This window comes from Amycolatopsis sp. NPDC043885, from assembly GCF_056435685.1.
Map to the genome: position 1 here is coordinate 1 of NZ_JBWKEA010000021.1, position 57671 is coordinate 57671.

General features: G+C 69.7%; 35 protein-coding genes (1 of these 35 running past the window's edge). 12 read left to right on the plus strand and 23 right to left on the minus strand.

Going from position 1 to position 57671, the window contains the following annotated elements; translation table 11 throughout:
* Positions 1-310: 310 nt before the first annotated feature.
* From AC069I_RS37800 to AC069I_RS37855, 12 genes are all read right to left on the minus strand, one after another.
* Entirely contained in the window at positions 311-607 is a 297-nt protein-coding gene (locus tag AC069I_RS37800; RefSeq protein ID WP_125794207.1) for a hypothetical protein, read from the minus strand.
* A gap of 93 nt (positions 608-700) precedes the next feature.
* A complete protein-coding gene (locus AC069I_RS37805; RefSeq protein WP_478230753.1) occupies positions 701-2122 on the minus strand; it encodes a class I adenylate-forming enzyme family protein in 1422 nt (473 codons plus the stop codon).
* Between the two features lie 21 nt (positions 2123-2143).
* The gene (locus AC069I_RS37810; RefSeq protein WP_478230754.1) at positions 2144-2833 is read right to left on the minus strand and encodes a DUF899 domain-containing protein; all 690 of its coding nucleotides are present in this window, start codon (positions 2831-2833) and stop codon (positions 2144-2146) included.
* Positions 2830-3279: an SRPBCC family protein gene (locus AC069I_RS37815; protein ID WP_478230755.1), complete on the minus strand. Its 450-nt coding sequence runs from the start codon at positions 3277-3279 to the stop codon at positions 2830-2832. The genes AC069I_RS37810 and AC069I_RS37815 overlap by 4 nt, the downstream gene beginning before the upstream one ends.
* A complete protein-coding gene (locus AC069I_RS37820) occupies positions 3276-3611 on the minus strand; it encodes an ArsR/SmtB family transcription factor (protein ID WP_478230756.1) in 336 nt (111 codons plus the stop codon). Before AC069I_RS37820 ends, AC069I_RS37815 begins: the two co-directional genes overlap by 4 nt.
* Entirely contained in the window at positions 3601-4032 is a 432-nt protein-coding gene (locus AC069I_RS37825; protein WP_478230757.1) for an SRPBCC domain-containing protein, read from the minus strand. The genes AC069I_RS37820 and AC069I_RS37825 overlap by 11 nt, the downstream gene beginning before the upstream one ends.
* A 76-nt stretch (positions 4033-4108) precedes the next feature.
* Entirely contained in the window at positions 4109-5509 is a 1401-nt protein-coding gene (locus AC069I_RS37830; protein ID WP_478230758.1) for a pyridoxal phosphate-dependent decarboxylase family protein, read from the minus strand.
* Positions 5506-6810 (minus strand): MFS transporter, encoded by a 1305-nt coding sequence (locus AC069I_RS37835; protein ID WP_478232585.1) that lies wholly within the window; start codon positions 6808-6810, stop codon positions 5506-5508. Before AC069I_RS37835 ends, AC069I_RS37830 begins: the two co-directional genes overlap by 4 nt.
* 34 nt (positions 6811-6844) lie before the next feature.
* Positions 6845-7804: a sphingomyelin phosphodiesterase gene (locus AC069I_RS37840; protein ID WP_478267489.1), complete on the minus strand. Its 960-nt coding sequence runs from the start codon at positions 7802-7804 to the stop codon at positions 6845-6847.
* 17 nt (positions 7805-7821) lie between these two features.
* Positions 7822-9837, minus strand: coding sequence for a neutral/alkaline ceramidase (locus tag AC069I_RS37845; protein WP_478267490.1), 2016 nt, complete (start codon positions 9835-9837; stop codon positions 7822-7824).
* A 315-nt stretch (positions 9838-10152) separates the two neighbouring features.
* Positions 10153-11178 (minus strand): LLM class F420-dependent oxidoreductase, encoded by a 1026-nt coding sequence (locus AC069I_RS37850; RefSeq protein WP_478267491.1) that lies wholly within the window; start codon positions 11176-11178, stop codon positions 10153-10155.
* A 12-nt stretch (positions 11179-11190) separates the two neighbouring features.
* The gene (locus AC069I_RS37855) at positions 11191-12111 is read right to left on the minus strand and encodes an oxygenase MpaB family protein (RefSeq protein WP_478267492.1); all 921 of its coding nucleotides are present in this window, start codon (positions 12109-12111) and stop codon (positions 11191-11193) included.
* A gap of 90 nt (positions 12112-12201) precedes the next feature.
* Here AC069I_RS37855 and AC069I_RS37860 point away from each other — a divergent pair, with 90 nt between their 5' ends.
* Positions 12202-12795, plus strand: coding sequence for a TetR/AcrR family transcriptional regulator (locus tag AC069I_RS37860; RefSeq protein WP_478232581.1), 594 nt, complete (start codon positions 12202-12204; stop codon positions 12793-12795).
* Here AC069I_RS37860 and dmpG read toward each other — a convergent pair.
* A complete protein-coding gene (dmpG, locus tag AC069I_RS37865) occupies positions 12786-13820 on the minus strand; it encodes a 4-hydroxy-2-oxovalerate aldolase (protein WP_478267493.1) in 1035 nt (344 codons plus the stop codon). The two genes, AC069I_RS37860 and dmpG, sit on opposite strands and share 10 nt — an antisense overlap.
* Positions 13817-14719 carry an acetaldehyde dehydrogenase (acetylating) gene (locus tag AC069I_RS37870; RefSeq protein WP_478267494.1) on the minus strand — a complete coding sequence of 301 codons (903 nt, stop codon included), beginning with the start codon at positions 14717-14719 and terminating at the stop codon, positions 13817-13819. The genes dmpG and AC069I_RS37870 overlap by 4 nt, the downstream gene beginning before the upstream one ends.
* 41 nt (positions 14720-14760) lie before the next feature.
* On the opposite strand from AC069I_RS37870, the gene AC069I_RS37875 reads away from it, so the two are divergent.
* The gene (locus AC069I_RS37875) at positions 14761-15528 is read left to right on the plus strand and encodes an IclR family transcriptional regulator (RefSeq protein WP_478230766.1); all 768 of its coding nucleotides are present in this window, start codon (positions 14761-14763) and stop codon (positions 15526-15528) included.
* Positions 15529-15533: 5 nt separating this feature from the next.
* Here AC069I_RS37875 and AC069I_RS37880 read toward each other — a convergent pair whose 3' ends face one another.
* The 3 genes from AC069I_RS37880 to AC069I_RS37890 form a co-directional block, all read right to left on the minus strand.
* On the minus strand, positions 15534-16637 hold the full coding sequence (locus AC069I_RS37880) for an LLM class flavin-dependent oxidoreductase (protein WP_478267495.1): 1104 nt from the start codon (positions 16635-16637) through the stop codon (positions 15534-15536).
* Positions 16638-16784: 147 nt separating this feature from the next.
* On the minus strand, positions 16785-17495 hold the full coding sequence (locus tag AC069I_RS37885) for an MBL fold metallo-hydrolase (RefSeq protein WP_465536689.1): 711 nt from the start codon (positions 17493-17495) through the stop codon (positions 16785-16787).
* A 17-nt stretch (positions 17496-17512) separates the two neighbouring features.
* Positions 17513-18037, minus strand: coding sequence for a DinB family protein (locus AC069I_RS37890; RefSeq protein WP_478267496.1), 525 nt, complete (start codon positions 18035-18037; stop codon positions 17513-17515).
* A gap of 176 nt (positions 18038-18213) precedes the next feature.
* Here AC069I_RS37890 and AC069I_RS37895 point away from each other — a divergent pair, with 176 nt between their 5' ends.
* Positions 18214-19065 carry a DMT family protein gene (locus AC069I_RS37895; protein ID WP_478267497.1) on the plus strand — a complete coding sequence of 284 codons (852 nt, stop codon included), beginning with the start codon at positions 18214-18216 and terminating at the stop codon, positions 19063-19065.
* Here AC069I_RS37895 and AC069I_RS37900 read toward each other — a convergent pair.
* Both AC069I_RS37900 and AC069I_RS37905 read right to left on the minus strand, forming a co-directional pair.
* On the minus strand, positions 19046-20083 hold the full coding sequence (locus tag AC069I_RS37900) for a FecCD family ABC transporter permease (protein WP_478267498.1): 1038 nt from the start codon (positions 20081-20083) through the stop codon (positions 19046-19048). The two genes, AC069I_RS37895 and AC069I_RS37900, sit on opposite strands and share 20 nt — an antisense overlap.
* A gap of 23 nt (positions 20084-20106) precedes the next feature.
* Positions 20107-21150 carry a FecCD family ABC transporter permease gene (locus AC069I_RS37905; protein WP_478267499.1) on the minus strand — a complete coding sequence of 348 codons (1044 nt, stop codon included), beginning with the start codon at positions 21148-21150 and terminating at the stop codon, positions 20107-20109.
* Between the two features lie 105 nt (positions 21151-21255).
* Between AC069I_RS37905 and AC069I_RS37910 the strand changes: the two genes are divergently transcribed.
* From AC069I_RS37910 to AC069I_RS37920, 3 genes are all read left to right on the plus strand, one after another.
* The gene (locus tag AC069I_RS37910) at positions 21256-22941 is read left to right on the plus strand and encodes an ABC transporter ATP-binding protein (RefSeq protein ID WP_478267500.1); all 1686 of its coding nucleotides are present in this window, start codon (positions 21256-21258) and stop codon (positions 22939-22941) included.
* The gene (locus tag AC069I_RS37915; RefSeq protein WP_478267501.1) at positions 22938-24695 is read left to right on the plus strand and encodes an ABC transporter ATP-binding protein; all 1758 of its coding nucleotides are present in this window, start codon (positions 22938-22940) and stop codon (positions 24693-24695) included. The genes AC069I_RS37910 and AC069I_RS37915 overlap by 4 nt, the downstream gene beginning before the upstream one ends.
* A gap of 113 nt (positions 24696-24808) precedes the next feature.
* Positions 24809-25894, plus strand: coding sequence for an iron-siderophore ABC transporter substrate-binding protein (locus AC069I_RS37920; RefSeq protein ID WP_340682195.1), 1086 nt, complete (start codon positions 24809-24811; stop codon positions 25892-25894).
* A 100-nt stretch (positions 25895-25994) separates the two neighbouring features.
* Here the strand turns inward: AC069I_RS37920 and AC069I_RS37925 are convergent, their stop codons facing one another.
* The 4 genes from AC069I_RS37925 to AC069I_RS37940 all read right to left on the minus strand — a co-directional run bounded on the left by AC069I_RS37925 (position 25995) and on the right by AC069I_RS37940 (position 50961).
* Positions 25995-27032: a metallophosphoesterase family protein gene (locus AC069I_RS37925; protein WP_340682196.1), complete on the minus strand. Its 1038-nt coding sequence runs from the start codon at positions 27030-27032 to the stop codon at positions 25995-25997.
* Positions 27033-27132: 100 nt separating this feature from the next.
* Positions 27133-27342 (minus strand): MbtH family protein, encoded by a 210-nt coding sequence (locus AC069I_RS37930; protein ID WP_007029404.1) that lies wholly within the window; start codon positions 27340-27342, stop codon positions 27133-27135.
* Positions 27339-49574: a non-ribosomal peptide synthase/polyketide synthase gene (locus AC069I_RS37935; RefSeq protein WP_478267502.1), complete on the minus strand. Its 22236-nt coding sequence runs from the start codon at positions 49572-49574 to the stop codon at positions 27339-27341. Before AC069I_RS37935 ends, AC069I_RS37930 begins: the two co-directional genes overlap by 4 nt.
* A gap of 43 nt (positions 49575-49617) precedes the next feature.
* A complete protein-coding gene (locus AC069I_RS37940) occupies positions 49618-50961 on the minus strand; it encodes a lysine N(6)-hydroxylase/L-ornithine N(5)-oxygenase family protein (RefSeq protein ID WP_478236054.1) in 1344 nt (447 codons plus the stop codon).
* A 137-nt stretch (positions 50962-51098) separates the two neighbouring features.
* Here AC069I_RS37940 and AC069I_RS37945 point away from each other — a divergent pair, with 137 nt between their 5' ends.
* The 6 genes from AC069I_RS37945 to AC069I_RS37970 form a co-directional block, all read left to right on the plus strand.
* Positions 51099-52046 carry a methionyl-tRNA formyltransferase gene (locus tag AC069I_RS37945; protein ID WP_478230291.1) on the plus strand — a complete coding sequence of 316 codons (948 nt, stop codon included), beginning with the start codon at positions 51099-51101 and terminating at the stop codon, positions 52044-52046.
* Between the two features lie 39 nt (positions 52047-52085).
* On the plus strand, positions 52086-52523 hold the full coding sequence (locus tag AC069I_RS37950; RefSeq protein ID WP_478267503.1) for a PPOX class F420-dependent oxidoreductase: 438 nt from the start codon (positions 52086-52088) through the stop codon (positions 52521-52523).
* A 358-nt stretch (positions 52524-52881) separates the two neighbouring features.
* Positions 52882-54987 carry an alpha-galactosidase gene (locus tag AC069I_RS37955; RefSeq protein ID WP_478267504.1) on the plus strand — a complete coding sequence of 702 codons (2106 nt, stop codon included), beginning with the start codon at positions 52882-52884 and terminating at the stop codon, positions 54985-54987.
* Between the two features lie 138 nt (positions 54988-55125).
* On the plus strand, positions 55126-56397 hold the full coding sequence (locus tag AC069I_RS37960) for an extracellular solute-binding protein (protein ID WP_478267505.1): 1272 nt from the start codon (positions 55126-55128) through the stop codon (positions 56395-56397).
* A 7-nt stretch (positions 56398-56404) separates the two neighbouring features.
* The gene (locus AC069I_RS37965; protein WP_478236059.1) at positions 56405-57292 is read left to right on the plus strand and encodes a carbohydrate ABC transporter permease; all 888 of its coding nucleotides are present in this window, start codon (positions 56405-56407) and stop codon (positions 57290-57292) included.
* Positions 57289-57671, plus strand: partial view of a carbohydrate ABC transporter permease gene (locus tag AC069I_RS37970; RefSeq protein WP_340682204.1) — the 5' end (the start) only. It continues 436 nt past the right edge of the window; 383 of the gene's 819 nt are visible here — the first part of the coding sequence; the start codon lies at positions 57289-57291; the stop codon falls past the right edge of the window. The genes AC069I_RS37965 and AC069I_RS37970 overlap by 4 nt, the downstream gene beginning before the upstream one ends.

The window sequence follows — 57671 nt, forward strand, 5'->3', positions numbered from 1 at the left end:
AGGCACGACAAGAGGGGGGAGATGGGTGGCGGGAGGAGGGCGGTCTGGAGAGGGGGAACAGAACGAAGGGGGGGCTGTGTTTGTGGGGGGGGGGGGGGGGGGGGGGGGGGGTGTGTTTCCCCCCCCCCCCCCCCCCCCCACGACCCCCTCGCCCAGTCGGGCAAAGTGATCAAATCGGGCACGCCGAGCACGGGAGATGTCCCTTGTGGACGGTCGAGGACGCGCGTCAGGTCTCGGCGATGCCGCTCGCCGCTCACGACCACCTCATCTGGCGCACTTCCGCCACTGTGGCGGGCAAGCCAGCGCGAGGTCAGTGGTCGTCGTAGTGGTCCCCGTGCGCGGCGTGGCGGTGGCCGTCGTGCAGGTAGTCGACGTGGTCGCCGTGCGGCACCGCGACATGGCCGCAGCCCTCGCCGTGGGCGTGGTCGTGACCCTGGTGCGGGATGTGGTCGCCGGTCTCGCACTCGTCGAAATGCCCGTCGTGTGCGCGGTGCAGGTGCCCGTCGTGCACGTAGTCGACGTGGTCGCCGTGGGGCACGGCGACATGGCCGCATCCTTCGCCGTGAGCGTGCGTATGGCCGGCGTGTTCGGTGTGCGCGGCGGTCATCACCGGGTCCTTCCTGATCGGAAATGCCTGATCAGGCGGACCGTAGCACCGGTTTACGGGCCCAGCAGCACTCTCACCCGACCGAGTGCCCGATCAGGCGATGCGGCGGCGGTGCCCGGCCCAGAACGGCTCCCGGAGCGCCCGCTTGTCGACCTTGCCGATCGCCGTCAGCGGCAGCGCGTCGGCGAAGTCCACATCGGACGGGACGAAATGCTCGCGCCCGAAGAACACCCTGGCCTGAATCCGGACCTCTTCGGCGGTCAAAGCACCTGAAACAGCGGGCACCACCACGGCGTGGACCCGCTCGCCCTCACCGCCGTCGCCAGGCACACCGAACACGGCCACGGAGCGGATCAGCGGATGCCGCGCGAGCGCGTTCTCGACCACGGTCGAATACACCTTGGTGCCGTGCTCGCCGGTGATGATGACGTCGTTCGCCCGGTCCAGCAAGTAGAGGTACCCCTCGTGGTCGAACCACCCGAGATCACCGGTCCGCAGCCAGCCGTCCCCGATCGGCGCCGCCCCGTGGTAACCGACCATCATGGACAGTCCACGCACCAGGACCTCCCCGTCGTCGATCCTGGCCTCCATGCCCGGCACGATCCGGCCCACGGACTCGAGCCGCTCCGGCCGCCCGGCGAGCTCCGCCGCGGAGATGCTCGCGATCATCGGCGCCTCGGTGAGCCCGTATCCCTGCCCGACCACGGGCCCGAACACTTCGAGCGCCTGAGCCAGCCGTCTCGGCGGAAGCGGGGCGGCACCCAGTGAAAGCTGCCGCACACTGCTGACATCGCTCGACGTCATGGCCGGATGGTCGAGCACCTCGGCCAGGCGCGCGGGCGTGAGGGACAACGCGGTGATCCGGTGTTCCACGATCGTGTCGAGTACCGTACCCGCGTCGAAGCCCCGCAGCAGGACGACACTCTCCCGCCGCAGGATCGCCCCCAGCACGGTGGCGTTGCCGGTCATATGCGTCATCGGCGCGATCAGCAGCGTGCGTCCCGGCCCCGCCGGATCCGGCGCGAAAATATGCGCCATCCCGTCGTAGATCCCGCTGTGCCGGATGAGTTTCGGCGTCCCGGTGGTACCCCCGGTCGGAAAGATGACGGTGACCGAACCCGGCAGTCCCGCCGGGTCGGTACCGTCGCGGTCCATCAGTTCGTCGAGCGCGATCACCCGCTCGACGTCGACGGGCCAGTCCGCCGGCTGCTCGGTCACCAGGGTCGTGACACCGGCCGCCTTTACCGCGGCGAGGCGATCCGGCGAACTCGCCGACGCCGCCACGAGCAGCACCGTCGAACCCCGTAGCTGTGCGGCGATCTGCAGGAGGACGGTTTCCGGCCGGTTTCCGGCGTCGATGGCGACCACCCCGCCCTCCGGCAGTCCCGCGTACATCCGGCGCACCAAGTCGAGCGCCTGCCCGTAGCCGGTCTCCACGCCGTCCTGGACGAACAGCACCTCGTCGCCTCCCGAGCGCAGCGCGGCCAGCACACGGGTCAAGAACAGACTCTCCACCGGCCGGACCCTAACCCAGGGTCAAGACCCCGAGCAGCAGCCACCGGCCGGAGCGGCACCCTCGTAGGCGTCGTGCCAGTTCCACCACTCGTACGGCGGCGTCTGTGGACAGCCCTCCGGCGAATCCTCCCACGCCTCCTGCCGCCCCAGCGCGGTGATGTCGAGGTAGCTCCAGGTGCTCCCCATCGCCTCGTCGCCGCGATCGTTGACGAAGTACGTCCGGAACACCTGGTCGCCTTCACGGATGAAGGCGTTGGTGCCGTGCCATTCGCCGACCCCGAAGTCGACGTCGAAGTCGCCGGCGATCGTGTACCACGGCATCGTCCAGCCCATCCGCGCCTTCATCCGCGCGATATCCGGTTGCCCGCCCCGGGAAACGAAGGCCAGGGTGGTGTCACGGGCGTTCAGATGCGCGACGTGCGCCACCTGGTCGGCCACCAGCGAGCAGCCTTTGCAGGCGTGGTCGGGGAACCCTTCCACACCGGGGTCGAAGAAGGCCCGGTAGACGATCAGCTGACGGCGTCCCTCGAACAGGTCGAGCAGATTCACCGCGCCGGACGGCCCTTCGAACTCGTACGGCTTCTCGACCGCGAGCCACGGCATCCGGCGCCGCTCGGCGGCGAGCGCGTCACGGGCTCGGGTCAGTTCCTTTTCCTTCACCAGCAACCGAAGGCGCGCCTCTTCCCATTCGGCCGCGGACACCGTGTTCATCCCGCCAGCTCCGCGGGCAGGACACTTTGCCGGTTCGGCTGTCCTTCGCCGGTCGTGATCAGCTCCCGCAGGCTGGTGCCGACGTAGAAGGTCCATGCCTTGTGGCAGACATCGAAGCATTCGTACTCCGGGACCAGCCCGTGGTGGGTGAAGCGCGCTTCGGCCTTGCCGTCCTTCTCGCCGATCTCGAACGTGATCGTGGTGCCGACCCATTCGGTCTCGTCGCGGGTGAAGTCGAAGTGGTTCTCGAGGACCAGCCAGGAGACCTTGCGGCCCGGCACGGACTCGGTGATCCGGATCCGGCAGCGGTGGACCTCTTCGTAGTGGTACTCGAACTCGTCGCCGGAGTGCACGACCTCTTCCGACCACCACCCGCGTACGTCGTTGAACGCGTCGAAGACCTGTTGCGGCGTCTGATCCACGGTGAAACTCGTCGTGAAGCTCATGATGAACCCTCCAGATGGTCTCTCAGAGCCGCGAGCGGCCCGTCCCAATCACGGGCGAGCGCGGCGAGGAACTGCTGGGCGACCTGCATCGGGGCCGAATGCAGCCGGTAGCGGACGCGGCGCCGCTCCCCCTGTTCCGGGATCACCAGCCCCGCGTCGGTGAGCAGTGCGAGGTGCTTGGCGATGGCCTGCCGCGTGATCGGCAGCCGGTCCGCCAGGTCGGTCGCCGTGGCCGGGCCGCCCGAGGCGAGGACGGCGAGAATGCTCCGCCTGCTCGGGTCGGCCAAGGCGACGAAGACCTGTTCGGCGATCGTTTCGATGTCAGGCGGCATCGAGGTATTCGATCAGTTCGCCCAGCTCGGCCGCCCACCCGTCCGTGTTCCCTTCGAACGCGACCTGGTGTGCGTCGTCCGGCAGCTGGGAGAAGCCGGACTCGACGACGGTGAGCCGCGTACCTTCTCCGTTCCGGACGAGCGTGAACTCGACATAGGTGCGACGAGGATCGTCGTCGGGCAGACCGTAGATGTTCCAGGTGAAGCCGAAGATCTCCGGTTCCTCGACGCGCTCGACGCGCATGTTCGCCTTGTGCCCCTCGTCCCATTTCATCTCGGCCTCACCGCCGGGCCGCAGGTCGATGCTCGCCTGGTTCCCGAACCAGGTGCCCAGGCCCTCGGCCGTGGTCAGCGCGGCCCAGACCTTCGCGGGCGGATGGGCGATCTCGACGGTGCGTTCGATTCGGTCGGGGAATCCCACGACAGCCTCCTCAAGTAGCAATCAATCGGTTGCTATAACTTTGTATAGCAACCGGACGATTGCGTCAAGGCTGGTTTCAGGAAGCCGCGTACAGCGAGCCGAGGAATTCGAGCAACAGCCGTTCGCGCAACGGACCGGGTGCCGTGGCCAGCAGCGCGTTGATCTCCGCCATCCGGGTGGGCAATCCGGCCGCGCCGCCGAGACCCGCGGCCGCCAGCAGTCCGGCGAACTGCTCCGGCGTCAGCGTCGCCGGGTCCAGCGCCGCGACGAACTCGGCTACTTGCGGGTCGACGACGACCGGCCCCGCTTCGCGGGCGGCCACGACCGACGCGGCGAGATCGGCCAAGAAGTCCTTCTCGCTCCCGCGGTTCGCGGCCGTCACGGTCAGATGCAGGTTCGCGGGCGACGACTCGTGGGCGAACTGCGGCTGGACGTACCAGCCGCGCTCCCGCATCTCGTCCGCGACGGTGAACAAGTCGAAACCCGCGCCGTCCTCCACGGTGAAGGCCAGCAGGGTCGACACTGGATCGCCGAGGACCCGCAACCCGTCCAGCGCCTCGATCCCGGCCCGGATCTCGACGGCCGCGTCACGGGCCGCCGAAGCCAGCTTCCGGTAACCCTCGTCGCCGACGTGACGCACGACGGCCCAGGCCGCGGCTAGCGGGCCGCCGGATCGCGTGCTCTGCAGCGTGGTGTTCAGCATCGTGTAGCCGGGCCAGTCCGCGCTGGCGAAGTACTGCGGCCGGCGAAGGTCCGCGTTGGCGTGCAACAGAACCGACACGCCTTTCGGGCAGTAGGCGTACTTGTGCAGATCGACCGAGACGCTGGTGACACCGGGGACGTCGAAACCGAACGGGCCGAGCCCCAAGTACGGCAGCACCCAGCCACCGATGCAGGCGTCGACGTGGAAGCGGACGCCGTCGAGCAGCACGGCGATCTCGGGGATCGGGTCGAGGACGCCGTGGGCGTAGGACGGCGCGCTCGCGACGACGAGCACCGTGCTGTCGTCGACCGCGGCGGCCATCGCCTCCGGGACCGCGCGGAAGGTCACAGGATCGATCGGCACCGAAACCACGCGGACGCCGAAGAAATGCGCCGCCTTGTGGAACGCCGCGTGCGCGGTCGTGGGCAGCACGATACTCGGCGTGGACACGTCGGGACGCGCGTCGCGGGCGGCCAGGACGGCGAGCATGCACGACTCCGTACCGCCCGAGGTCACCGAACCGGCCGTCTCCGCCGTACCGCCCAGCAGCCGCGCCGCGGCGCCGACGAGGTCGTTCTCCATCCGCAGCAGACTCGGGAACGCCGTCGGGTCGAGGCCGTTCGCCGACGACGCCAGCGCGTGCGCGGCCGCGCCGAGTTCGTCCACTTCGGACAGACCGCTGTCGTAGACGTACGCGAGCGTCCGGCCGCCGTGGGTCGGCAGGTCGCCCGCCCGCAGTTCCCGAAGCTCCTTCAGGATGTCCTCGGCGGTCACGACCGGCGCTCCAGTACCGACTTCCGCAGCAGCGGAATGCCGAACAGGATCAGCACCGCCGGGAGGATCGACGCGCCGAGCAGGATCGCCGTGAGCGCGCTGTCCGGCTGCGCGACCTTGGCGTCGAGGCTGGACTGATAGCCGCCGAACTGCAGCACCAGCCCCCAGAGCCCCGGTCCGAGCGCGAGCCCCAGCGTCTCCGACGCCGTCCAGACACCGGCCGCGACCCCGGCCCTGGTCTCCCCGGTCCGCTCCTCTTCGTCGCTGATCAGGTCCGGCAGGATCGCCAGCGGGAACACCGAGATCCCCGCGTAGCCGACGCCGCAGAAAGCGACGAACACCATCGTGACGGGGAACGGGAACACCTTCGCGCCGAGAAGCCCGAACAGACCGACGCCGAACGCGGCGGTGGCGAGCCGGAACCCGACCAGTTTCCCGACACTCGCCCCGAGTTTGGGCCACAGCGGCATGGTCAGCAGCGCCGGGCCGACGAAACCGACGAACAGGACCGTGGAGTAGCCGGAGCTGCCGAGGATCCGTTCGGCGAAGAACGGGATCGCGGCCAGCACCGTGCCGATTCCGAGTGCCTGGACGAAGTAGACCCCGAGCAGCCAGCGGAACGGCCGCCACTGCGCGAGCGTCCGGAGCAGTTCACGCGGGCTCACCGTGTTCGGCCGCAGTGCGCCGACCGGCGCGTCCTTCAGCCCGAAGTACACGCCGAGGGTCGCCAGCAGGATGATCACGGCGATGAACACGCCCATGACGCGGTAACCGGTGACGCCGCCGACGAGTTCGGTGATCGCCGGGGCCCCGCCGCCGCAGATCAGGATGGCGACCGCGAGGAAGCCGATCCGGATGCTGGTCAGCTTCGTGCGTTCCTCGGCGTTGTCGGTCAGTTCGGCGGGCAACGCGTTGAACGGCACCTGGAAGAACGCGTACGCGGTGGCGCACAACAGGAACACGACGACGACGTAGATCGCGTCGGGCACCGGGCCGCCGAAGCCGGGGTGGGCGAACAGGGCTGCGAAGAGGATCGACACGCCGATACCGCCGAAGAGCAGGAACCGGCGGCGGCTGCCGGTGCGGACCATGTCCGCGTCCGACAGCCTTCCCGCGATCGGGTTGAAGAGCACGTCCCACGCCTTGGGAATGAACACGATCGCGCCGGCCACGCCCGCGGCGACGCCCATCGTGTCGGTGAGGTACTTCAGGAGGAGCAGGCCGGGAACCGTGCCGAAGGGGCCGGTGACGAACGAGCCGAGCGAGTAGCGGTACCTCGTCCGTGCTGGCAGGGCTGCCATGATCCTCCTCGAGGCGGTTCTCCCGATGAAGGCCTCAGTATTGGATCTTGGCCACCACCGGGTAGTGGTCGGAGGGAATCGTGCCACCGTCGTAATACACGAGCTGTACCGGGCCGACAGCGGCGAGTGGACGGCCGCCCGCGCGCACGGCGCCGACGTAGTCCAGCGAGTCGCGGTAGGTCGCCGGAACGGACTTCGCCGCGTTCGGGTTGGTGGCCGCATCGAAGGTGTACGCGCCTTCGCCCGTCGTGCGGAGGATGCCGTCGAGGAAGGCTTCGCCCTGCTGGGCCTGGGTGCGGCCGAGGGAATCCTTGCGCGCCTGTCCCGCCCAGTACTCGATGTTCAGGTCGCCGGCGATGACGACCGGTTCGCGCGCGGGAGCGTATTTCGTGGCCAGGTCCCGGATCTCGCCCAGCTGCGTCATCCGGATCTCGTGCGCCTTCGGCAGCGTCTCCGGTCCCTCGTCCGCCTGCAGGTGCGTACCCGCGATCCACACCGGCTTCCCGTTGACGACCAGGCGGGCGAGCGCGGCTCCCTTGTTGGAAAGGTAGTCCGCCGTGCCCGAGTAGGAATTGCGGAAGACCAGCTGGTGCTGCTCGGTCACCGGCGCCTTGCTGAGCACGGTGACCCCGCCGTTGACCACTACGGGGGAATTCGAGCAGTTCCCGTTCACCGTGGTCCAGCCGGGCGACGTGGAACAGTACTGGCCGACGAGCGGGGTCTGGTGCGGCCAGGCGTCCTTCAGCCGGTTCCGCAGTTCCTCCGCCTGGGTGCTGAAAGCCTCGTCCAGGACGACGACGTCGGCGTCGTTCGCGCGGATGACGTCCTCCGCCGCGCGAGCCCTGGCCTGTTTGTCCGAAGTGTTCGGACTGGCGATCCAGGGCAGCTGCCAGATGTTGAACGCCATGACCTTCACCGAGACCGCCGCCTGGGCGGGCACGGCGGTTCCGGCGAACATCGCGGCGGCGATGGCGAGTACGGCGAGCTTCCGCACGAAAGACCCTTCCGGTGTCAGGAGACGACGAATGTCCGCGAAGTCCCGCTGAACGCGGAGATCGCCCCGTTCCAGCCGTTCTTCCAGTTTCCGAAGTGGATCACGCGATATTTGCCGATCGGGGCGTTCGCGGGGATCTTCCAGTGGACGACGGCTTTCGATTCGGCGACGAACGTCCGCGCCCAGTGGTACTTCGTGTCCCAGTCGCCGTCGTCGGCGTGCCGGACCCACTTGCCGTCGGCCAGCCGCTGGATCTCCAGGAACGTGCCGCCGCGCCGCAGGTCGTTCTTCGGATGCCCGGTGACGAACTCGACCGCGACCTGCTCGCCGCGCGCGTAGGTGCTCTTCGCGTCGACCAGGACGTCACCGAAGTTCTTGAACGCGGGCGGGCTGTCGAAGACGACCCCGGGCTGGAAGTTGATCAGCTTGCCGCGCAGATCGCGAGGCGTCGGCCCGTGCGGCACCGCCGATCCCGCCTTCATCGCGGCCGCGAGTTTGGCGAATTCCTGCTGGTACGCCGGAAGTGTGTACCGGCCGTACAGGGTCGACGCGCCTTCGTACTGCTGCGAGTCGTACTCCTCGGGCGTGGTGACGTACTGGCTGTACGCGTTGGCGTACCCCTGGACGAGCACGTTCTCCAGCGGGACACCGAGTTCGGCGGCGACGGTCCGGCGCAGGCGCAGTCCGGCGACGATGGTCAGCTCGGCGGGCACGGCCACGAGGTGCAGCTGCCCGATCCGGACGAGCTGCAGCGGCAGGACCTCCGGCACCCACGGATACGGGCTCATCGCGCCGAACGGCACCGCGATCACCTTCGGCGCGTGCGCGTCGGCGAGTGCCTGCGGAATTGGCGCGTCGATGCCGCCGAGCCAGTCGATGAACGGGTTCTTCACGCCTTCGGGGAGCGGCAGGCCGGGTCCGTCCTCGCGGCTGCCCGCCAGCATCGACACCCCGATCGCGGCCGTGCAGGTGCGCTGCGGCCGCCCGTTCGGGGTGTACTTCGCGTCGACGGCCACATCGGACATGTCCACGTAGCACATCCGGTGGTCGACGCCGCCCGTCACGGCCTCGGCCGCGGCGTCGAAGGCGCTCTTCGCCGCGCGAAACTGGAGGTCACCGATCGTGCGGGTGTTCTCGAACTCGGTTTCGGGCGTGCCGGGTTCGAGGTTCAGGTTCGGGCTCATGTCACCGGTGTTGGTCTGCGGGAAGGCGGCGACGAACCGCGGGTTCCCGTCGAGGTACCGCACGCCGGCGTGGTCGTGTTCCCATTCGTAGGCGGCGTACCCCTTGTTGTCGCCGCTGATCAGGTGGTTGCCGTTGCTCATCGACGTCCCGTGCGTGGCGAACCAGCTGATCGCGCCGACGTCGACGCCGTTCTGGCTGAAGCGCAGGACCGTGACGGCCGGGTCGATCGCCTGCGGGAAATGATCCTTGTCCGCCTGCGGGTTCAGGTCGAAGGCCTTGCGCGAGCGGTTGACGCTGGCCTTGGTCAGCTCGGCACGGCCGAGCCGGATCGATCCGGGCGCGAGGTTCGCGTGCGCCCGGCCGATCGCCTCGAAGATCCCGTCGACGTGCGCGTCGTACACCTGCTGCTGGAAGCCCAGGATCGCCAGATCGTAGGCGGCGTAATGGGAATCCCCGCCGCACGCGGAGTGGGTGTGCGTGGCGTTGAGGAGGACGTTCTGCTCGGTGTACAGGTCGCCGTACGCGGCGTGGAGCTTGCGCAGCACGCCCTGGTGGACGGACTGGAACAGCGCGCCGAGGTCGGCGGTGACGAAGGCGATCCGCTTGCCGCCGTCGTCGACCACGAAGGCGCGCGCCCGGGTGCGAAGGTGGATGCCGGCGGTCTGCTGCTGCGGCATCGAGTAGCCCATCATGCCGTTCTCGGCGGCCGGTCCGGTGACGTCGGAAATGCCGACGCCGACACGGAAACCCTTCGCCGACGCCGCTTGCGCCTGCTGGGCGCCGAGCATGCTCGCCGCGCTGGGCAACGCCGCCGCACCCGCGAGAACCCGCCTCCGGCTCACCGTCATGAGTCGCACCTCCCGGCCACGAACATGAACCGACTTCATGTTCGTGGCCGGGACGCTACGTGATGGGCCTCACTGTCGCAACCCCACGAAAGGCGGGACGAAGGGCGCTACCGACGAGGCGACCCCTGGGATCGTCCATGAAGGATTTGGGACACTCAACGTCCCAAATCCTTCATCAACGCGAGTTCGCCTCGGCTCCAGCCGACCGCACGCCGAGACCAGGGCTGATCCGTTCCCACGCGGGGGTCGCGAGTGGCGAAGAGGGTTAGAACGATCATTGCCACTCACGACCGCCCTTACCTCTCATGAGAACCGCTACGAAAGGGTCTCCGCGACCTTCGTGAGCGTCGCGGCATCGCCCCGCAAAAGCAGCGTGGTCACGACGGTCTCGTCCCACGCGGCGAGTTCGTCACGGATCTTTTCCGCCGGTCCGATCAGTGAGGTGTCCTCGACCAGCGACGTCGGGATCGCCGCGGTCGCCTCGTCCTTGCGGCCTGCCAGGTACAGCTCCTGCACCTTGTCGGCGACGTCCTCGTACCCCATCCGGGCGAAGACGTCGTGGTGGAAGTTGACCGATTTCGCACCCATGCCGCCGATGTACAGCGCGAGCGACGGCTTGATCCGGCTCGCGGCCTCCTCGACGTCGTCGTGGACGAGCACCGGGACGGACGCGGCGACCTCGAAGTCGTCGAAACCGTGCCGGGCACCGGGACGCGAGAAGCCCTCCTGCAGTGCTGCCCGATAGAAGGCGTCGCTCTTGGGCGAGAAGAACAACGGGAGCCAGCCGTCGCAGATCTCCGCCGACAGCGCCACGTTCTTCGGCCCCTCCGCGGCGAGGAAGATCGGGATCTCCTTGCGGAACGGATGCACTGTGGACTTCAGCGGTTTGCCGAGCCCCGTGCCGCCCCGCAGCGGCAACTGGAAGTGCTGCCCGTCGTGGGTCACCGGCGCCTCGCGCGCGACGACCTTCCGCACGATGTCGACGTACTCGCGGGTGCGGGCGAGCGGCTTCGGATAGGGCTGTCCGTACCAGCCTTCGACCACCTGCGGCCCGGACGCGCCGAGCCCGAGCACGAACCGGCCGCCGGACAGGTGGTCCAACGTCAGCGCGTGCATGGCCGTCGCGGTCGGGGTACGCGCCGACATCTGGACGATGTTGGTGCCGAGCTTGATCCGGCTGGTCGACGCGCCCCACCAGGCGAGCGGGGTGAACGCGTCCGAGCCGTAGCCCTCGGCGGTCCACACGGAATCGAAGCCGAGTTCTTCGGCCCGCGAGACCGCGTCCAGTGCGCCCTCCGGCGGGCCGGACGACCAGTAACCGAGGTGGTAACCCAGCTTCATCGAGGCTCCTAGTCAGACGTTCGGTGAGTAGTGCTCGGGTTTGCCCCGCTCCGAAAGCGGCGGAAGGTTCCTCGCGGGAGTCTCGACCAACGGCGCGTCCGGGGCCAGTTCGCCACGCTCCCGGCGCCAGCCCGCCCTGGCACGCGGATGATAGCGGCGGTCTCGCGGGACCAGCTTGAACGCCGCGTTGATCAGCTTCCCCACCCGGCGATGGCGTCGCTCGTCGCGTTCGGTCCAGGTGTAGCCGAGCCGCTCGCGGATCGGCGGGTCGTACAGGCCGACCGTCAGCCAGACGAAGTTCCGCGCCACCTGCCCGCGGACGAGGTGCCAGGCGAAGTCCGGCAGCCACGGGAGAAAATTCGGCTTCGGAAGGTCCTTGATGTCGAGGACGTCGCGCGTGGCCTTGTTGTCCTCCAGCACGTCCTCGCACATGCGCTTCCAGTACAGCTGGAAGTCCTCCCACGATTCCGGTACCGGGCGCATGCTCATGCCGTACATCTCGTACCACTGGACGTGCTCGTCGAACAGCTTCCGCTTCTCGGCCTCGCCGATCCCGCCGCAGAAGTTGTCGGCGATGAGGATCGCGCTCACGAAGAACGTCGAATGCGCCCAGTAGAACGTGTCCGGGTTGAGCGCGTGATAGCGCCGCCCGTGTTTGTCGACGCCCTTGATCCGACCGTGGTAGCCACGCACTTCCAGCGCGGTCTGCCGGGCGCGCGGGCCGTCGTAGATCACTCCCCCGATCGGGTACAGCGAGCGGAACAGACGCTGCCAGCGTTCCTCGAAGAACCGCGAGTGCTCCTCGACGCCCGCGCCCAGCTCGGGGTGCATGTTCTGCATGGATCCGGCCCACAGCGCGATGAGCAGCCCACGCCAGTCCCCGAAGTACTTCCAGGTCAGCGAATCCGGTCCGAGCGGCCGCGGCTGTGTCATCCCCGGTCTCCTCACTGAGCTGGTTAAATTGACCACAACTGTTGTCAGGTTAAAGTTGACAACGGCCGTAGTCAACAAGAGGAGCCGATCATGGCCGGCCGCAGCTGGGCAGGCACGACCCTGGACGACCGCAAGGCCGCACGGCGGGGACAACTCGTCGACGCGGGCCTCGACCTGCTCGGGACCCAGGGCAGCGCCGGGGTGAGCGTCCGCGCGGTGTGCCGTCACGCCAAGCTGACGGAGCGGTATTTCTACGAGAGCTTCGCCGACCGCGAGGAACTCGTCGTCGCGGTCTACGAGCACATCGGCGCGCAGGCGCGGCAGGCCCTCGTCGACGCGGTCAGCGACACGGCCGAACCCGCCGAACGAGCGAAGGCCGCGGTCCGCGCCTTCGTCGAATTGATGCTCGACGATCCGCGCAAAGGCCGCGTGCTCCTGCTCGCGCCGATCACCGACCCCGCGCTGACCACGCGCGGCATCGCGCTCCTCCCCTCGTTCGCCGAACTGGTCAGCGGGCAGCTGTCCCATGGTGACGCGGCCGAACGGCAGATGACGTCGATCGGGCTGGTCGGCGCGCTGAGCAACGTGTTCATCGCCTACCTCGACGGCTCGCTCAAGGTGAGCCGCGAGCGCCTGATCGACCACTGCGTCCGCCTCGTGCTCGGGGCCGACCGTCAACCCTGACCGCGTTCGGCGACCAGCTGCAGGGCGATGTCGATGATCATGTCCTCCTGCCCACCCACGTATTTCGCGGCGCCGACGCGATACAGGATTTCGTGCGCCGGGACGTCGTAGCGCTCGGCGGCGCGTTCGGCGTGCAGGAGGAAACTCGAGTACACCCCTGCGAAGCCCTGCACGATCGACGACCGGTCCATCACCGGCAGCCGCGTGATGTAGGGCTTCACGACGTTTTCGGCCGCATCCATCAGCACGTCCTTGTCGACGCCGGTGCGGATCCCGAGTCGCTCGAACGTCGCCGCGAGAACCTCGGTCGGCGAGTTGCCCGCGCCCGCGCCGAGCGCCACGAGCGAACCGTCGATCTGCCGGGCGCCGGCCCGGTAGGCGAGCACCGAGTTCGCGACACCGAAACTCAGGTTCTGGTGTCCGTGGTAACCGACCTGCGCCTCGTCGCCGAATTCCGCCACCAGCGCGGCGACACGTTCACCGGCGTCCTCCAGGATCAACGCCCCGGCGGAATCGACGACATAGACGCACTGACACCCGGCGTCGACCATGATCCGGCCCTGTTTCGCCAGTGCCTCGGGCGTGGACATATGGGACAGCATCAGGAAACCGACGGTCTCCAGCCCGAGTTCCCTTGCCGCGCCGAAATGCTGGACGGACACGTCGGCCTCGGTGCAATGGGTCGCGATCCGGACCGCGCCCGCGCCGAGGTCGGCCGCCACCCGCAGGTCGCCGACGGTGCCGAGGCCCGGCAGCAGCAGAACGGCGATCTTCGCGTGCCGTGCCTCGGTGACCGCCGCGGCGATCAGCTTTCGTTCGTCCACAAGGGAAAAGCCGTAGTTGAACGTCGAGCCACCGAGCCCGTCGCCGTGGCTGACCTCGACCAGCGAGACCCCGGCGTCGTCCAGCGCCCGGACGGTGTCGCGCACGTTCTTCTCGGTGAACTGGTGCGCCATCGCGTGGCTGCCGTCGCGCAGGCTGGTGTCGACCAGTCGGACCTCACGGTTCACGTCGTCCCAGCTCATGCCGCCACCTCCTGAGTGGCCAGAAGGTCACCGACACGGGCGGCCGCGGCCGTCATGATGTCGAGGTTCCCGGCGTATTTCGGCAGGAAGTCCCCGTTCCCGGCGACCTCCAGGAACACCGCGACCCGCGCCTGCCCGCTCCACCCCGGGCGGGGTGGGTCGTATTGGGGATCCGCCTTGAGCGTGTAACCGGACACGTAACCCTGGACCGTCTCGACCATCCGGTGGATGGATTCGCTCACCGCGTCGAAATCCGCGTCCGGGTCGATCGCGCAGAACACCGTGTCGCGCATGATCATCGGCGGTTCGACCGGATTGATGATGATGATCGCCTTGCCGCGGCTCGCTCCCCCGACGAGTTCGATCCCGCGCGCCGTCGTCGCGGTGAACTCGTCGATGTTCGCCCGGGTGCCCGGCCCGGCCGAGCGCGACGAGACGGACGCGACGATCTCGGCGTAGGGCACCGGCGTCACCCGGGACACCGCGTGCACGATCGGGATGGTGGCCTGGCCGCCGCAGGTGATGAGGTTGACGTTCGGCACGTCCAGCCGTTCGGGCAAGCCCACGGCGGGGCAGGTGAACGGGCCGACCGCGGCCGGGGTCAGGTCGATCGCGCGGATCCCGGCGGTGGCGTACCGCGGCGCGTTCGCCAGATGCGCCTTCGCCGAGGTCGCTTCGAAGACCAGGTCCGGCAGCTCGTCGCGCGACAGCAACCAGTCGACGCCGCCGGCGGAGGTCTCCAGTCCCAGTTCCGCGGCCTTGGCCAGCCCGTCCGACTCCGGGTCCACGCCGACCATGTACCGCACCTCGACGTGCTCGCTGCGCCTCAGCTTCGCGAGCAGGTCGGTGCCGATGTTCCCGGGACCGACGATCGCGGCCACCGCTTTCCGTTGCGCCATGCCAGGTGACGCTCCCCGAGCGGATAGGGCACACTCAACCCATGCGTGCCGCTGGGCGGAACGACGACCCGGAACGAACCGGAGCGGACGGCCTCGTCGCCGCCCGGATCTCCGCGCTGCTCTCGGCTTTCCGTCCCGGTGACGACGCGCTCGGCGTTTCCGAGCTGGCGCGGCGGACCGGCCTGGCGAAATCGACCGTCCACCGGCTCACCGGGCACCTGGTCGCGACCGCCCTCCTCGAACGCGAGGGCGCGGCGTTGCGGCTCGGGCTGAAACTGTTCGAGATCGGCCAGCTGGCGGTACGGCGCCGGGGACTCGTCGAGGCGGCGCGTCCGTATCTGGCCGATCTCCGCGAAGCGACCCGCAACACCGTGCATCTGGCGGTCCTGGAAGGCACCGAGGTCGTCTACCTCGACATCCTGCGGGGGCCCGACGCGCCGTCATTGCCGTCCCGGATCGGCGGCCGTTTTCCCGCGCACGCCACCGGCGTCGGCAAGGCGATCCTCGCGTTCTCGCCGGAATCCGTGGTGACACAAGTGATCGACGCCGGCTTGCCGCGCGTCAGCGTACGGACGATCACCGCCGCGGGCCTGCTGCGCCGTCAGCTCGCCAAGATCCACGGTGAGGGAATCGCGTTCGAACGGGAGGAATCCGGCGTCGGCGTCGTCTGCGCGGCGAGCCCGCTGCTCGACGCGCAAGGGGTGGCGGTGGCGGCGTTGTCGATCTCCGGCTGGGCGAACCGCATGCACACCAACCGGGTCGCACCCGCGGTGCGGACCGCCGCCTTGGCTCTTTCCCGCACCCTGTAAGGGTTCTACGCGACGAGCCCTCGCCGGACCAGTTCCGGACGCACACCCTCACCGAACCAGTACGCCTCCTCCAGATGCGGATAGCCGGAGAGGACGAACTCCTCGACGCCGTGCGCGTGGTACTCCTCGATGAGGTCGGCGACCTCCCCATGACTGCCGACGAGCGCGGTGCCCGCGCCACCGCGCACGAGGCCGATCCCGGCCCAGAGATTGGGGTACACCTCCAAACCGCGGACGCCGCCGCCGGTCTTCCCGCGGTGCAGCGCGGCCATCCGCTGCTGGCCCACGGATTCGCTGGCGGACAACTGTTCCTGGGTGTGGGCGATCCGCTCCGGGTCGATCGCGTCCAGCAGTTTGCCCGCCTCCGCCCAGGCTTCGGCCGACGTGTCACGGGAAAGGGTGTGCGGCCGGATACCGAAGCGGAGCTTCCGTCCCTGCTCGTCGGCGAGCTCGCGGACCTTGGCGATCTTTTCGGCGACCTGCGCGGGCGGCTCGCCCCACGTGAGGTAGACGTCGGCGTGCCTCGCCGCGACCGGCAGCGCCGCCGCGGACGAACCACCGAAATAGATCGACGGAACCGGATCCGGCGCCGCGCGCGTGGTCGCGCCCTCGACCTTGAGGTGCTCGCCGTCGAAGTCGAACGGCTTGCCGCTCCACACACCGCGAACGATCTCGAGGAACTCCCCGGTGCGGGCGTAACGCTGGTCGTGATCGTGCCAGTCACCGAAACGGCGCTGTTCGACCGTATCGCCGCCGGTGACGACGTTGAGCAGCACCCGTCCTTGCGAGATCCGCTGGAACGTCCCGGCCATCTGCGCGGCCAGTGTCGGGGAGATCGTCCCGGGCCGGAACGCGACCAGGAACTTGAGGCTTCTCGTCTCGCGGATCAGCGCGGCCGTCGTCAGCCACGCGTCCTCGCACCAGGTCCCGGTCGGTGTCAGCACGCCTTCGAAGCCGTTCGCCTCGGCGGCGCTGGCGACCTGCGCGAGGTAGCCGAGGCTCGGCTCGCGGGCCGCGGACGCCCCGGCGGCGCGGCTGGCGTGGAAGTGCTCCACGATCGTCCGGCCGTCACCGGTGGTGGGGAGGAACCAATGCAGCTTGAGCGTCACGGTTCCGAGCTTCGGCTCCCCGCACCGGACCGGTCAATCCGCGGGCTCCGCGTCCCGCGATCTGGACGCCCCCTCCGCGCATTTAGTCCTCTGAATGCGTAGACGGGGCGCGGTGGGCCCTTCCCGCATTCAGAGGACTAAACGCGGTCAGCCGCCGAACATCAGCCGCCATTCGTCCAGCGACTTCGGCCGGAACACGAAGTTCGTGTCCTTCACCCGCGACAGGTTCGCCGACGGCTCCGCCGAGTACTGGTGTCCCGGGTAGACGACCGGATCGCCGTCCAGTCCGGCCAGCCATTGCAGGCTCCGGTAGATCGCCTCCGCGTCCCCGCCGGGGAAATCGGTCCGGCCGCAGCCTTCGAGGAACAGAGTGTCGCCGGAGACGAGCTTCCCGTCGACCAGGAAGCACTGGCTGCCCGGAGTGTGCCCCGGCGTGTGCAGCAGCCGGATCGGCACCGCGCCGACCTCCAGCACGTCGTCGTGTTCGTGCGAGCGCAGGTCGGTTCCGGAGACGCCGGTGATCCGGCGGACCCACTCGGCCTCCGCGCCGTTGACGTGGATCGGCACCTGGACGCGTTCCAGCAGTTCCGCGATCCCCGGCAGCGAGAAGCCCATCATCTCGCCGCCGACGTGGTCGGGGTGGTGATGCGTGGCGAGGACACCGGTCAGCCGCATGCCGTCGGCTTCCAGCAGGTCCAGCAGATCACCGACCGCGTACGCCGGGTCGACGACGACGGCCTCGTTCGTCTCCCGATCGCCGATCAGATAGGCGAAGTTGACCATCTGCGTCGCGACGGGATCCCCCACCGCGAAGTCACGGCCAGCGAGCAATTGCCGGAAGTACAGCCTGTCAGCCATGCGGACACCTTACGGCGCTACTCCCCTGTCGTTCCGTCGGCCAGCTCCCGAAGGATGTCCAGATGCCCGACGTGCCGGGCGGTCTCCTGGACGACGTGCGCGAGCACCCAGCGGACGGTGAACTTGCCCGACTTGCGCGCGCGATCGTCCGGCGAGACCCCGGCCAGCGACGATTCCGCCAAGGCCCACTCGGCGCGGTACGCCTCGACGACGGAACGCGGATCGTCGTCCTCGGTCAGGTCCCAGCTCGGATCCGGTGAGCCTTCCCACAGCGAAGGCAGGTCCACGCCGCCCGCTTCGATCGAGAGCCACCAGCGCTCCACCGCGGTCAGATGCTTGAGCAACCCCAGCGCGCTCATCCGCGGGGACGACGGCAGCGGTGTCGCGGCCGCCTGGTCCCTGGTCAGCCCGGCGACCTTGTTCACCGCTGTCGCGCGGAGGAAACGCAGGAAGTCCCACTGGAGCCCGGCTTCGTCCTCGGCGATCCCGTTCGGCCAGGCGCGCTCCACCGGCTCGGCGGCGCTCGAACCCGTGTTCGACATGCGGTCACTGTACACATACGGCGATCTCGCGTGACTGAAGGCGTAACTCGCGTGCTTGAAGGCGTAACTCGTGAGTTACGCGCCCAATCACGTGAGATCGCCCTTTGATCACGCGAGTTACGTGCCCAATCACGTGAGATCCCCGTGTGGACACTGCGGGGCTAGGCTCACGGTTCATGTGGTGGGGTTTGGTTTGCGCGTTCTTCGCGGCCTGTGCGTACGGCGTCGCTTCGGTGATGCAGGCGATAGCCGCGAAAGCGACGTCGGGCGCGGAAGATCGCGTCGATCCCCGCCTCCTCGTGCGGGTGCTGCGGCAGTGGAAGTTCGTCGCGGGTCTCGCGCTCGACGTCATCGGGTTCGTCGCCCAGGTCGCCGCGCTGCGGGTACTGCCGCTGTTCGTGGTCCAGGCGGCGCTGGCCGGAAGCCTCGCCGTGACGGCGGTGGCCGCGCGGACGCTCGGGGTCCGGCTGGGGCGTCGCGAGTGGACGGCGGTCGCGGGCGTCTGCGCCGGGCTCGCGTTGCTCGGGATGTCCGCGGAAAGCGAGGGCTCGGCGTCGACCGGGCTGGGTTTCCGGCTCGTGCTGATCGGTGCGGTCGTGGTGCTCGGCACGGCCGGGATGTTCGCCGGTCGCGCGTCGCGCCGGATCCGGACACCGGCGCTCGGGTTGATCGCCGGCCTGTGCTTCGGCGTGGTCGCCCTTTCCGGGCGCGCGCTCACCAGCCTCGCCCCGCTGGATCTGCTGACCGACCCGGCGACGTACACGCTGGGTGTGGCGGGTGCGCTGGCGATGTTGTTCTACGCCACCGCGTTGCAGCGCGGCAGTGTCACGACGTCGACCGCGATGATGGTGATCGGCGAGACCGTCTTCCCGTCTCTGATCGGGGTGCTCGTACTGGGCGACACCACGCGACCGGGGTTCGCGGCCGTGGCGGCGGTCGGGTTCGTGCTCGCGGTTTCGGCGGCGCTCGCGCTGGCCCGCTTCGGCGAGCCCGCGCCGATCGAGCCGGTCAGCGCGCAGCTCGGCTGACCCCGCGCCGGGACACCAGCAGCCAGGCCAGGTACAGACCGCCGATCGCCCCGGTGACGAGACCGACGGGCAGGCCCGCCAAGAACTGCTGGGTGATCAGATCGCTGGTCACCAGCAGGAGCATGCCCATCAGCGCGGCCGCGGCGAGGCCCGGCCCCGAAGACCGCGTGAGCCGCTTCGCCAGCTGAGGCGCGGCGAGTGCCAGGAACGCGATCGGACCGGCGGCCGCCGTCGCGATCGAACACAGCCCGACGCTGACCCCGAGGAGCACGACCCGGCTCCGCTGCACCGGCACGCCGAGCCCCTTGGCCGAGTCGTCCCCCATCTCCAGCAGGGAAAGCCTTCTGCCGTAGACGAAAGCGGGCGGAAGCAGGACGGCGATGGCGATCGCGACAGGGCCGACATGCTCCCAGCCGCGCCCGTTGAGCCCGCCGACCAGCCACGCTTGCGCCGCGAGACCGTCCTGCCAGGAGGCCCTGGTGATCAGGTAGGAGTTGAACGCGATGAGCATCGCGTTCACCCCGATACCGACGAGGATCAGCCGGAAGGTGTGCACGCCGCCCTTCAGCGCGAGCAAGGCGATCAACGCCGCAGTCGCGACCCCGCCGACCAGCGCTCCCAAGGACACCTGGAGCATGCCGCCGTGCACCACGATGATCGTCAGCAGCGCACCGGCGGCCGCGCCTTCGGTGAAGCCGATGAAGTCGGGGCTGCCCAAGGGATTCCCGGACAGGCTCTGCAGGATCGCGCCGCTGACCGCGAGCGCGCCGCCGACCAGCAGCGCGGTCAGCAGGCGGGGCAGCCGCAGGGTGGTCACGATGAACTCGGTGCTTCGGTCGCCGAAGCCGAACAGCGTCTGGATGACCTCGCCGACGGACAACGGGTAGTCGCCGGTGGTCAGGCTGACCGCGCCGAGGAAGAACACAGCGATGGCCAGCAGCGCGACGACGATCGCGGCTCGCGGGGTGACGCGAAGGGAAAGTCCGCCGCCCGGGGTGCGCAGGACGCGGGTGCTCATCCGTGGGTGCTCCTTGATCGCGGTCACAGCCTGGCCAGCTTCCTGCGGCGGCAGAGCGCGATGAACACCGGCGCGCCGAGGAACGCGACGACGATGCCCGCTTGCAGTTCCTCCGGCGGGTTCAGCACGCGGCCGACGACGTCGGCGCCGATCAGCGCGATCGGCGCGAGCAGCATCGAATACGGCAGGACCCAGCGCTGGTCCGGGCCGACCAGCATGCGCGCGGCGTGCGGCACGGCGAGCCCGAGGAACAGTACGGGTCCGATCGCCGCGGTCCCCGCACCGCAGAGCAGCGTCACCACGACCGCGCCCAGCACCCGGGTGCGGCCCACGTGGGCGCCGAGCGCCTTGCCGGTCTGGTCGCCGAGCGCGAGGACGTTGAGCGGCCGGGCGAGCAGCAGCGCGATGATCACACCGACCGCGACGAACGGCGAGATCTGCAGGAACACGTCCCATTTGCGGCCGCTGAGCGAACCGACGTTCCAGAAGCGGAACTGGTTGAACGTCTCGGGCATCAGCAGCAGGATCCCGACGATGTAGGCCTGGAGCACGGCCATGACGGCCGAACCGGCGAGCACGAGCCGGTCCGGCGTGGCACTGCGCCCCGCCGAGCCGAGCACGTACACCACGACCGAGGCGATCGCGGCGCCGGCGAAGGCGAACCAGATGTAGCCGAGCACGCTGGTGACCCCGACGAACGCGATCCCCGACACGACCGCGGCCGAAGCACCGGTGTTGACGCCGAGCAGGCCGGGATCGGCGAGCGGGTTCCGGGTGAGCGCCTGCATCACCGCGCCCGCCAGGCCGAGCGCCGCCCCCACGACCACGCCCAGCAGGGTCCGCGGGATACGGAGGTCGTGGATGATCACCGCGTCGGTCGAGCCGTCGTTGTGCCACAGCACCGACCAGGTCGAGGTGAACGGGATGCTCTTCGACCCCACCCAGATACTGAGCAGGAACACCAGCGCCAGCAGGGCGAGCCCGACCACCAGACCGCCGGCGCGGAACGTCCGTGCCGCCGCGCTGGGCGGGGACGCCGCAGCGGGCGGGCGTTCGGTGACGACCACGGAACCTCCTTCGAGTGAGGCGAGGCTAACCGAACGCCGGAGTTCACCTCAACGAGCTACCTACTTAGACTAGCCTTACCTTCCCCACCACGAACGGAGGCGCCGGTGACCGCAACGGCCACCACCAGCCGGAGTGTCCTGCGGCAGGCGATTTCCGGGCAGCGACGGCGGGTCACTCTCGCCTCCGTGCTCGCCGCTGGGCACCAGGGCGGTGAAGCCCTCGTCCCGGTGATCATCGGTGTGGTGATCGATCAGGCGGTCGACGGCGGTTCCGTGGGCACGCTCGTGTTCTGGATCGCCGTGCTCGGCGTGATCTTCGCCGGACTGTCCTACAGCTACCGGTTCGCCGCGCGCGCGGCCGAGGGCGCGTCGCTGCGGGCGGCGCACGACCTGCGCATCGCGATCAGCCGACGGGTCCTGCATCCCGGTGGCGGCGCCGACAAGGGCAAGCTCGCAGGCGAGCTGGTCAACATCGGCACCAGCGACGCGCAACGCGTCGGGGTGGTGAACGCGGCACTGCCGTTCGGGATCGCCGCGCTCGCCGGGGTGCTGGTCAGCGCCATCGCGCTGCTGCGGATCTCGCTTCCGCTGGGGCTCCTCGTGCTCCTGGGCACACCTCCGCTGCTGTACCTCGCGCATCTCATCGGCAAGCCGCTGGAGCGCCGCAGCGAAGCCGAACAGGAACGGTCCGCGCACGCCTCGGGCGTCGCCACGGACCTGGTGTCCGGCCTGCGGGTGCTCAAGGGCATCGGCGCCGAACCCGCCGCGGTCGCCCGCTACCGCGACACGAGCCAGAGCTCGCTCAAGGCGACCTTGCGCGCCGCGCGGGCCAAGGCCTGGCACGACGGCGCGGTGCTCGCGCTGACCGGCGGCTTCATCGCGGTCGTCGCCCTCGTCGGCGGGCATCTCGCGGCGTCGGGCTCGATCAGCGTCGGCGATCTCGTCGCCGCGGTGGGGCTGGCCCAGTTCCTGCTCACGCCGTTCCTGATCTTCTCGTGGGTCAACGGCGAACTGGCGCAGGGCCGCGCGTCGGCGTCCCGGGTCGCCGACCTGCTGACCACGCAGGTGGCGGTCGAACCAGGGGACGGCGAACTCCCTTCCCCCGCCGGCGGGAACGTCCGGTTCACCGAGGTCTCGTACGGCAGCCTCCGCGGCGTCGACCTCGAAATCCCGGCCGGGCAGCTGATCGGCGTCGTCGCCGCGGATCCGGCCGCCGCGACCGATCTGCTCGACTGCCTCGGCCGCGCGGGAGATCCGGCCGAGGGCAAGGTCCACGTCGACGGCGTCGATCTGTCCACTGTGGATCCGGAGCGAGTGCGGGAGGTCGTCCTGGTCGCCGCGCACGACGCGGACCTGTTCGAAGGGACGCTCGCGGAGAACGTCCACGCGGACGGCCTTTCCTCCGACGAGGCGTTGGCCGCGTCGGCCGCGGACGAGGTCGCGGCGGCCTTGCCGGACGGCACCGCGACCGCGGTCACCGAACGCGGACGTTCCCTCTCCGGCGGCCAGCGGCAGCGTGTCGCGCTCGCCCGCGCGCTCGCCGCGGACGCGCCGGTGCTCGTCGTCCACGACCCGACGACGGCGGTCGACACGGTGACCGAAGCGAAGATCGCCACCGGGCTCGCCCGGCTACGACGAGGACGGACCACGATCCTGGTGACCACGAGTCCCGCCCTGCTCGCCGTGGCCGACCGCGTCGTCGTCCTGGACGGCGGCCGGATCACCGGCGAGGGCGGCCACGCCGAACTCGCCCGCGATCGCGCCGACTACCGCGCGGCGGTGCTGTCATGACCCGTGAACTCCTCCCCACCGCCGACGGCAAGCGGATCCGCGCCGTCCTCGGCGAACTGCTCCGCACCTCGAAGGCCCGTGCCATCGGCGCGCTGGCGATGCTCGTCGGCGCGACCGCGATCGGGCTGCTCACCGCCCGGCTGCTCGGCCACATCGTCGACCTGGTCATCGAGAAGCGGCCCGCGACCGAGCTGACCACCCCCGTGGTGGCACTGGTCCTGGTCGCCGTCGCACAGGCCATCGCGACCGCGTTGGGTGTCTCGCTCACCGCCAAGCTCGGCGAAACACTGCTCGCGGAACTCCGCGAACGGTTCGTCGACCGGGCGCTGGGGCTCCCGCTGGAACAGGTCGAACGCGCGGGCTCCGGCGACCTCACCGCCCGCGTCACCAACGACGTCACGGTGGTCGCGAGGGCGGTCCGCGAAGCCCTGCCCGAACTGGGTCGCTCGGTGCTGACAATCGTGCTGACCCTCGGTGCGCTCGCCGTGCTCGACTGGCGGTTCCTCCTGGCCGCGCTGCTCGCGACACCGATCCAGCTGCACACCGTCCGCTGGTACGTCCGCAACGCCGTCCCGTTGTACGCGAAGCAGCGGATCGCGACGGGTTCGCAGCAGCAGCAACTACTCGACACGATCGGGGGTGCGAAGACCGTCCGCGCGTTCCGGCTCGCCGACGCCCACGTGGAGCGGGTCCGGCAGCGGTCCGAGGGCGCGATGGACCTGATGCTGCGCGGTGTCCGGCTGATGACGAAGTTCTTCGCCCGGCTCAACCTTGCCGAGTTCGTCGGTCTCTCGGCCGTACTCACGGCCGGCTTCCTGCTGGTGGGCGCCGACGCCGTGACCGTCGGCGCGGCGACCGCGGCGGCGTTGTACTTCCACAGCCTCTTCGGTCCGATCAACACCGCGCTGGCGCTCGTCGACGACGCGCAAGCGGCCGCCGCGAGCCTCGCCCGGCTGATCGGTGTCGCCGATCTGCCCGCGCCGAGCGAACCCGAACGGCCGGCGAAACCCGTCGACGCCTCGGTGAAGGCGGCGGGCATCTCCCATTCCTATGTGGACGGTCATCCGGTGTTGCGGGACGTCGATCTCAGCCTCTCCCCCGGTGAGCGGGTCGCGCTGGTCGGCGCGAGCGGGGCGGGCAAGACGACACTGGCCAAGCTGATCGCCGGGATCCACACCCCGGCCTCGGGGACCATCGCCGTCGGCGGGGTCCCGCTCGACGAACTCGGGCCGTCCGCCACGCGACAGGCGGTCGCGCTGATCAGCCAGGAGGTGCATGTCTTCGCCGGTTCGCTGGCGGACGACCTCCGGCTCGCCCGTCCCGGCGCTTCCGACGCGGAGTTGCTGGCGGCGCTGGAAAAAGTCGGCGCGCGCGGCTGGGCGGAGGCGCTGAGCGAAGGCCTCGCGACCGTGGTCGGCGAGGGCGGGCATCAGCTGACCGTCACCCAGTCGCAGCAGCTGGCGCTGGCGAGGCTGGTGCTCGCCGATCCGCCGATCGCGATCCTCGACGAGGCGACCGCCGAAGCCGGCAGCGCGGGGGCGAAGACCCTCGAAGCCGCCGCAGCCGCGGCGCTGGAGGGCCGGACCGGTCTGGTCGTCGCGCACCGGCTGACGCAGGCCGCGGCGTCGGACCGCGTCGTCGTGCTCGACGCGGGCGTGATCGTCGAAAGCGGGACGCACGACGAACTCGTGGCCTCCGGCGGTCACTACGCAACGCTCTGGGCGGCCTGGTCGGACAACCGTTCACGGACGTGATCCGGGACGCACCGTCACCGGTTGCAATCGGGCGGTCGGCGTCTTAGGTTAGCCAAACCTGATCCTCGATTAATCCGGCATTCCGCCGGACAGCCGATCACGAAGGACGGACGATGGCCCGAATCCCCACCCTCTCCGCCGTGCGCGGGCGCCTGAAGACCGCCGGCCTGCTGGCGTCCACCCTGGTGCTGGCCGCCTCGCTCACCGCGTGCGGAGGAGGCGGCGAGTCGGCCACCCCGGCCGCGCAGAACTCCGCCGGCTCCGCGGTCGACGCGAACGCGTTCCCGACCACGATCGAGCACAAGTACGGCAGCACCACCATCACACAGGAGCCCAAACGCGTCGTCACGGTCGGCCTGACCGAGCAGGACGCGCTGCTCGCGCTCGGCGTGGTCCCGGTCGGTGTCACCGAATGGCTCGGCAAGTTCCCCGGCACCATCGGCCCGTGGGCGACCGACAAGCTCGGCGGCGCCGCGCTGCCCGAGGTCCTCAAGGACGTGGACGGGCCGCAGTACGAGAAGATCGCCGCGCTCAAGCCGGATCTGATCATCGCGCTGTACTCCGGGCTCACCAAGGAGCAGTACGACAAGCTGAGCCAGATCGGCGTCCCGGTCGTCGCGCAGCCGAAGGAGTACAACGACTACGGCATCCCGTGGAACGAGGCGACCAAGAAGGTCGGCCAGGCCGTCGGCCGCGCCACCAAGGCGAACGAACTGGTCAAGGGTGTCGAGGACAAGTTCGCCCAGGCCCGCAAGGAGCACCCGGAGTTCGCGGGCAAGTCGGCGCTGATGGCCTCGACCTACGAGGGCTACTTCGTCTACGGCAGCCAGGACGGGCGTTCGCACATCCTCGAATCGCTCGGCTTCAAGCTGCCCGCCGACCTCGACGCCGTCATCGGTGACAAGTTCGGCAAAAGCCTCAGCGCCGAGCGGACCGACCTGCTCGACCGCGACGCGCTCGTGTGGCTCATCGACACCCCGGCCAAGGCGCAGGAGATCCTCGGCAAGGACGCGCTCTACACCGGCCTGAAGGTGGCGAAGGAGAAGCGCGAGGTCTTCATCGAGAACGAGGGCACCTATGGCAGCGCGGTCTCCTTCGTGACCGTGCTGAGCCTGCCGTACGTGATCGACCGGATCGTCCCGCAACTCGCCGCCGCGGTCGACGGTGACCCGAAGACCGAGGTCAAGCCGGCGAACTGAGCCGTTCGACCGGTCCGTGAAGGCCTCCTTCCCTACCCTCACAGTAGGGAAGGAGGCCTTCGCTACCTTCGGGGATGCCCACGGCCGTACCGACGCTCGCTCAGTGCGGGAACCCCCAGGAGTCGTGCAGCGGAACGGTGATCTGCTTCAGCCACGTCTTGGTGGTGAAGTCGCGAGCCTTGATGACCACCGAGAACGGCGAGACCTCCACCTGCAGCCCCTGGTTGAACGCGCCGCCGAGGGACACTTCCCCGCCCTTGCCGTCGTCCGTCCAGCCGGTCTGCACGGCGGCGGTGTTGACGACGGTGAACCCTTCGAGATTGCCGGTACCAGGCACCACGCGGCGGACCACCCAGTCCGACAGGTTCAGATCCCAGTGCGTGTGCCCGGAGAAGAGGAACACGTCCCGGTGGCGGCCGAGGATCGAAAGCAGCCTGTCGGGCTGGAGGTAATCGGACCGGTAGAGCTTGTTGTGCGTGCCCGAAACGGTGTTGGGCAACGGATGATGCGTCAGCACCATCACCGGGCTGCGCCGGTTCGACCAGTACCGCAGGCGTTGTTCGAGCCAGGTGAACTGGCGGTCGCTCATCCAGACCTCGTCCCACAGCTTGGGGTCGTGGTACTTCGCGTACCGCTCGGTGCCGAGGCAGAGCACCGGAACGCCGCCGAACGACGTCTCGTTGTAGACGGTGTTGCGGCCCGCGAACCGGTAGAAGCCGCGGAAGAGGGAATCCTCGGTCGTCCCGTTGGGCCAGGTCTCCTGGGCGAGGGTGTCGGGATCCCGCCATTTCGGAACGTAGAACTCGTGGTTGCCGATGGCCCACGCGACCTCGCGCGGATGCGGGTGCTTGTCGAACGTCGCGCGAAGCTGGGCGTACTCGAAGTCGTAGCCGCGCGGGGTGAGGTCGCCCGCGATGCCCAGCCCGGCGCTGCCCGGGTTGATCGCGTGCAGGTCGTCGAGCGCCTTGCCGAAGTCGGTGAGGTCGCCCTGGATGTCGCTGAGGACGTTGAAGCGGACGACCGGCCCATGCGGGCCCCACTTCCCCTGTGTCCGCGGTTGCGCCTCCGCCTGACCCGGCAGCATCGCTGCCCCTGCCGCCGCACCACCGGCGGTCACCATGAACGCTCTTCGATCCATAACCCGAACGCTACTCACGTTTTATGGCCGGATTCTGAACAACGCAAGTCCGTGAAGACCTCCTTGAGCGACCAAGGAGGTCTTCACGGAACGAAGCGGGTCAGGACTCCATGGCCTTGACGAGCGAAGCGGGCCGCAGGTCCGTCCAGTTGGTCTCGACGTATTCGAGGCACTCCGGACGCGAAGCGGGGCCGAACTTCGTGGTCCAGCCCGCCGGGACCTCGACGAACTCGGGCCACAGGCTGTGCTGGCCCTCGTCGTTGACCAGCACCAGGTACGTGCCGTCGGGGTTCTCGAACGGGTTCGTCATTCCTTGTTCTCCTTCTTCGTGGCCGGTGAATCAGCCCGGCGGATGAGCGCGTCCAGCGCGAGGAACCAGCTTTCGGCGAGTTCCCGCACCGAGTCTTCGGTGAGCACGGCCTCCGGCCAGGACCAGTGTGCGCCCAGTTCGGGGCCGCCGGGGCGGTCCTCGGTCACGACGTCGACCGTCAGCGCGTGCGAGACCGGCATCCCGTCGTCGGCGCCGAGTTCGGCCGCCTCGGCCTCCGCGGCGTACGACCAGTCGGCAGCCTCGGGGACACCGATCCGGCCCAGGTAGTTGAACTCGATCTGCGGCTTCGCCAACTTCGCGAGCTCAGGGCCGGTGCGCGGGTCGAGATACCGGAGCAGGCCGTACCCGATACCGCCGTCCGGCAGCCCGTCGAGATGGGTCCGGACCCGTCCGAGCGCCTCGCCGGCGGCGGCTCCGCCGTCGAACGCGTCGTCGAGGTCGAGGTCGCCCAGGTCCAGGCACACCGGGACGACGCTGGTGAACCAGCCGACCGTCCGCGAAAGGTCCGCGCCGGCGACCAGTTCCTCTTCGCGGCCGTGTCCCTCGACGTCGACCAGCACCGCCTGTCCCCCGTCTCGGCGCCACCGGGCGGCAGCGAGGGCGAGGCCGGTGAGCAGGACGTCGTTGATCGTCGCCCGGAACGCCGACGGAACCCGGGACAGCAGCGGGGCCGTCCGCTCGGCGGGCAACGTCAGCGACACCTTCTTCACGGTCGCCGCCACGTCCCGCGAGGGGTCGAGCGGCCGGTCCAGCGGGATCGGATCCCCGCCACCCAGCACCGACTTCCATCGATCCAGCTCGCCGGCACGATCCTCGGTGGACAGGGCCCGTGACCATCGCCGGAACGAAGTGTCCACAGAGGACAGTTCCGGCTTCCCGCCGAGCGCGACCGCGTCCCAGGCGGAAGCGAGGTCCGGCAACAGGATCCGCCACGACACACCGTCGACGGCGAGGTGATGGATCATCAGCAGCAACCGTCCGGGCGCCGACGGCCCCGCGTCGAACCACGTCGCGCTCAGCATCACGCCGGCGTCCGGGTCCAGCCGGGCACGGGCCGGCTCCGCGTGCCGCTCGATCAGCGCGAACAGATCACCGTCCCCGACGTCGACGCGCTCGATGTGCACGTCGGCGGATTCGGCCACCCGGAGCGCCCAGCCGTCCACCGACCGGTCGAGCCGCGCGCGCAGCATGTCGTGCCGCGCGGCGACCGCGCCGAGCACGGTCTTCAGCTGGTCACCGGTCATCCCGGACGGCGTCCGCAGCAACGCCGCCTGGTGGTAACCGTCGATCGGGCCGCCGAGTTCGCGGAGCGCGTGCATGATCGGCGTGAGCGCGACCGTGCCGTCGTCCTCGATGCTCTCGGCGACCTCGGCCAGCGCCTCGACCGTCCGGCGCGCGAACACGTCGTGCGGGGTGATCTTCAGCCCGGCGGCACGAGCCCGGCTGACCAGCCGCATCGCGACGATGCTGTCCCCGCCGAGGGCGAAGAAGTCGTCGTCGGCGCCGAGTTCCGGCACATCGAGCACCTCCGCGAAGAGCGCGCACAGTGCCTTCTCCCGTGCGGTCTCGGGCGCCCGGCCACCTGCCAGCTCCGTGTAGTCCGGCGCGGGCAGCGCCCGGCGGTCCAGCTTTCCGTTGGACAGCACGGGAAGCGCGTCGAGCAAGACGAACGCCGCCGGCACCATGTAGTCCGGCAACGTCTCGGCCACGAACCGCCGCAGCTCCTCACGGTCCGCGGTCGAAACGACATACGCCACCAGTTGCTTGACCCGCGGGTGGTCCTCACGCACCAGGGCGACCGCCTGCGCGACGTCCTCGTGCCGGTCGAGCACGGCCTCGACCTCACCGGGTTCGACCCGGAAGCCGCGGATCTTCACCTGGTCGTCGGCGCGCCCGCCGAAGTCCAGCCGCCCGTGCGCGGTCCAGCGGGCCAGGTCGCCGGTCCGGTACATCCGGGCCCCCGCCGGGCCGAACGGATCCGCCACGAACCGTTCCGACGTCAGCGCCGCCCGACCGAGGTAACCCCGGGCGAGCCCGGAGCCGGCGAGGTACAGCTCCCCGGTGACTCCGGGCGGCACCGGCCGCAGTGCCGAGTCCAGCACGTAGGCGCGGGTGTTCGCGACCGCCCTGCCGACCAGCGGCTTCTCGCTGTCGCCGATCCTCGCGACCAGTGCGTCCACTGTGGACTCGGTGGGCCCGTACAGGTTGAAGGCCTCGGTTCCGTCCAAACCGGCCAATTGGCGCCACAGGCTCTCGGGCACCGCCTCGCCGCCGACACCGATCACGGCGAGCGGACATCGGTCGCCGTCGAGCAGCCCCGCGTCCGCCATCTGCGCGAAGAACGACGGCGTGACCTCGATGAAGTCGAAGCCGTCCCGCTCGATCATCGCGGCCAGCAGTTCGGGGTCGCGCCGGGTCTCCTCGTCCACGATGTGCACGGCGTGCCCGTCGAGCAGCCACAGCTGCGGCTGCCAGGAGGCGTCGAAGGAGAACGACCACGCGTGTCCCACCCGCAGGTGCGGTTTGCCGGTGGCCTCGACCGCGGGCCGGTGCAAGGTGGCACGGTGGCTGTGGAACAGGTTCACCACGCCGCGATGCGGGACGACGACCCCCTTGGGCGTCCCGGTCGAGCCGGACGTGTAGATCACGTACGCCGGGTGTTCCGGGTCGAGCGGGCGGACCCGGTCTCGATCGGTCAGGTCATGGGCCTGCCGGTCCTCGGTGACGAGCGCGCACAGCGCCAGCGTCTCGATCTCGTTCCGCGGCAACGACTCCAGCAGTTCAGGCTCGGTCAAGATCAGCTTGGGCCGCGCGTCCGCGAGCATCGCGGCCAGCCGCTCGGCCGGGTAGTCCGGGTCGAGCGGCAGATACGCCGCCCCCGCCTTGTGGACCGCGAGGATCGCCAACAGCACGTCCGCCGAACGCGGCAACGCCAACGCGACGAAGTCCTCGGCTCCCACGCCGTGGGCGACCAAGGCCCTGGCGAGCCGGTTCGCGCGCTCGTTGAGTTCGGTGAAGGTCAAGGCGACCTCGCCCGACACCACCGCCGTCGCGTCGGGCGAACGCCGCACCTGGTCCTCGAACAGACCGGCCACAGTGGACGGTTCGACGGCGAGCGCCGTGCCGTTCCACTCCCGCACGATCAGGTCGAGGTCGGCCTCGGCCAGGATGTCCACCCTGCCGACCGGGACGTCCACATCGGACACCATCGCGGCGAGTACGCGTTCCATCGCCGGGAGAAGCCGTTCCGGCAGACCGGCCTCGAACAGATCGGAGCGGTACTCGGCGGTGAGCTTGAGCCGTGTGCCGGGTTCCACCGCCCAGGTGAGCGGATAGTGCGTGGAATCCTCGTGGCGCACGATCTCCCCACGCAACCCGGCGCCGGTCTCGTCCTCGTCCGCACCAGGGTAGCTCTCGAACACCATCAGCGTGTCGAACAGCTCTCCCAGCCCGGCGCCGCGCTGGATGTCGGCGAGCCCGAAGTGCTGGTGCGCCAGCAAGCCGGACTGCTCGTCCTGGACCCGGTCGAGCAGATCGCCCAGCTTTTCGGCCGGGTCGAGCCCGATCCGCACCGGAATCGTGGTGATGAACAGGCCGATCATCCGCTCGACCCCGGCCAGTTCGGGCGGGCGCCCGGCGACCGTCGCGCCGAACACGACGTCCGACCGGCCGGTCAGCCTGCCGAGCACGATGCTCCACGCGGTCTGGACGAGCGTGTTCAGTGTCAGACCGCGCGAGCGGGCCACCGCGGCCAGTGCCTCGGTCGCTTGCTCCGGCAGCTCCAGCGACAACCGCTCCGGCAGGGCCGGGACCCGCTGCGGGTCGTGCGGGACGAGATGCGTCGGCTCGGTCAGGCCGTCGAGCGCCTGCCGCCAAGCGGCCTCCGCCGCCTCCCGGTCCTGGTCCCCGAGCCAACCGAGATGGTCGCGGAACTGACGTGCGGGCGCCAGGTCGGCGCCGGCGTACAGCTGGGACAGCTCGGCGAACAGCTGCGGCACCGACCAGCCGTCGAGCAGGACATGCTGGTGAGTGAACACCAGCCGGTGCCGTCCGTCCGGCAGGGCCATGAGCAGGAATCGCAGCAGCGGCGCGCTGGCCGGGTCGAAGCGGCGCCGATCGTGGGCCGGCTCCGCCTCGGCATCCTCCATCGAGGCCACGAACCGCCACGGAACGGTGACCGAACGCGCCACCAGCGCGACCGGACGGCCGGACGCGAGGTACCGGTAGCCGGTGCGCAGGACGGCGTGCCGGTCCAGGAGCGACTGCGCGGCCTCGCGCAGTCGCTCCGGATCGAGCGGCCCGTAGAGATCGAACGACACCTGCACGGTGTAGACATCGGGTCCGTCGCCGTCCATCGTCGCGTGGAAGAGCAGCCCGGCCTGCAACGGCGTCAGCGGCCACACCTCGGCCGTGTCCGGCGCGACGTCGAGGATCTCCGCGCGTTCGCCCGCATCGAGCTCCACCAACGGCTTCCTGGACGCGGGCGCGTCGAGCCGCACAATGCTGACCTCGGCCAGGGCCGCGACGGTCCGGTGCCGGAAGACGTCACGCGGGCTCAGCAGCAGCCCGGCGCTCCGCACGCGGCCGACCAGCTGCATCGCGACGATGCTGTCCCCGCCGAGGCGGAAGAAGTCGTCGTGGATGCCCACCTTGTCCAGTCCGAGCACAGCGGCGACGAGCGACGCGAGCAGCTCCTCGCGTGGTGTGCGCGGGGCGTCGCCGGTCACCGCGTCGGTGAAGTCCGGCGCGGGCAGCGCTTTACGGTCGAGCTTCCCGTTGGGTGTCAACGGGAACGCGTCCAGCACCACGAACGCGGACGGCACCATGTACTCCGGCAGAGTGGCCTCGGCCAGCCGCCGGGCCTCTTCGACGTCCGCCTCCCCCGCCAGGTAGGCGACGAGCCTGCCCTCGCGCAGGACCACCCGCGCGGAGAGCACGGACTCGATCTCGCCCAGCTCGATCCGGAAGCCGCGCAGCTTGACCTGGTCGTCGGCGCGGCCGAGGTACTCGAGCGCGCCGTCGGCCCGCCACCGCGCGAGGTCACCCGTGCGGTACATCCGCTCCCCGGCCATGAACGGGTTAGCCACGAACCGCTCGGCGGTCAGCCCCGCCCGGCCGAGATAGCCGCGCGCGAGCTGCGCACCCGCCAGGTACAGCTCCCCCGCCACGCCCGGAGGCACCGGCCGGAGCCGGGCGTCGAGCACGTGTACCTGGGTGTTCCACACCGGACGTCCAAGGGGGACGGTGTCATCGACGACCTCCCAAGAGGTCACGTCCACCGAGGCTTCGGTCGGGCCGTAGAGGTTGTGCAGCGGGACGTCCACGCGAGCGGCCAGTTCCGGCGGCAGTGCCTCGCCACTGCACAGGACGCGGCGGACGTCGTGCCACGCCGGCTCTTCGGCGAGGAACGCCTCCAGCATCGACGGGACGAAATGCAGGGTCGTGATCCGCTGGTCCCGGATCAGTGCTTCGAGGTACGCCGGATCGCGGTGGCCGTCCGGTTTGGCGACCACCAGCGTGGCGCCGGTGATGAGCGGCCAGAAGAACTCCCACACCGACACGTCGAAACTCGACGGCGTCTTCTGCAACACCCGATCATCAGCCGTCAGACCATACTCGTCCTGCATCCACAGCAATCGGTTCACGATGCCGGAATGCGGCACCACCACACCCTTCGGACGCCCCGTCGAGCCGGACGTATAGATCACATACGCCGGAGACGACGGATCCACGACCCGCCCCAAATTCTCACCGGAGTAACCGTCCAAAACGGGCAGCTCATCGAGCACGACCGCGGGCACCGCGTCTTCGAGCATGAACGCCAGCCGGTCCGCCGGATAGTCCGTGTCGAGCGGCAGATACGCCGCGCCCGCCTTGTGCACGGCATACAGCGCGACCACGAGATCGATCGACCGTGGCAGCGACACCGCCACCACCGACTCCGCACCCACACCCCGCTCGACCAGCCACCGCGCCAGCTGATTCGCGCGTGCATCGAACTCGGCATACGACAGCTCGGTGTCCTCGAACACCACAGCGGGCGCGTCCGGCGTCCGCGCCACCTGCGCCTCGAACAACTCCGGCAGAGTGGTCGCGGGGACGTCGTGCGCGGTGTCGTTCCAGCGCCCGAGCTGGGCGCGCTCGTCTTCGCCGAGAATGTCGAGTTCGCCGACCGGGATCGCGGGATCGGCGGCGACCTGGTCCAGAACGGCGACCAGGCGCCGCGCGAACGACTCGGCCGTGGCGTGGTCGAACAGATCGGCGCTGTACTCGATCGCGCCCGAGATCCCGTCGCCGTTCTCCAGGAACCCGAACTCGAGGTCGAACTTGGCGACGCCCTGCGCGAACTCTTCCTGGACCGCACGAAGACCGGGCAGCTCCAGCCCCTCGCCCGATTCGGGCAGGTAGACCACCATCACCTGGAACAACGGGTGCCTGGCCAGCGAACGTTCCGGGTTGACCGCGTCGACCAGGCGCTCGAACGGCAGGTCCTGGTGTTCGAAGGCGGCCAGGTCGGTCGCGCGCACCCGCGAGAGCAGGTCGCCGAACGCCGGGTCACCGGACAGGTCGGTGCGCAGCACGAGCGAGTTGACGAAGAAGCCGATCAGCGGCTCCAGCCGCTCGTCGACGCGGCCCGAGCTCGGTGCGCCGAGCGGGATGTCGTCCCCGGCGCCGAGCCGGTGCAGCAGTGCCGCGACCGCGGCCTGCGCCAGCATGAACATGCTGACGTCGTGCCGCCGGGCGACCGCACGCAGGCGCTCGGTGAGCCCGCCGTCGATCGGGAAGGTGACGAGACCGCCGCGATGGCTCGACTCGGCAGGCCGTGGCCGGTCCATGGGCAGGGCCAGTTCGTCCGGCAGTCCGGCCAGCGCTTCCCGCCAGAAGTCGAGGTGTGCGGGAGCCGCCGAGTCGAGCAGTTCCCGTTGCCACAAGGCGTAATCCGCGTACTGGACGGGCAGTTCAGTCCACTGTGGAGCGGCCCCGGCCAGACGAGCGTCGTACGCCGCGGCGAGGTCCGCCATGAGCGGCCCTTGTGACCACTCGTCCGTCGCCACGTGATGGATCACCAGCAGCAGGACGTGCTCCCGTGGCGACACGGCGAAGACCGTGGCCCGGATCGGGAGTTCCTCGTCGAGCGCGAACCCGCGACCGGCCTCGGCGGACAACTGCGCTGGAAGGTCTTCGGCCGTCTCGAAACGGACCTCCGGGCGCGCGTCGGCCAGGATCCGCTGCGCCGCGACGCCGCCTTCTTCGGCGAACACGGTCCGGAGTGGTTCGTGCCGCTCGACGAGGTCGCCGATCGCCGCGCGCAGCGCGTCCGCGTCCAGTTCGCCGTGCAGGCGCCAGGCGAGCGGGATGTTGTAGGTGGACGTGACCCCTTCGAGCCGGTACAGGAACCACAACCGTTGCTGCGCGGGCGAAAGCGGCAGCACGTCCGGCCGGTTCCCGGCGCTCAGGGCCGGCTGCGTGGACGGGCCGGCGAGTCGTTCGGCCAGCGCGGAGACGGTGGGGGCGTCGAAGACGTCGCGGACCGACACCGTGGCGTCCATGCTCGCCGAAATCCGGCTGACCAGGCGCATCACCAGCAGCGAATGCCCGCCGAGGGCGAAGAAACCGTCATCGATCCCGACCCGCTCGACGCCGAGCACGTCGGCGAACAGCGCGCACAGGGCCGATTCCCCCGCGTTCCGCGGCCCGCGGCCTTCGGTGGTCGCGAACTCCGGCGCGGGCAACGCCTTGCGGTCGAGTTTGCCGTTCGGGGTCAACGGGATCTCGTCGAGGAGGACGAACGCCGACGGCACCATGTGCTCCGGCAGCTTCGCCGCCACCGCTTCCCGCAGGTCTTCGACCGAGCCGACGATGTATGCCACCAGTCGGTCTTCGCGAGCGACCACCACGGCACGCGAGACGGATCCGGACGCGGTCAAGGCAGCCTCGACCTCACCGAGTTCGACGCGGAAGCCGCGGATCTTGACCTGGTCGTCGACACGGCCCAGGAACTCGAGGACACCGTCCGCGGACCAGCGCGCGAGGTCCCCGGTGCGGTACATGCGCGCACCAGGGCCGCCGAACGGGTCGGCGACGAACCGCTCGGCGGTCAGCCCCGGCCTGGCCAGGTATCCGCGAGCGAGCTGCACGCCGGCGAGGTAGAGCTCACCGGGGACACCGGGCGGGACCGGGTTCAACCGCGCGTCCAGCACGTACGTCCGCGTGTTCCACACCGGACGTCCGATCGGGACCAACGGCGTCGTTTCGACGGCCGCACGCCACGCCGTCACGTCGACGGACGCCTCGGTCGGGCCGTAGAGGTTGTACAGCGGGACGTCCACGCGGGCCGCCAGCTCCGATGGCAGCGCCTCGCCACTGCAGATCACGCGCCGCAGGCCCGTACACGTCGCGGTCTCCAGAAACAGCGCGAGCATCGACGGGACGAAGTGGACGGTGGTGATCCCGGCGGTGCGGATCAGCTCCGCGAGGTACGCCGGATCGCGGTGGCCGTCCGGTTTGGCGACCACCAGCGTGGCGCCGGTGATGAGCGGCCAGAAGAACTCCCACACCGACACGTCGAAACTCGACGGCGTCTTCTGCAACACCCGATCATCAGCCGTCAGACCGTACTCGTCCTGCATCCACAGCAATCGGTTCACGATGCCGGAGTGCGGCACCACCACACCCTTCGGACGCCCCGTCGAGCCGGACGTGTAGATCACGTACGCCGGAGACGACGGATCCACGACGCGCCCCAAATTCTCACTGGAGTAGCCGTCCAAAACGGGCAGCTCGTCGAGCACGACCGCGGGCGCCGCGTCTTCGAGCATGAACGCGATACGGTCAGCCGGATAGTCACGGTCGACCGGCAAATAGGCGCCACCGGCCTTGTGCACGGCGTAGAGAGCGACGACCAGGTCGAGCGACCGCGGCAATGACACCGCCACCACCGACTCCGCACCCACACCCCGCTCGACCAGCCACCGCGCCAGCTGATTCGCGCGTGCATCGAACTCGGCATACGACAGCTCGGTGTCCTCGAACACCACAGCGGGCGCGTCCGGCGTCCGCGCCACCTGCGCCTCGAACAACTCCGGCAATGTCGCGACCGGGACTTCACGAGCCGTGCGGTTCCACTCGGTCACCCGCGCGAGTTCGTCGCCGACGAGGACGTCGAGCGCCGCGACCGGCCGCTTCGGCTCGGCCGTGACCTGCTCCAGCAAGGACGTCAGCCGGGTCAGCAACCGTTCGGCCGTCGTCGCGTCGGCGAGGTCCTCGGCGTACTCCAGCATCAGCGTGGCGGTGGTCCCGTCGTCGACCATCGTGAAGTGCAGGTCGAACTTCGCCATGCCGGTGTCCATCTCGAACCACTCGGCGGGCAGCCCGAGCACGTCGTGCGTGTCGCTCTGCCGGTGGTAGCCCACCATCACCTGGAACAGCGGGTTGCGGCCCGGCACCCGGGGCGGGTTCAGCTCCTCGACCACGCGCTCGAACGGCAGATCGCCGTGCGAGAACGCGGCGAGATCCGCCTCGCGCACCCTGTCGAGCAGGGCGGTGAACGTCGGCTCGCCGGAAAGATCGGTCCGCAGCACCAGCGTGTTCACGAAGAACCCGACGAGGTCGTCGAGTGCCGCGTCGGTGCGTCCGGCGATCGGGGCGCCCAGCGGGATGTCGTCTCCAGCGCCGGTCCGGTGCAGCAGCGCGGCCACCGCCGCCTGAAGCACCATGAACGGGCTCGCTCCCGCCTTCGCCGCCAGATCGCGTACAGCGGCCGACAGTTCCTCGGAGAGCGGGGACTTGACCTTTCCGCCCTTGCCCGTCGGCCGGAGCGGACGGGGCCGGTCCAGTGGCAAGGTCAGCTCGTCCGGCGCCCCGCGCAAGGAGTCGGCCCAGAAGGCGACCTGAGCGGCTCCGCACTGGTCGAGGAAGTCCCTCTGCCACAACGCGAAGTCGGCGTACTGCACCGGGAGATCCGTCCATACGGGAGCCTCGCCCGCCTGCCGGGCCCGATAGGCCGAGGTCAGGTCGCCCAGGAACGGCCGGTCGGACCATTCGTCGGTCGCGCTGTGGTGCAGGACCAGCGAGATCACCTGGTCGCCGTTGCCGAGGCCCAGCACCCGCAGCCGGACCGGGATCTCCGTCGCCAGGTCGAACGGCGTCCGCGAGAGCTCGGCGATCCGCGCGGCCAGGCCGTCCTCGTCACACTCCTCGACGGCGAACGGGATCTCCGGCGCGTCGAGAACGCGCTGGCAGGGCTCCCCGTCGTGCTCGGCGAGAACGGTCCGCAGGACCTCGTGCCTGCCGAGCACGTCGCCGAGCGCGGCACGCAGCGCTTCGATGTCCAGCTCGCCGCGCAGGCGGAAGGTCAGCGGGAAGTTGTAGGCGACCGCGTTCGCTTCCATCCGGTCCACGAGCCAAAGGCTGCGCTGGGCCGCCGAAAGCGGGATCCGGTCGGGGCGCTCGGCGCGGACCACCGCCGGGCGAGCCGGTTCGCCGCCACCGGCGCGAGCGGCCAGCTCGGCCACCGTCGGCGCCTCGAACAGGTCACGGATGGCCAGTTCGGCGCCGAGTTCGGTCCTGGCCCGGCTGATGAGCCGGGTGGCGAGCAGGGAATGACCGCCGAGATCGAAGAAGTTGTCCTCGACGCCGACCCCGTCCACCCCGAGGACCTCGCCGAAGAGCGCGCACAGCGTCTCCTCCTCGGCGGTCTCGGCCGGGCGGCTTTCGGCGAGCCGCACCGTCTGCTCTGCGTCCGGGAGCGCCCGCGTGTTGAGCTTGCCGTTGTCGGTCAGGGGCAGCGCGCCCAGCGTGACGAAAGCGGACGGGACCATGTAGTCCGGCAGTTCCGTCTTGAGCCTGTCCCGCAGGCGCTGCACCAGCTCGCCGCCGCCACGGGCCGCCGTCGGGCTCGTGGCGTACTTGGCCAGATTCGTGCCGAGGGAGAGCGGCAGATGCACACCGGTGACCAGCGCTTCCGTCTGTCCCTTGTGGACGAACACGGCCTCGAAGGCGCCCTCGGCCGACCAGGTGCAGTACACCCGGAACCCGAGCCGGTCACCGAGTTCGTGCACGTCCTCGGGCTCCACACCACGGGAAGCGCGGAACAACGCGAGGACGTCGACGAGCGGCGCGCCGGCGTCCAAGGCACGCGTCGCCTCGACCTCCGGAGCCTGCCGGGCGTCCGGGATCCGGCTCACCCGCAGCGTTTCCACGCCGGAGAGACGGTCCTCCAGCGCGGCCAGGGAGCCCACTTCGTCCCAGGACACGCGCGGCGCCTGAGCGACCGACACCGTCTCGGCGGGTTCCTTCATGAGGACCGCGTCGTAGCGGTACCGGCTCAGTTCGTTGTGCAGCCGGGCCCGTTTGATCCGGACCTGCGCGGCGACGTCCGGAAGCCGCCGCGCGAGCGCGGTGAAGTAGTCCGGGTCGATCAGCAGTTCCTTCTCCAGCGCGGCACCGCGTTCGATCGCGCGCCGCACCTGGGCGACGTCGGACGTCGCGTCGGCGCGGGTGAGCTGGATCGCGGTGTGGAAGGCGCGGGCGAGCCGCAGGTTCCGGATGTCGCCGACGAACAGCGCACCGCCGGGCGCCAGCAGGCCGATCGCCTTCGTGATCACGTCGGTCAGGTAGTCGACGCTCGGGAAGTACTGGATGACGGAGTTGATCACGATCGTGTCGAACCGGCCGGCCGGCAGGCCGTCGAACACGTGCGCCGGCTGGGCCCGCAGATTCACCCTGGCCGCCAGGCCCGGATCCTGTTCCAGCTCACGGTTCAGCTTCGCGATCACCGGCGCGGCGAGGTCGGTGCCCCAGTACTCCCGGACCAGCGGCGCGATCTGCCCCATCAGCAGACCGGTGCCGACGCCGATCTCCAGCACCCGTTCCGGCTTCAGCTCGGCGATGCGGTCGACGGTCGCCCGCCGCCATTCCCGCATGTGCTCCAGCGGGATCGGTTCGCCGTCGTAGCTGGAATCCCAGCCCGCGAAGTCCTCGGTGAACAACGCCGTCGGGATCTCGGTGTACTCGTCGGAGTAGATCTGCTGCCATTCGCCGACCTGGTCGGCTTCGGCCTCGGCCCGCGCGTCCCCACTCAGTTCGGCCGGGACGACGTACCCGATGAGCCGCTGCGAACCGGGTGCCGACGGGTCGGGCCGCGCGATGATGGCGGCTTGCGCGACCTCCGGGTACCGGCTGAGCGCGGTCTCGATCTCGCCGAGTTCGACGCGGTAGCCGCGGATCTTGACCTGGTCGTCGGTGCGGCCGAGGAAGTCGAGATTGCCGTCCGGGCGGCGGCGCACCAGGTCACCGGTGCGGTACATACGCCCGCCACCGGGCACGAACGGGTCGGCGACGAACCGTTCGGCGGTCAGCCCCGGCCGGCCGAGGTAACCGCGGGCCAGCCCCTCGCCCGCGATGTAGAGCTCACCCGCGACACCGTCGCGGACCGGCCGGAGCCAGGCGTCGACGATGTAGGCGCGCGTGTTCCAGATCGGCTTGCCGACGGTCGGGGTGTCGCTGTCGGTCGTGCCGCCGCCGAGCGTGTTGATCGTGTACTCGGTGGGTCCGTACAGGTTGTAGCCGTAGGTCCCGTCGGTGTCCCGCAGCCGGTTCCACACCGACTCGGACACCGCTTCGCCACCGAGCAGGACGAGCGCCGGCCGGTGCCCTTCCAGCAGACCTTCTTCGATCAGCAAGTGGGCATACGTCGGCGTCACGTTGACGACGTCGACCTCGTGCTCGTCGCAGTACGCCACGAGCGCCCGCGCGTCCCGGCGCAGTTCCTCGTCGCAGACGTGGACCTCGTGCCCTTCCACGAGCCACAGCAGTTCTTCCCAGGACATGTCGAAGGCGAACGACACGGTGTGGGCGATCCGCAGCCGCCTTCCGCCCGCCGACGCGATGGCCGGGGCGAAGATGGCGCCCTGGTGGTTGAGCTGCATGTTCGTCAGGCCGCGGTACGGCGTGACGACACCCTTGGGCTTTCCTGTCGAGCCCGACGTGTAGATGACGTACGCCGGGTGCTCCATGCGGTCCGCGCGGCCGCGCGCGAACAGCGGGCGTTCGGCGTCGGAGATCGGACCGTCGCCGAACGCCCTGTCTTCGTGGTCGTCGACGAGGATCCGCGGCGTGGTGCCGGGCAGTGTCGCCGAGACCTCCTTCGTGGACACCAGGCACAGCGGCCGGGCGTCCTCCAGCATCACCGTGAGCCGGTCGACCGGGTAGTCGAGTTCCAGCGGCAGGTACGCCGCGCCGGTCCGGAGTACGGCGAACAGCGCGACGACCATGTCGATCGATCGCGGCAGGCCGAGCGCGATCACCTGTTCCGGCGCGGCCCCCCTCGCCAGCAGCAGGCGGGCCATCCGGTTGATGCGCGCGTCGAGTTCGGCGTAGGTCAGGTGCTCGTCACCGAACACCAAAGCGGTCGCGTCCGGGGTCCGCTCGGACTGGACGGCCAGCAGATCGGCGATCGTGTCGTCGACGACGGGATGCTCGGCCTCGGCCCAGCCCGCCTCCAGCGCCGCACGGTCCTCGGCGGACACCGTCGCGAGCGCGGCGACCGGTTTCGCCGGGTCTTCGACGATCTGCGCGACCAGTGACGTGAACCGGTCCAGCACCGACGCGGCCTCGGCGGCGTCGATCACGTCGTCCCGGTACGACACCGTGATCCGGATTTCCTCGCCCGGCGTGACCACCAGCGTCAGCGGGTAGTGCGTGGCGTCGATGTTCAGCAGGCCGGTGATGCCGTGCCGGTGGCGCAGGCCGTCGCGCCGTTCGTCGCCGTCGGCGTTGCGCAGCACGAAGAGCGTGTCGAACAGGACGCGGTGCCCGGCCTCCCGCTGCAGGACACCGAGGCTCATGAACTCGTACGGAGTCAGGTCCATGCGCTCGGACTGCAAACGCCGCACCAGGTCCAGGACGGATTCGCCCGCGTCGAGCCGCACCCTGGTGGGCACGGTGTTGAGGAACAGGCCGATGGTGTTCTCGATTTCGGGTACGGCGGCGGGCCTGCCCGCGACCGCGGCGCCGAAGACGACGTCGGTCCGCCCGGTCATGGTCGAGAGGACCAGGCCCCAGGCGGCGTTGAGCACGGAGTTCACGGTCAGGCCGTGCCTCCGGGCCTGTTCACGCAGTCCACGGCCGAGGTCGGCGGGCAGCACCGTGTCCAGGTTGACCGGGGTGGACGGCACCAGATCCCGGCCTTCCGGGCCGATGACCGTCGGCTCCGCGAGACCGGACAGCGCCTCGCGCCACGCGTTCGTGGCCGCCTCGATGTCCTGCCGGTCCAGCCAGCGCAGGAAGTCCACATAGGACCCCGCGGCGGGCAGTGTCCGGTCGTCGCCGCCGAGGTCGTACAGCGCGAACAGCTGCTCAATGAACAGCCAAGCGGACCAGCCGTCCCAGAGCAGCAGGTGCCGGTTCAGCACCACACGGTCGCGTCCGTCGCCGAGCCGCACCAGTTTCAGCCGGAACAGCGGCGGGGCACCGAGGTCGAACCGCGTCGCGCGGTCCTCGGCCATCAAAGCGTCGAGGCGTTCCCGCCGCTCGTCCTCGGGCAGGGCGGAAAGGTCCACTTCGGACACCGGAGGTTCGGCCTCGGCCGCCACGAACTGCACCGGCCCGCGCAGCCCCTCACTGGTGAACCCGGCGCCGAGACTCGGGATCCGGCGCAGCAAGGCGGCCACCGCCGCCCGCAGCCGGTCGGCGTCCAGGCGGTGATCGAAGTCGATCGCCTCCTGGATCGTGTAGATGTCGACCCGGTCGGAGTTGTAGCTGGAGTGGAAGAACAGGCCTTCCTGCAGCGGCGACAACGGCCAGACGTCGGCGACCGGCACCGGGCTGACCCGCTCGACGCGGGCGATCTCCTCCTGCGTCAGCGACACGAGTTCGAGGTCGGACGGCGTGAGGCCCACCGGCGCGTGCGTGTCCACGGCCGCGAGCTCGCGCACGGCCGCGAGCCAGCGGTCGGCGAGCGCTCCGGCCGCACCCGCGAACGTCGCCGTCAGCCTCGGCCCGTCCGCGGTCTCCTCGCAGGCCACCCCGATCCGCAGGGCGTGGTCTCCGGACGGCGGCACGGCCGCGTGCCCGGCCACCTGCCACTCCCCCGGGCCGGCCGGGATCCGGCCGTCGTAGCGCAGGGCGATCCGCGGCTTCGGGAGCCTGGCCAGCAACGGGCCGGTCTGGACGTTGAGGTAGCGCAGCGGGCCGTAGCCCTCGGGCGTCGTGCGGACGGTCTCCTTGACGGCCCTGAGCATCGCGAGCGGTTCGCCAGTGGCGGTGATCCGCACCGGGAGGACCGACGTCAGCGCGCCGACCGTGTCCGAGGTGTCCACCCTGCCGTGGAGATCGACGACGAGGTCGCCGTCGACGGCCATTTTCAGCGCGGTCAGGAGGACGTCGGTCACGTCGCCGTGCACGGCCGACGGGAGCGCTCCGACGAGCGTCCGGGTGTCCTCGATGGACAGGGTGATGCGACGTTCGGCGACGTCGCCGGAAATCTCGGTGGAGCCGGGCGCCAAGGTCCCTGCCCAGTGCTCGATCTCGCCGAGCAGCGCGGGATCCTGCGCTTCGTCGGTGATCCGGCGGGCGATCGTCCGCAGCGACGTCCGCACCGGGGCGAACACCGGCGGGCGGCCGTCGGTCACCGCCTGCCAGGCGATCGCGAGATCGGCCGCCACCGTCGCCCAGCTCCGCGCGTCCAGCAGGACCGGATGGGCGACCAGGAGCAGCCTGCCCGGCTCGTCGAACCAGACGGCCTGCAGCAGGTTGTCCGGCAATCGGACAGCGGCGTCCCGGTATTCGTCCGCCAAGGACCCGGTCGCGTGACGAAGCAGATCCGCCGCCTGAACCGTCCCTTGTGGACGGACTTCGAGCGACCACAGCACCGAAGCGACCCGCGACAGTTCGAGCCGCAGGCCGTCGTGGTGGTCGAGCACGAGTTGCAGGGCGGCGGCGAGCGTCTCGACGTCGGCGCCGGAGGGCACGGTCAGCAGCACGGACTCCGGCTGGACCGCGTCGCCGAGTTCCCGCAGCCTGAGCACTTCGGGAAGGAGAGGCACGGCGCCGACACCGTCGGCGACGGCCGTCGGCTCGGCAGGTGCGGCGGAGGCGGCGAGCGCGGCCGGGGTCCGGAGCTCGAACACGTCCTTGGGGCTCAGTTCGAACCCGGCCCGCCGGGCGCGGCTCGACACGGCGATCGACGAGATGCTGTCGCCGCCCAGCAGGAAGAAGTCCCCGGCGGCGCCGACCGCGTCCAGGCCGAGGACGTCCGCGAAGATCCGTGCGAGTATGCGTTCCCGGTCGTTCCCGGCCACGGCCGCGGGCCTGGCGGCCTCGGGCGCGGGCAGGGCGCGGACGTCGAGCTTTCCGCTGGGGGTCAAGGGGAATTCGTCGAGGACGACGAACGCCTGCGGGACCATCGGCGCCGGCAGGGCCTCGCTGACGGCGGCACGCAGCCGCTCCGGATCCGCGGTGCCGACGACGTAACCGACGAGCGCGCCGTCCTTCGCGACGACCGTGGCGGCCGTGACCTCCGGCAGCGCGACGAGGACGGCTTCGATCTCGCCGAGTTCGATCCGGTTGCCGCGGATCTTCACCTGCCGGTCGGTGCGGCCGAGGTACTCGATCTCGCCGTCGGCGCGGCGCCGCACCAGGTCACCCGTCCGGTACAGCCGCTGCCCCGGCTCGCCGAACGGGTCGGCGACGAAGCGTTCGGCCGTCAGGCCGGGTCGTCCGTGGTAACCGCGGGCCAGCTGGACACCGGCGAGATACAGCTCGCCCGCCACGCCGTCGGGCACCGGGCGGAGACAGCCGTCGAGGACGTGCACCCGCGTGTTCCACACCGGACGGCCGATGGGCACAGTGGCGCCCTCGACCCCAGTGCCGGCGAAGAAGGTGACGTCCACGGCCGCTTCGGTGGGGCCGTAGAGGTTGTGCAGCGGAACGCCGGTGAGCGAACGCCAGCGGGCGGCGGTCTCGCCGGTCAGCGCCTCACCGCTGGAGAACACCCGGCGCAACGATCCCAGGTCGCCGGTGGCCTCCTCACTGCCGAGGAACGCGGTGAGCATCGACGGGACGAAGTGCAGGGTGGTGATCTTCCGCTCCCGGATCACCCGCGCGAGATACGCGGGGTCGCGGTGGCCGTCCGGTTCGGCCAGGACCACCGCGGCGCCTTCGCAGAGCGCCCAGAAGAACTCCCATACCGACACGTCGAAACTCGACGGCGTCTTCTGCAGCACGCGATCCGAGGCCGTGAGCCGGTACTCGTGCTGCATCCACGCGAGCCGGTTGACGATCGCGCGATGCGTGACGGCCACGCCCTTCGGCCGCCCTGTCGATCCGGAGGTGTAGATCAGGTAGGCGGTGTTGTCCGGTCCGGCGGCCGCGCCCTGCACGTCGTCGACAGGCTCACCGATGACGGGAACCTGCGTCAGCCCGGCGACGACCGGGATCCGCGCGGCCGTCCCGGGTTCGGACAGCACGAGGCGCGCACCCGAGTCGGCGAGCATGTATTCGAGCCGGTCTGCCGGATAGTCGAGGTCGATCGGCAGGTAGGCGGCGCCGGCCTTGAGGACCCCGAGCAGGGCGACCATCAGCTCGGCCGACCTCGGCACGGCGACGGCGACGACCTCTTCGGGACCGGCCCCGAGGGAACGCAGCCTGCGAGCCAGGTTCTCCGCGCGGGCGTCGAGGTCCGCATAGGACAGTTCGGTGTCCCTGAACACGACCGCCGTCGCGGACGGCGTCTTGGCGACCTGCTCGGCGAAGGCCTCGGCCAGCGTTCGCTCGGGCACCGGATGCGAAGTCGCGTTGAGTTCGGCCAGACGGCCGCGTTCGGCGGACGACAGGAGGTCGAGGGCGGCGACCGGCAGTTCGGGGTTCGCGGTCAGCGTCTCCAGCAGGCGGGCGAACCGTTCGGCGAGCTGCCCGGCCGCGACCGCGTCGATCCGGGCGGCGTCGAACTTGAAGCTGAACTCCAGGTCTTCACCCGGTGTCACGATCACCGCGACCGGGAAGTGCACCGCGTCGGTGACCTCGACGCCGGTGAGACGGACGGTTCCGGACGCGCGTTCGTCGTCACGCGGGAAGTTCTCGACGACCACGAGGGTGTCGAACAGTTCTTCCTGCCCCGTACCGGCGATACGCTGCAGTTCGCCGAGGCCGAGATGCTGGTGATCCAGCAACGCCGCCTGCTCGTCCCCCAGTCGCCGCAGTACGGCGGCGACGGTCTCGAATCCCGACCAGCGCAGCCGCACCGGCACCGTGTTGATGTAGAGGCCGACCGCCGACTCGATACCGGCGGCGCCGCTGTCACGGCCGGAAACCGTGCTGCCGAACAGCACGTCGTCCCGGCCGGTGAGCCCACCGAGCAAGAGTCCCCACGCGCCGTGCAGCACGGCGCCGAGGGTGAGACCGTGTGTGCGAGCCATGGCCGACAACGCCTTCGTCGCCTGCTCGCCGAAGCTCAGCTGCAGCCGCGACGGCTGTCTCCTCGCCCCGGCCCGCGCCTCGACCAGCCGGGTGGGTTCGTCCACTCCGGACAGTGCCGTGCGCCAGGCCGCGCGCGAAGCCTCGTGGTCACGGGACGCGAGCCGCCGCAGGTGGTCGGCACGGGTGTCCGGCTCCGGGAGCGTGGCGTCCGCACCCTCGTGACCCGCCAGCAGTTCACGGAGCAGCACCACGACCGACCAGCCGTCGGCGATGATGTGGTGGAACGTCAGGGCCAGCTTGGCGTGACGCTCATCGAGCCGGGTGAAGGTCGCCCGCAGCAGTGGCGGCCGGGCGAAGTCGAACCGGCGCCCGCGATCGGCCTCGAAGGCTTCCGCGGCGTCTTCGGCGGCCACCTCACGCCACGGCAGCTCGGCGTGCCGGGTCACCGTCTGGACGACCTGGCCGCCGTCGAGCTGCCGGAAGCCGGACCGCAGCGACGAATACCGGTCCAGTAGCGCCTGCGCCGACCGGCGCAGCGCGTCGGCGTCGACGTCACCCTCGAGGTCCAGAACCTCCTGCACCGTGTAGATGTCCGCGGCCTGGCCACCTTCGAACTCCGCGTGGAAGAAGAACCCTTCCTGCAACGGCGTCACGGGAAGGACGTCGGCGTACTCGGCGAGAGACGCGCGCTCGGCGCTTGTCAGCTCCAGCAGCAGCCGCTCGTCCACAGTGGACTCCGCGGTGACGGCTTCCGCGCAGGCGGCGAGCGCCTCCGGCGTCCGATGCTGGAACACCTGGCGCGGGGTGATGGCGAGACCGTGTTCGGCCGTGCCCAGCACCAGCCGGATGGACAGGATGCTGTCGCCACCAAGTGAGAAGAAGTCGTCGTCGGCGCCGATCGAGGCCAGGCCGAGGACCCGCGCGGCGACATCGCACAGGATCCGCTCGCGTTCGGTGCGCGGCGCGCGACCGGTGGCGGCGGCGCCGAAATCCGGCAGGGGCAATGCGGTGCGGTCGAGTTTGCCGTTCGGCATGATCGGCAGCCGGTCGAGGTCCACGAACGCCGACGGCACCATGTAGTGCGGCAGCGCCGATTCCGCGTGGGCCCGCAGGTCCTTGAGCAGCGTCGGTGATCCGCCCGCCCCCGGGACGACGTACGCCACCAGCCGCCGATCCCCCGCCTTGACCTCGCATGGCACGACGGCGATCCGCTCGACCCCGGTGAACGTGGCGAGCGCGGACTCGATCTCCCCCGGTTCGATCCGGAACCCGCGGATCTTGACCTGGTGATCGGTGCGGCCGAGGAAGTCGAGGTTCCCGTCCGCCCGCCAGCGGACCCGGTCGCCGGTGCGGTACATCCGCTCGCCGCCGCCGGTGAACGGGTCGGCGACGAAGCGTTCCGCCGACAGTCCCGGACGTCCCGCGTAGCCCCGCGCGAGACCGCGTCCGCCGACGTACAACTCCCCTTCGACGCCGACCGGGACCGGCCGCAGCGCGGTGTCGAGGACGTAGCAGCGGGTGTTCGGATCCGGAACGCCGATCGGGATCGGGCCGGTCCAGCCGGGCTCGGCCGCCCACAGCGTCGAGTTCACCGTCGCCTCGGTCAGCCCGTACGCGGCGACGACCCGCAGGTCTTCGGCCCAGCGCGCGATCAGCTCCGGTGGGACGGTCTCGGTGCCGACGATCAGCACCGCGCCGTTCGGCAGTTCGCAGTCCGGCGGCAGCGCCGCGACCAGCGACGGTGGCAGGATCATGTGCGTCGCCGCGTTGTCCGCGATGTAGCCGGTCAGTTCGACGCCCGCGACCCGGCGATGCGACGGGACCACGATCAGCGTCCCGCCGACGCACAGCGACATGACCAGATCCCAGACCGTCACGTCAAAGCCGGTGGAGGCGAACTGCACCACCCGGCTGTCGTCGCCGATGCCGATCCGTTCGGTCGCCGTGCTGATCAGGCTGCCGATCCCGTCGTGGGACAGGATCACGCCTTTCGGCTTCCCCGTCGATCCCGAGGTGTAGATGACGTACGCGGCCTGGCTCAGCGCGATCCCGCTGACGTCCACAGTGGACGAGTCGAGCACCGCGAGTTCCGCGGTGATCTCGGGATCGTCGAGCAGGACCCGCTCGACGTCCACACCGGACGGCAGCTGCGCCGATTCCTCCACAGTGGACACTACGAGTTCGGCGCCCGCGTGGGAAAGCATGTACGCCAGGCGATCCTCAGGGTGGTCGAGGTCGAGCGGGAGGTACGCGGCGCCGGCTTTCATCACGCCGAGCAGGGCGACGACGAGAGCCGCCGACCGCGGCATCGCCACGCCGACAACGTCCTCGTCACCGACACCGCGTCGCCGCAGCAGCCGGGCGAGCCGGTTCGCGGCGGCGTCGACCTCGGCGTAGGTCATCCGGACGTCCTCGCAGACGACCGCCTCCGCGTCCGGCTTCCGCGCCACGACCCGGGCGAACGCCTCGGGCCAGGACACCTCGGGCGACTCCGCGACCGCCGTCCCGAGCGCCAGGACCCGGGCACGTTCCTCGACGGTGAGCAGGTCGATCGCGGCCAGCGGCAGGTCCGGCCCCGCCACCAGGGCATCGAGCACCTCGGCGAACCGGCGACGGTGATCGGCGAGTTCGTCGTCGGAAGACACGGACTCGTCGGCGTCGAAGTCGAACCGGAGCCCGCGGCCCTCACCGGCGTCGTACACGGCGATGGCGACGTCGCTGATCGGCCCTAGTTCGAGGTTGTGCACCGTCGCGCTCGCGTCGCCGAACGCGAGTTCGCCGTCCACGGCCATGTAGTTGACGCTCAGCCCGACGAGTTCGCGCACCCCGCCGCTCGCGCCGAGCTCGCGGGCGAGGTCCTCCCCGCGGTACCGGCTGTGTTCCAGGAGCACGGAGACCTTCTCCGCGACCTGGGCGACGAGCTGCGCCGGCGTCGTCTCAGGGCGCACCGTCAGGCGCAACGGCAGGACGTTGGAGACCATGCCCGGCTGCTCACGCAGGGCGCGGGTGCTCCGCGCGGTGACCGGCAGCCCGAGAACGAGATCTTCGGCGCCGGTCACCCGGTGGGCGTACGCCGCCACCGCGGCGATCGCGACCCGGGACAGCCTCGTTCCGGCGTCGAGCGCGAACTTGCGCAGGCGACCGGTCTTCGCCGCGGGCAGCTCCCACGAATGCCGCCGCAGTCGGACCTGACCGGACGACGCGCGGCCGAGCAGCCGCACCGGATTCGGCCTGCCCGCGAGTTCGCCGAGCCAGTGGTCGCGGTCGGCTCTCGCGTCGTAGTCCGCCTCGGCCAGTCCGGAGAGCGGCCAGGAGACCTCCTCGGCGGTGCCCGAATAGAGGGCCGCCGCGCGACGGGTCAGGACGGCCTGCCCGTGCGCGTCCATCACCAGATGGTGGTAGCGCTGGAACCAGCGGACCCGGTCCGCGGCCAGGACGAGCAGTGCGTGCGCGGTGAGCGGCCCGCGGCCGGGGTCGGTCACCACGGCGAGCTCGGCCCGCGCCCACTCGTCCGCGGCCCGCTCCGGATCCGGCTCGGCGGTGAAGTCGAGGACCGCGACCTCACCGGGCGCGACCGGACGCTGGACCGGCGTGTCGCCGTCCAGCTCGACCGTGACGTGCAGGCATTCCGCCTCCGCGACCGCCCGCCGGACGGCTTCACCCAGCCGGGCGATGTCGACGTCGCCGCGCAGCTCGGCGACCCAGCCGATCGTGTAGACCGGATCGGCCGGGTCGAGCTGCTGCGCGAGCCAGATCCCCTGCTGTGCCGGGGTCAGGGGAAAGCCGCGGATCATCGGGTCGCCTCCACCGTTCAGAGCTTTCGGGATCGTCCGTGCCTCAGGCTGGCCCGGTCCCGCTCACCGCGTACTCGGGCCGGGACGCGCCCGCGGCCCGGCGGTCCACAATGGACTGGAGGATCTCCCCGACCCGGACGGCGGTGTTGGACAGCAGCGACGACGTGATGCCGTGCGTGTGCTCCGTGCCGCCCTGCAGGTAGATCCCGCCGTCCAGCGGCGGTTCGGTGACGATCCGGTAGTCGCGCTCGACCCGCAGCCTGCCCTCGTCGTCGCGCGCGCAGGCGGAGGCCAGCTCACCGAGCAACGGTGTCGGGTCCGCCGGGCTGTACCCGGTGGCGTACACGACGAAGTCGGCGTCGAGCCGGGTCCGCTCCCCCGTCTCCAGCGCTTCGACGGTGACCCGCACTTCGGAGCCGGTGTCGGTGACCTCGGTGGGGCGGGAGACGTTGATGAGCTTCAGCCGCTCGATCCCCTGCACCTTCTCGCGGTAGACGCGCCGGTACAGCTCGTCGATGAGTTCGATGTCCACGGCCGAATAGTTGGTCGCCCCGTGGTAGCGCATCAGCCGGTCCTTGACCTCAGCCGGCGCTTCGTAGAACCGCCCGACCGCCTCGGGGTCGAAGATCCGGTTGGCGAACGCGCTGTCGTCGGCCGGGCTGTAGCCGTACCGCGCGAACACCGCGCACACCTCGGCCCGCGGGAAGCGGTCGTGCAGCAGCGCGCTCACCTCGGCCGCGCTCTGGCCGGCACCGACGACGACGAACCGGCGCGGCTTCTCGGCGGACATGCCCTCCAGCCGGTGCAGGAGTTCGCTGTTGTGCCAGATCCGTGTGCCCGGCGTCACACCTTCGGGGAGGTTCGGCCGCAGGCCGGTGCCCATCACCAGATTGCGGGCGCGCAGATTCACCAGTTCGCCGTCGGTCCGCGCGTGCACGTCGAAGAACACGATCTCGTCGCCCTCGAAGACGGGAGTCACGGAAAGTACTTCCGTACCGTAGGAGACCAGGTCGTCGACCTTCTCGGCCGCCCATTCGAAGTAGTCGTGGAACTCGATCCGCAGCGGGAACAGGTTCTTGTGGTTGATGAAATCGACCAACCGGTCCTTGCTGTGCAAATACGACAGGAAGCTGAACGAACTCGTCGGGTTCCGCATCGTCGCCAGGTCCTTGAGGAAGGACACCTGCATGGTCGCGTTGTCGATCAACATCCCGCGGTGCCAGCCGAAACGCACCTGGCGCTCGAGGAAGTGGGCGGTGACGGTCTCCGCCCCCGGCGCGGCGTTGTGCTCGGTGACGGCGATGGCGAGCGCGAGGTTCGAGGGACCGAACCCGACCCCGACCACGTCGTAGACCGGAACCCGTTCACCGACCACTGCTCGTGCCATCTTGAACCCCTAGCGCGGCTCAGCCGCATCTCGGTACTTCGTTACAAAGACCAGGGAACCCTAACCTAAGTTAGGTGAGGCTCAACTAGTACTTTCAGTGGTGATGTTCATCCCTCGACCAGGAGGAGGCCGGTCCCATGCGGGTCGCCATGTTCGGATACCAGACCTGGGGACACCGCACCCTGCGGGCGTTGATCGACGCGGGCCACGATGTCGCCCTCGTCGTCACCCATCCGAAGAGTGACCACGCCTACGAGAAGATCTGGTCCGATTCCGTCGCGGACCTCGCCGGGGAGAACGGCATCCGCGCACTGCTGCGGCAGCGTCCCGACGACCCGGAACTGCTGGCGGAGCTGAAGGAAGCCGATCTCGACCTGATCGTCGCCAACAACTGGCGCACCTGGCTGCCACCCGAGATCTTCGAGATGCCGCGGCACGGCACCCTGAACGTCCACGACTCGCTGCTGCCCGCCTACGCCGGCTTCTCGCCGCTGATCTGGGCGCTCATCAACGGCGAGAAGGAAGTGGGCCTCACCGCCCACATGATGGACGCCGACCTCGACGCCGGCGACATCGTGCTGCAGCGCGCCGTGCCGGTCGGTCCGAAGGACACGACGACCGATCTGTTCCACCGGACGGTCGAGCTCATCGCGCCGATCACCACCGAGGCGATCGAGCTCATCGCGAGCGGCGACTACACACCGGTCAAACAGGACAGGTCGAAGGCCAGCTTCTTCCACAAGCGCGCCCTTGAGGACAGCCTCATCGACTGGTCCTGGCCCGCCGAGGAGATCGAGCGGCTGGTGCGCGCGCAGTCCGATCCGTATCCCAACGCGTTCACTTATCACCGAGGGAAGCAGCTGCGCGTGATCCGCTCGTCGGTGTCGGTGGGTCACTACGGCGGCACCCCCGGCCGGATCTTCATCCGTGAGGGTGACGGCGTCGTGATCGTCGCTGGGCCGGAGTCGCGCCGGGGCCGGTCGCACGGTCTCGTCATCGAGCGGGTCCGGACCGAGGACGGCACCGAACTGACCGCGAACGAGTACTTCCGCACCATGGGTGGTTATCTCACCTCGCGCCCTTAAGGTGGCCCACGGTTCGACAGCCACCCTGGAGGGAACGTCATGCCCGAGAAGATGACCGACGATCAGCGCCGCGCCTTCCTCGCCGAAGGCACCCGCACCGCCGTCTTCGCGACGGTCCGCCCGGACGGCAGGCCGCACGCGGTCCCGATCTGGTTCGCCCTCGACGGGGACGACATTCTGGTCAACCTGGGCGCGGACACCATCAAAGGCAAGGCGCTCAAGGAGAATCCCCGCGTCTCGGTGGTCGTCGACGACCCGGTGCCGCCCTACTCGTTCGTGAGCGTCGAAGGGGTCGCGGAGATCGTTTCGGCCCCGGACGGCGTCCGAGCGGGTTCGGAGTCGATCGCCCGGCGGTACCTCGGTGAAACCGGGCAGGAGGCCATCGATGGCTGGCTGGCGTACGCGACGTCTCCGGGCAAGGTGATCGTGCGGGTGCGGCCGGAGCATTTCGTGGCGATCGCGAAGGTCGGCAGCTGAGAGGCTTCGGTCTCCGCACCGGTTTCCCTTGCCCGCCCGAGTCCGTGAAGGCCTCCTTGCCTACCTTCAGGGTAGGCAAGGAGGCCTTCACTACCTTGGTGACCGCCACGTAGGCCCCCTTCCCCCGGCTCAGCCGAGCGAAGGGGGCTTCATGTACGGGGGGAAGGCGAGAGCCTGCACCGAACCGGCGGTCTCGCGTGACTGGATGGACGACACGGCCCGGACTTCGCCGAGTGTCGTCCATCCCCACACGCGTGTCGTCCGTCCGGCGTGATCGGACGGACCACTCACGAAACCCGATGTACCGCCGAGCGGGAGCCCTCTGGCCGCCGCCACCGTTCGGCGCCAGGATGACCCCGTGGCCGAGATCGTTTTCGACGAGAACACCCGTTCCTGGCTCATCGGCGCGGCATCCACGAGTTACGCGCTCAGGCTGACCGAGGACGACACGCCCTCCCACGTCTACTGGGGTCCTGCACTCACCGCAGACCAGGTCACCGACCTCCTCCCCCGGACAAAAGAACGCTGGGACTCCTTCAACGATCCCAACGAGGGACTCGACGAACTCGCCGCCGACGGCGGCACCCGGTACTGGACCCCCGCCCTCCAGGTCCAGTTCGCCGACGGGACCCGGGCCCTCGAATGGCGCTACCTCGGCCACGATATCGACGGCGGACAGTTGCGCGTCCGGTTCCGCGATCGCCACTACCCCCTCCGGATCACGCTCGGCTACCGCGTCCCGGAAGGCACCGACGTCATCGAGCGCTGGACCGAACTCGGCCACGACGGCACGGACGGCCCGATCGAGATCATCCGGGCCGACTCGGCGACCTGGGTCGTGCCGGACCGGCCGGGCTACCGGATCAGCCACGTCACCGGCCGCTGGGCAGCCGAAAGCCAACTGCTCCGCGAGCCCGTCCCCCACGGCGAAACGACGTTCGGCAGCAGGCGCGGCAACACGAGCCACCACGCCAATCCGTGGGTGATGCTCGACGACGGCGAAGCCACCGAGCGGCACGGCGAGGTCTACAGCGCCGTGCTCGCGTGGAGCGGTTCGTGGCGGATCACCACCACCCGCTCGTCCACCGGCCGCCTCACCGTGACCGGCGGTTTCGGTCAAGACGGCGTCGTCCCCCGGCTCGCACCCGGCGACACGCTCACCACACCGGTTTTCGCCGGGTTGTACACCGAGGGCGGATTCGGTGCCGCGAGCCGCGCCTGGCACGCGTACACGATCGGCCATGTCCTCCCGCATCCCGGCGAGCTCCGGCCGGTGCTCTACAACTCCTGGGAGGCAACGGGTTTCGACGTCAGCGACGCGGGGCAACGCGCGCTCGCGAAAAGAGCGGCCGCGCTCGGCGTGGAACTGTTCGTGGTGGACGACGGCTGGTTCGGCGCCCGGACCGGTGACCACGCCGGCCTCGGCGACTGGCAGGTCAACCGGGAGAAGTTCCCCGACGGCCTCGGACCACTCGTCGCCGAAGTGCATCGCCTCGGCATGAAGTTCGGGCTCTGGGTCGAACCCGAAATGGTCAATCCGGACAGCGATCTCCACCGGGCCCACCCCGACTGGGTCCTCCATCATCCACATCGGACTCGGTCGGAGCTCCGGCGGCAACTGGTCCTCAACTTCGCCCGCCCGGACGTCGCCGAGTGGGCGTTCGACACGCTCGACTCCCTCGTCGGCACGCACGGGATCGACTTCCTGAAATGGGACATGAACCGCCCGTTCAGCGAGGCGGGCTGGCCCACCGACAGCAATCCGGACAGGTTGTGGGTGGAGCACACCCGCTCGGTCTACTCGATCATGGACCGCCTGCGCGCCCGCCATCCCGGCCTGCGGATCGAGGCGTGCAGCGGCGGTGGCGGCCGGATCGATCTCGGGATCATGGCCAGGACGGACCAGGTCTGGACTTCCGACAACACCGACGCGCTCGACCGGCTCGTCATCCAGCACGGCTACGGCCAGGTGTACCCGGCGCGCGCGATGGCGGCGTGGGTCACCGACGATCCCAACTTCGTAACCCGGCGATCCACGCCACTGCGCTTCCGGTTCCACGTCGCGATGACGGGGGTGCTCGGTATCGGCGGCGATATCGTGAAGTGGTCCGAGGAGGAGCTGGACCACGCGCGCGAACAGATCGCGCTGTACAAGGAGATCCGGTCCATCGTCCAGCACGGCAGGCTCCATCGTCTCGTGCCGCCTGCCACCGATGGCGTCTCCGCGCTGCAGTACGTGGCGGCCGACGGCGGACACGCGGTGGTGTTCGTGTTCCGGCAAGCGGCACATTTCCCCACTCACGAACGACTGGTCCGGCTCGACGGACTCGACCCCTCCGCCCGCTACCGCGACGAGGACACCGGAAAGGTGTGGCACGGTGCCTCGCTCCTGGCACACGGCCTGTTCCCGGGTTTGCCGGAGGGCGACTTCGCCAGCGTCGTGATCCGGCTGACGAAGCTCTGAGCGGCCAAATAGATCCGATGTATCTCCCCCTTTCGGCGCATTTGAGCCACAGAAGCCGCTTGACATCACTCTAGACATCCGATCGAATGCCGTCGTATATGAGACGCCGTGCATCGCCGCGAGAAGGGTGACTGGGGCATGAGAAGGTCCTTCGCGTTGGGAGCCGCACTACTCCTCGCCGCGAGCCTCACCGGATGCACCGTCGGCGGCGGGACGAACGCCTCCGGCAGCGAGATCACCTTCCTGACGTTCGAGACGCCGAACCTCCCACCGTCCTATTGGGACTCCGCCATCAAACGCGTCACCGACCGCGATCCCGGCCTGAGCGTGAAGAAACTGGTCGCCCCGTCGACCGACCGCACCGGCTACGCCAAGCAGCTGTTGCAGTCCGGCCAGTTCCCCGACGTCGCGATCGCCATCGACTCCGCCGGTTTCGCCGAATCGGGCAACCTCTACGCGTGGACGCCCGAGGAGCTCGAGGACTTCCAGTTCCCGGCGGCCAACCCGATCAAGGGCGGACACCATCAGCTGCCCGCCAACACCCAGACCATCCCGCCGATCTACTACAACAAAAAGCTCTTCGCCGACGCCGGGATCACGTCGACGCCGAAGACGTGGAACGAACTCCTCGCCGCGTCGGAGAAACTGAAGGCGAAGGGCATCACCCCGTTCACCATCGGCGGCGGCAAGGAAGGGTTCCCGTCCGCGATGCTGCTGGACGGCCTGGTCAGCGTCGACGTCTACGGCAGGACACCGGACTGGCTGTCCCAGCGCCGGGCCGACCAGGTCAAGTTCACGGATCCGGCCTTCCAGCAGGCATTCGGCAAGTTCGCCGACCTGGTGGCCAAGGGCTACCTCGACAAGACCCAGGTCTCGCGGGACTACTCGGCGACCGAGGCGGCCTTCCTCAACGGTGAAGGCGCCATGTACCCGATGGGCAACTGGTTCGCCGCCAGTGCCGACGCCAAGAACCCGCCGTTCGAGATCGGCGTCTTCAATTTCCCTTCCGAGGACGGGAAACTTGTCGTGCCCGCCTACACCGGCGGCGGCATCGTCGTCAACGCCAAATCGCGGAACCTCGACGCGGCAAGGAAGTTCGCGCTCGCGTTCCAACTCGACAAGGAGCAGATCGACGCCTCGGTCAAGGCCGATGGCCTGTTCCCCGCGATCAAGGGATACACGCCGCCCTCCGACGTCGGCCCGGTCTTCAAGGCGGGCTACGACCTGTACCAGGAAGCCGTCGCGAAGAACGCGATCGTGAACGCCTTCAGCTGGGAAACCGCGGACGACGGGCTCCTGCCGGGGATGAAGGACAAGGTCTACCAGGCCGCGCAGGACGTCATCACCGGCCGCAAAACGGTGGCCGACGCGTGCGCGTTCCTGGACAACGAATGGGCGAAGGCACGCTGACACCACGATGGGGAGAAAACCGATCCTGCCGCGGGTGTGGCATTTCGCCTCGTTCGGCGCGCCCGGCGTCGTCATCTACCTCTGCTTCGTCATGGCGCCGATCCTCATCAGCTTCGGCTACAGCCTGACGAACCACAATCCGTTCAACCCGCCCGCGGAATTCGTGGGCCTCGAGAACTACCGGTCGCTGTTCCAGGACGAACAGTTCCTGACCGCGCTGCGGGTCACGACGATCCTGACCGTGATCGTCGTGGTCGTCCCGAACGTGCTGGGGCTCGGCGTCGCGTTGCTGCTCGACCGGAAAGGCCGGCTGTACAACGTTCTGCGGAGCGTGTTCTTCACGCCCGTGATCCTCAGCTCCGTCGTGGTGAGCATCATCTGGACGAAACTGCTCGACGACCGGGGCCCGGTCAACGACGCGCTCCGCGCCCTCGGCGTCGAGCACCCGCCGGGCTGGCTTTCGGATCCGGATCTCGCGCTGTACTCGGTCGCGTCGATCGTGTGCTGGCAGATGCTGGGATTCTGCGTGGTCGTGTATCTCGCGGGCTTGCAAGGTGTCCCGGCCGAACTGCTGGAGGCCGCGGAGATCGACGGCGCCGGACCGGTCCGCCGATTCCGCGCGGTGACCTGGCCGCTGCTCGCGCCGTCGCTGACGATCAACACCGTCGTCCTGCTGATCTCGGCGTTCAAGACCTACGACTACGTCAAGGTGGTCACCAACGGCGGGCCGGGTTCGGGGACCACGGCCACCATCGCGTTCGACGTCCTCGCCACCGGCCTCGACGCGAACCATGTCGGCTACGCGTCCGCGATGGCCGTCGTGATGCTGGTGATCGTGGCGGCCCTGACCACGATCGTGCTGCGGTTCCTGCGGCGGCGGGAGGTGGACCTGTGACCACGAAACTCCGGCCCGCCGCGGCGATCCTGGCGAGCGCGCTCTTCGCCGTGCCGCTGTACTACGTGCTCGTCAACGTCTTCAAACCCGGCGACCAGATCGCCCAGGAGCCGGCGTCGGTCCCGCTGCCACCGACGCTGACCAACATCCACGCCGTCCTCACGCGGCCCGACGGCCTGTTCTGGGTGAGCCTGGCGAACAGCCTGCTCGTCACCCTGCTGTCGATCATCGTGCTGACCGTGCTCTCGGCCATGCTCGGGCACTATCTGGCGCGTTCCGGCAAGCGATGGACCAAGGTGCTCGCGCTGATCCTGTTGGCCGGCTTGATGATCCCGCCGCAGGTGATCCTCATACCGGTCACCGAGGTGCTGCGGCTGAC

What these genes read in the sequence shown, in the direction of transcription:
- AC069I_RS37800 (WP_125794207.1), bottom strand. Translation starts at nt 607, where the DNA reads ATGACCGCCGCGCACACCGAACACGCCGGCCATACGCACGCTCACGGC.
- AC069I_RS37810 (WP_478230754.1), bottom strand. Translation starts at nt 2,833, where the DNA reads ATGAACACGGTGTCCGCGGCCGAATGGGAAGAGGCGCGCCTTCGGTTG.
- AC069I_RS37815 (WP_478230755.1), bottom strand. Translation starts at nt 3,279, where the DNA reads ATGAGCTTCACGACGAGTTTCACCGTGGATCAGACGCCGCAACAGGTC.
- AC069I_RS37820 (WP_478230756.1), bottom strand. Translation starts at nt 3,611, where the DNA reads ATGCCGCCTGACATCGAAACGATCGCCGAACAGGTCTTCGTCGCCTTG.
- AC069I_RS37835 (WP_478232585.1), bottom strand. Translation starts at nt 6,810, where the DNA reads ATGGCAGCCCTGCCAGCACGGACGAGGTACCGCTACTCGCTCGGCTCG.
- AC069I_RS37845 (WP_478267490.1), bottom strand. Translation starts at nt 9,837, where the DNA reads ATGACGGTGAGCCGGAGGCGGGTTCTCGCGGGTGCGGCGGCGTTGCCC.
- AC069I_RS37850 (WP_478267491.1), bottom strand. Translation starts at nt 11,178, where the DNA reads ATGAAGCTGGGTTACCACCTCGGTTACTGGTCGTCCGGCCCGCCGGAG.
- AC069I_RS37855 (WP_478267492.1), bottom strand. Translation starts at nt 12,111, where the DNA reads ATGACACAGCCGCGGCCGCTCGGACCGGATTCGCTGACCTGGAAGTAC.
- AC069I_RS37860 (WP_478232581.1), top strand. Translation starts at nt 12,202, where the DNA reads ATGGCCGGCCGCAGCTGGGCAGGCACGACCCTGGACGACCGCAAGGCC.
- dmpG (WP_478267493.1), bottom strand. Translation starts at nt 13,820, where the DNA reads ATGAGCTGGGACGACGTGAACCGTGAGGTCCGACTGGTCGACACCAGC.
- AC069I_RS37870 (WP_478267494.1), bottom strand. Translation starts at nt 14,719, where the DNA reads ATGGCGCAACGGAAAGCGGTGGCCGCGATCGTCGGTCCCGGGAACATC.
- AC069I_RS37875 (WP_478230766.1), top strand. Translation starts at nt 14,761, where the DNA reads ATGCGTGCCGCTGGGCGGAACGACGACCCGGAACGAACCGGAGCGGAC.
- AC069I_RS37885 (WP_465536689.1), bottom strand. Translation starts at nt 17,495, where the DNA reads ATGGCTGACAGGCTGTACTTCCGGCAATTGCTCGCTGGCCGTGACTTC.
- AC069I_RS37890 (WP_478267496.1), bottom strand. Translation starts at nt 18,037, where the DNA reads ATGTCGAACACGGGTTCGAGCGCCGCCGAGCCGGTGGAGCGCGCCTGG.
- AC069I_RS37895 (WP_478267497.1), top strand. Translation starts at nt 18,214, where the DNA reads ATGTGGTGGGGTTTGGTTTGCGCGTTCTTCGCGGCCTGTGCGTACGGC.
- AC069I_RS37900 (WP_478267498.1), bottom strand. Translation starts at nt 20,083, where the DNA reads ATGAGCACCCGCGTCCTGCGCACCCCGGGCGGCGGACTTTCCCTTCGC.
- AC069I_RS37915 (WP_478267501.1), top strand. Translation starts at nt 22,938, where the DNA reads ATGACCCGTGAACTCCTCCCCACCGCCGACGGCAAGCGGATCCGCGCC.
- AC069I_RS37920 (WP_340682195.1), top strand. Translation starts at nt 24,809, where the DNA reads ATGGCCCGAATCCCCACCCTCTCCGCCGTGCGCGGGCGCCTGAAGACC.
- AC069I_RS37925 (WP_340682196.1), bottom strand. Translation starts at nt 27,032, where the DNA reads ATGGATCGAAGAGCGTTCATGGTGACCGCCGGTGGTGCGGCGGCAGGG.
- AC069I_RS37930 (WP_007029404.1), bottom strand. Translation starts at nt 27,342, where the DNA reads ATGACGAACCCGTTCGAGAACCCCGACGGCACGTACCTGGTGCTGGTC.
- AC069I_RS37935 (WP_478267502.1), bottom strand. Translation starts at nt 49,574, where the DNA reads ATGATCCGCGGCTTTCCCCTGACCCCGGCACAGCAGGGGATCTGGCTC.
- AC069I_RS37940 (WP_478236054.1), bottom strand. Translation starts at nt 50,961, where the DNA reads ATGGCACGAGCAGTGGTCGGTGAACGGGTTCCGGTCTACGACGTGGTC.
- AC069I_RS37945 (WP_478230291.1), top strand. Translation starts at nt 51,099, where the DNA reads ATGCGGGTCGCCATGTTCGGATACCAGACCTGGGGACACCGCACCCTG.
- AC069I_RS37950 (WP_478267503.1), top strand. Translation starts at nt 52,086, where the DNA reads ATGCCCGAGAAGATGACCGACGATCAGCGCCGCGCCTTCCTCGCCGAA.
- AC069I_RS37960 (WP_478267505.1), top strand. Translation starts at nt 55,126, where the DNA reads ATGAGAAGGTCCTTCGCGTTGGGAGCCGCACTACTCCTCGCCGCGAGC.
- AC069I_RS37965 (WP_478236059.1), top strand. Translation starts at nt 56,405, where the DNA reads ATGGGGAGAAAACCGATCCTGCCGCGGGTGTGGCATTTCGCCTCGTTC.